Here is a 57,671-nt window from a genome sequence, read left to right on the forward strand (position 1 = left end):
TAACGAGAATGTTATTCTCGGTCGGTCCGACGAACCCCGGGAGGCCTTGGTGTTATTGGAGTTCGACGCCGACCAGCGGCTCTGGCAGGAAACCGTGCGCGACGCGGTGACCAAACAGTGCCCGGCGTCTCTGATCCGGGGGGTGGTCGAGAACGGGGTCGACCCGGCCCCGCTGTGGAAAAGCTATGTCGACGCCGGCTGGACCGAACTCAGCGACGCCGAGAACGCCGTCGAGCTGGCGATCGTGCTCGAAGAACTGGGTCGGGCCACCGACCCCACCCCGTTCTTGGCGACGCTGTCCCAGTTCGCCCCGCTGGCCGGTGACCGGTTCGACCCACAACAGTCGGGCACCGCGGTGTACAGCGGGGTGGCCGCTCACCGCGACGCCGACGGCTGGGTGCTCAACGGAACCGCGCACCACGTGCTCGACGGCGACCGTGCCGAGCGCCTCGCCGTGGTCACCGACGCCGGCGTGTTCCTGATCGACGCCAACCAGGTGAGCACCCGGCGCACCGCGGTGTTCGACCCGGTGCTGCACATCGCCGAGGTCTCCTTCGCCGACGTCCGGGTGCCCGACACCGCGCGGCTGCACGTCGACGCGGAGAAGGCCCGCCACGTGGCGCTGACCGGGTTGGCGATCACCATGGTCGGGGCCTGCCAGCGCATCCTCGACTTGGCGCTGGAGCACGTCAAACAACGCCAGCAGTTCGGCGTCGCCATCGGCTCGTTCCAGGCCGTGCAGCACAAGGCCGTCGACATGCACGTCGCCACCGAACGCGCGCGGGCGCTGTCGTACTTCGCGGCGCTGACCATCGCCGAAGACGACCCGCGCAGGCGACTGGCCGCGGCGATGGCCAAGGCGTCGGCGGGCGAAGCCCAGTCGGTGGTGTTCCGGCACGGCCTGCAGCTGTTCGGCGCCATGGGCTTCACCTGGGAGAACGACCTGCAGTTCGCGCTGAAGCGAGCCAAGGCCGGCGAGCACCTGCTGGGCGGGGCCGCCGAACATCGCGCGATCATCGCCGAGGAGTTTCATGCAGCTGACTTTTGATTCCGACGTCGAGGAGTTCCGCGCCGAGTTCGCGGCGTTCCTCGACGAGCATCTGCCCTCGGAGGCGCAGACCCTGGAGCGCCCGCGCTCGGTGTCGCACATGCCGCAGTGGGCCCGAGACTGGCAGCGGCTGCTGTTCGACAACGGCTGGCTGCTTCCCGCGCAGCCGCCGGAGTTCGGCGGGCGCAACGCCACGGTGCTGCAGCAGTTCGTCCACCTCGACGAGTTGTGCCGACGCCGCATCTATCACAGCTTCAACCCGCAGGGCGTGAACATCGTTGCGGCATCCCTACTTTCGTTCGGCTCCGACGAGCAGAAGCACCGCTGGGCAGTGCCGGTGCTCAAGGCCGAGATCACCGCCTCGCTGGGAATGAGCGAGCCCAGCGCCGGCTCCGATCTGGCGTCGCTGCGCACCCGCGCGGTCTTGGACGGGGACCACTTCGTCGTCAACGGTCAGAAGGTGTGGACGTCGGGCGCGCACGACGCCGACTTCCTGTTGACGTTCGTGCGCACCGACCCGGATGCCCCCAAGCACAAGGGAATCAGCGTGCTGATCATCCCGACCGACACCCCCGGGGTGGTGTGCCGCCCGTTCGCCGACCTGTGCGGCGAGGAGAACAAGGACTTCAACGAGGTGTTCTTCACCGACGCGCGGGTTCCGGCCGAGAACCTCGTCGGCCCGCTCAACGGCGGCTGGGGCGTCGCCAACGGTTCCCTCGGCCACGAACGCACCATGATGTGGCTCGGTTTCGCCGATCGCATCGACAACATGATCGCCGACTTTCGGCCGCGGGATGCGCTGCAGCGCGACCAGTACGCCACCACGATCATGGACTACCAGGCGCTGCGGGCGATGGGATCGGCGGCGCTGGCCCGTGCGGCCCGCGGTGAGATGGACACCGCCTCGGTGTCGGTGCTCAAGCTGTTCGGATCGGAGGCCGAGATGCGGGCGATGGACACCGCGTTCACCGCGTCGGGCGCGGACGGGTTGATCCATCCGTCGACGACGGGAAAGTACGAGCACATGAACCTCGACCACTACTTCGCCAGTTGGTTCGAGCGTTATGCGCGCAGCTTCTCCGGAACGATCGCGGGCGGCACCTCCGAGATCCAGCGCAACATCATCGCCACCCAGGTGCTCGGCCTGCCGCGGCGCTGACATGGACGCCTGGATCGTCGACGCGGTTCGCACGCCCAGGGGTCGTGGCCGCCCGGACGGTGCGCTACACGGGATCCATCCGCAGGAGTTGTTCGCGCAATGCTTACAGGCTCTTTGCGCCAGAACGGGTCTTGATCCGGCCGACGTCGACGACGTGATCGCGGGCAACGGAATCCTCGCCGGCGAGCACGGCGACGACATCGCCCGGCTTTCGGTGCTGCTCGCCGGCTGGCCCGACACCGTGCCCGGGATGACGCTCAACCGGTTCTGCGGGTCGGGTCAGCAGGCGATCACTGTCGCGGCGACCGGGGTGGCAAGCGGCGTGCAGGATCTGGTGGTGGCGGGCGGTGTCGAGTCCATGTCGCGGTGGGACGTGAGCGTCGGGGTGCCGACGATCGACGGCGACAACCCGGCGTTTCGCGAACGCCATCCCACGGTGCCGCAGGGCATCTCGGCCGACCTGATCGCCTCGCTGGAGAAGTTCAGCCGCGAGGACGTCGACGCGTACGCCGTCGAAAGCCAACGGCGTGCAGCCGACGCGATCGCGAACGGTCGCTTCGATCGCTCGATCGTCGCGGTGACCGACGCCGCCGGCCAGGTCGCGCTGGACCGCGACGAACATCCTCGCCCGGGCACCACGCTGGACAAACTGGCCAAGCTGCCAGCGGCGTTCGCCCGAATGGGCGCTGCGCGGGTGGAGGGCGAATCCGCCAGCTTCGACGAGATCTGCCTCGGCCGGTATCCGGAGTTGACCGCCATCGACCACGTCCACCATGCGGGCAACTCCTCTGGTGTGGTGGACGGCGCGGCGGTGGCCGCGGTCGCGTCCCGACGGTGGCTGGACGCCAACGGCGTTGCCGCACGCGCCAGGATTCGCTGCACCGCGGCGATCGGCAGCGAGCCGGTCATCATGCTCACCGCGCCGGGTCCCGCGGCGCAGCGGTGTCTGGACAAAGCCGGTATGCGGGCCACCGACATCGACCTGTGGGAGATCAACGAGGCGTTTGCCGCGGTGCCGCTGAAGACCATTCGCGATCTCGGACTGGATCCCGACCGGGTCAACGTCAACGGTGGGGCGATCGCCCTCGGCCATCCGATCGGGGCGACGGGAGCCATGCTCATCGGAACCGTGCTCGACGAGCTCGAGCGCCGCAACCTGAGCACCGGACTGGTCACGATGTGCACCGGCGGCGGTATGGGCACGGCCACGATCATCGAGCGGGTCTGACATGACCGAGACGTTGGTCGTCGACCGTGACCATCCGGGCATTGTTGTCCTGCAACTGAACCGGCCCAAGCAGCTCAACGCGATCAACGAGGTCATGCGCGACGAACTGTCGCTCACCCTCGCCGAGCTCGCCGCCGACACGTCGGTCAACGTGGTCGTGCTGACCGGTGCCGGGCGCGGGTTCTGTTCCGGGATCGATGTGCGCAACTTCGGACCAGGAATGCTGGACGCCTCGGCCCCGGCGATCGAGCGGATGCGTTTTCAGGAAGCGATGGCCGCGCTGCCGCAGGCGATCCGTACCCTGCCGCAACCGGTCATCGCCGCGGTGAACGGACCGTGCGTCGGCGCTGGGCTGTCGCTGTGTTTGGCCGCCGACATCCGGATCTGCTCCACGGCAGCGACGTTCGGTAACGCGGCGATCCTGCTGGGACTGTCGGGTGCGGAGATGGGCATGAGCTACCACCTGCCCCGGATCGTCGGAACCAGCGTGGCGGCGGATTGGATGCTGACCGGGCGAACAGTGAGCGCCGAGGAGGCCGACCGCCGTGGTCTGGTGAGCGAGATCGTCTCGCCGGACCGGCTGACGCAGCGCGCATTCGAGATCGCGTCGACGATCGCCGGTCTGTCACCGCTCGGTGTCCAGCTGACCAAGCGCGCGCTGCAGACCAACACCGACGCGACCGGGCCCGCTGCCGCGATGGAGTTGGAGAACCGCAACCAGGTGCTCAGCCACGCCACCGACGAAGCCGCGCAACGACGCCAGAAGTGGTCCGGCGCCTGAGCGCGGACGGAAAGGACGGCCGATGGCCTGGGATTTCTCGACCGACCCCAAGTGGGCCGAGCGGCTGGCGTGGGTGGAGGAGTTCGTCCGCAGCGAATGCGAACCTATCGACCTGATTGTCAAGGAGTCACACGATCTCAACGATCCGGTGCGCCAGGCGCTGATTCCCCCGCTGCAGCAGATCGTCAAGGAACGAGGGTTGTGGGCCACCCATCTGGGAGCGCACCTGGGTGGTCCTGGCTACGGTCAGGTCAAGCTTGCCCTGCTCAACGAGATCCTCGGCCGATCCGAGTGTGCGCCGATCGTGTTCGGTTCGCAGGCACCGGATTCCGGCAACAGCGAGATCCTCGCCCACTACGGGACCCCCGAACTCAAGCGGCGGTACCTCGAACCGTTGTTGGACAACCGGATAGTGTCGTGCTTCTCGATGACCGAACCGCACGGCGGCGCCGACCCGAAGGTGTTCACCACCACCGCTACCCACGACGGCGATCACTGGGTGATCAACGGTGAGAAGTGGTATTCGTCGTTCGCATCGATGGCCTCGTTCATCATCGTGATGGCGATGACGGACCCCGATGCCCCGCCGTACCAGCGGTATTCGATGTTCGTGGTGCCCGGCGACACCCCGGGTATCAACGTGTTGCGCGATGTCGGGCTGGGCTATCAACCGCTGGGTGGCGGCGGGCGGGAAGGATATGTCCGCTACGAGAACGTCCGCGTCCCAGACGATCACATGCTGGGGCCGCGTGGCGGGGCGTTCGTGGTGGCACAGACCCGACTCGGCGGCGGGCGCATTCATCACGCCATGCGCACCGTGGGGCTGGTGCGTCGGATCTTCGACATGCTCACCGAGCGGGCGGTGTCGCGCTACACCCAGGGCTCGATGCTGGCCGACAAGCAGATGGTGCAGGAGATGATCGCCGACTCCTGGATGCAGATCGAGGCGTTCCGGCTGCTGACCCTGCAGACCGCGTGGAAGATCGACAAGTACAACGACTACAAAGCCGTGCGTGCCGATATCTCTGCGGTCAAGGCGATGATGCAAAAGGTGCTGCATGACGTGTCGGCGCGTGCCCTGCAGCTGCATGGCTCGCTGGGCACGTCTCACGAAATGCCGTTCGTGCAGTACCTGACGGAGTCGTTCGTGCTGGGTCTGGCCGACGGCCCGACCGAGGTGCACAAGGTGACGTTGGCGCGGCTACTTCTCAAAGACGTCAAGCCTGCGCCTGACGCGTTTCCGTCCGAGCACCTGCTGCGGCTGCGGGAAGCCGCCGAAGCCAAGTTCGCCGACAAGCTCGCGGGGATTCCGCGAAGCTGAAGGGGAGGTCCCACATTGTCCTGTCACGGGAAGGTCGCGCTGGTGACCGGAAGCAGCCGCGGGTTGGGCAAGGCGATCGCCCAGCGGCTGGCGAGCGAAGGCGCGACGGTTGCGCTTACCGCGCGAACGATGGACCCCGATCCCAAATACCAAGGCTCCCTCCGCCAGACACTCGAGGAGATCGAGCAGGCCGGGGGAGCGGCGGTCGCGGTCCCCGCCGATCTGTCCGACGTCGAGCAACGCGTCCAGATGTTCGCCGAGGTGGTGCGTCAGGTCGGTGCGCCCGACATCGTGGTCAACAACGCCGCGGTCACGTTCCTGCGTCCGCTCGACGAGTTTCCCGAGCGGCGGGTGCGGCTGATGATGGAAATGCACGTGATGGCGCCGCTGCATCTGACCCAACTGGCCATCCCCGCGATGCGGGAGCGCGGCCGCGGCTGGGTGCTGAACGTGACCTCGGTCGGCGGTGACCTGCCCGACGGACCACCGTTCTCCGAATTCGACCGCAGCGCCGGGTTCGGGGTGTACGGGACGGTGAAGGCCGCGCTGAACCGCCTGACGAAAAGCCTTGCCGCCGAACTGTACGACGACGGCATCGCCGTCAACGCCGCGGCGCCGTCGAACCCGGTGGCAACCCCGGGCGCGGGCACGCTGGACCTGGCCAAGACCGACACCGAGGACATCGCGCTGATCACCGAGACGGCGTTCCGGTTGTGCACCGGCGATCCGAAGACCTTGACCGGTCGCATCGCCCACACTCAGTCGTTTCTCGCCGAGACGGGCCGACCATGACGCGCGAGTGTGGGATTGTGTCACGCCTCCTGTCGGCTTCGCGTGACGGTAACCCACGTTCGGCACGCGAAGGGGCGTTCGAGTGAAGGTCCAGCCGGCCGCGTACCTGCGCACAACGTTGCCGCTCGATCTGTCGCAGCTGCCCGAACTGGACAGCGGCCGCTACCACTCGATCTGGCTGCCCGACCACATGGTCAGCTTCTGGCCCGACTCGATCTGGACGCCGGAGTTCACCGATCTGGCAACGGTTTCAAAGACGCCGCACCGACACCTCGATGCGATGGCGGTCGCGGCCGCCGCCGCGGTGCTGACCAGCAACGTCCCGCTGGTGACCAGCGTCGTCGACACCGTGCGACGGCACCCGTCGTTGCTCGCCCAGAGCGCGCTGACCATCGACCATCTGGCCAAGGGCCGCTTCGTCCTCGGCCTCGGCAGCGGGGAGACCGAGAACACGGTGCCCTACGGCTTCGACTTCACCAAGCCGGTCAGCCGTTTGGAGGAGGCGCTGCACGTCATCCGGCTGCTGTGGGACAGCGACGGTCCCGTCGACTTCGACGGGCAGTTCTATCGACTGCGGCACGCCCGGCTGGACACCGAACCGTATGAGGGGCGCGTTCCGCCGATCTGGATCGGCGCGAGCGGGCGGCGCGCGCTGGACATCGTCGGGCGCTACGCCGACGGCTGGTGGCCCACCGGTGCGTGGACGCCCGAGGACTATGCCGAAAAGCTCGCGGCGGTAAGGGCTTCCGCTGATCGGGCCGGACGCGACCCGATGGCGATCACGCCGTGCTACATCCAGGTGTGCCTGATCGCGCGCGACGACGCCACGCTGGAGGAGATCCTGGCGGCACCGCTGGTGAAGGCGTTCCTGCTGCAGGTGTCCGCGCCGATGCTGCGCAGCTTCGGCCACGAGCACCCGATGGGGGAGGACTGGCGCGGGTATCAGGACATCGACCCCGCGACGCTCACCCGCGAACGCATCCTTGACTTCCTCGGAGGCGTACAACCGGAGATGATCCTGTCGGTGATTCCGCACGGCACCCCGAAGCAGGTGGCGCGCGTCGTCAAGGACTACGTCGACGCGGGCCTGCGCGTGCCGAAGATCCTCGACTACGGCGGGATGGCGGGACTGCAGCACGCGGCCGCGTCGGCGCAGAACGTGCGGGAGGCCGAGGACGAACTTCTGCGTCTATGTGGAGATGTGCGGTGAGCGCACGGTTGGACGCGACCACCATGCTGGAGCGAGCGCAGGTCGAAACGGGGCTGGCCGACTACGGCGACCCCAGCCTGCCGCAGCGGTTCGCCCTGGTTGTCGAGCACCTCAACGGCATCGGCATGGACGCCGACGGGGTGCGCCGGGCCGGCGAGGTGTGTCACTGGCTGCTGACGTCGCGGCTGCAGTTCTTCGAGGACCGCCGCCGCCATCCGGTGGCCGACGAGGTGGTCGAGCGGCCCATGTTCGTCACCGGTGAACCGCGCTCGGGCACCACGTTGATGCACGCGCTGATGTCGGTGGACCCCGACGCACGCGCGCTTCGCTTCTGGGAGGTGATGTATCCGTCGCCGCCGCCGGGGCTGGGCGCAGACGACGACCCCCGGCGTGCCCGCGCGGACGACGACTGGCGAGAGATCAACGCCAAACTGCCGAAGTGGCTGCACAGCCACCCGTACAACGACATGCTCGGCGACGGTCTGCCCGAGGACGAACGCACGTGGGCCTTCGACTTCCGGGTGCTGACGCCCACGGCGTGGTGGCGGGTGCCGATGCCGACCGTCGTCGGCGGCCTGCCAACCGATCCCGCAGCGCAGTACCGCATCCACAAGGCCATGTTGCAGCAGTGCCAATATCGACGTCCCCGGAAACAGTGGGTGCTCAAAGGCTTTCACGGGTTCCGTCTCAAGGAGCTCTTCGCGGCCTATCCCGACGCGAGGATGATGTGGCTGCACCGCGACCCTGTGCAGGTGGCGGCGTCACGCACGATGATGATGGCCGACATCACCGAGGGGATCGTCGGGCCGGTGGACCTCAAGGCAGCGGCGAAGATGCATCTGGGCCTGACCCGCGAGAGCATCGCGAACACGATGACCAACCCGCTGGTGGGCGATCCGCGAATCCTGCATGTGCGCTACACCGATTTCATCGCCGATCAGGTGGCGACCGTGCGCCGATTCTACGAGTTCTGCGACCGGCCGCTGAGCGCGGACGCAGAGGCGGCGATGCGCGCCTATCTGGCGAACAATCCCGGCGACCGGCACGGCAAGTTCCGCTATTCGACGTCGGTGCTGACCGACATCGGTGAGGACCTCGACGCGCTGCACGAGGAGTTCCGTCCATTTCGGAAACGCTTCGGCGTCGAGATCGAGAAGCGGAACTGACTGTGCACCAACGGATCTCAGTGCACAGCGTGACCTTTCTCGGCGCGCCGTTGGGCGAACTGCAGAGTCACTGGCAGTCGCTGGGCTTGCGACGGCTGAGCCTCATCGACGGCCAGCTCGCCGAACCGCAGCTAGCGCAGCTCGTCGCACAGCACGGATATTCGGTGGACTCGGTCTACCACCTGTTCAGCTCGACCGCGGAGCTCGCCCGGGTCATCGACGACGCCGCCGCGGTCAACGCCCGCGTCGTCTACATGCTGACCGGAGGCCGCGGCGACCTCAGCTGGGAACAGGCCGCCGACCGGTTCTGCGCGGCGGTCGCACCGTGTATCGGCCAGGCCGAACGCGCGGGGGTGGGGTTGGCGATCGAAAACGCCTCGGCGATGTATGCGGACATGCACATCGCACACACCCTTCGCGACACCGTCGCGCTGGCCGAGATGGCGGGGCTGGGGATCTGCATCGACCTGTTCCACTGCTGGGCCGAGGCGGGTCTTGCCGAGCTGGTGCAGCGGGCGGCGCCGATCATCCGGCAGATCCAGCTGAGCGACTACGTGCTCGGTGACCGCGCGCTGCCCGCGCGCGCCGTGCCCGGTGACGGAGCCATCCCGATCGAGCGGTTCGTCGCGCTTGCCCTCGCGGCCGGCTACCAGCACGGCTTCGACCTGGAACTGCTCGGCCCCCGCATCGAGGCCGAGGGCCGCTTCGCGGCTGCGCGTCGCGCCTGTGAGACCGTATCGGACATGCTGGAAAGACTTGGCGCATAGGGGAGCCGATGGCGTTCGAAGACGGCCCGGATGATGCGGCGCTGAAAACGGCGTGGGCGCAGTTCTGCGACCGGCTCAAGTCGGCGGGCGAACGGGTCTTCAAGGACCACAACCCCGCCTCGGATCTGCACCGCGCCGACGGTTTCCGATTCCTCACCCAGAACCTCGGCCAGGCGTTCGACCTGGCGCTGGAAACCAAGGACAGCCGCTACCCGGCCATCCACACCTTCTGCAACCCCACCCGCAAGCTCGGCGGCGACTGCGCGGACTTCGTGTACCAGCAGGCCTGGATCGACGGCGAGTCGGCATACCGCATCGTCGGCGAGCGTGGCACGGCACGGTTTTTCAACATCACGGTGCAGGGCCCCAGGCCGGACGGCGAAGGAGTGCTGCACGAACCCTTCGGGGACGTACCGGAAGCCAACCTGTCCGGCGATCAGCTGCGCACCGACCCGGACGGCACGTTCGAGATCCACATCGGTGGACCACAACGCGGCCGGAACTGGTTGCCCACCACCTCGGGGTCGCGAAAGCTGTTCATCCGCCAGGGCTTTGACTCCTGGCAGGAACGTCCGGCGCGGATGCGGATCGAGCGGGTCGACATGGAATCGCCCAAACCGCCGCCCACCGCGGCCGCCATGATCGACGCGTTGGCTTGGGCAGGCGATTTCATGACGGGGCTGATGGACGACTGGCCGGAGTACCCGTTTCGCTTCGGCGGGGTGGACGCCGAACATCCCAACCGCTTCCCCGGCGTGCACCACACGGGCGCCGACGCCAAGCGCGGTCGTGCGGCGACGAACATGCACTGGGTGCTTCGGCGCGACGAGGCGCTCGTCATCGAGTTCGACGACCATGAGGGCTTGTGGATGCTGACGAACATGGGCGTGTTCTTCACCAGCATGGACTACCTGTACCGGCCGGTGAGCTACACGCCGAGCCGGACCGCGATCGACGGCGACGGCAAGGTCCGCATGGTGCTGGCCCATGAGGATCCCGGCTATCACAACTGGATCGACACGCAGGGCTTCGAGCGGGGAAACCTCACCTACCGGCACATGCTCGAGGGCACACCGGCCGAACTGCGCACGCGCCTGGTCACGCTCACGGACCTGCCCGACGCGCTGCCACCGGACAGCAGAACCGTCAGCAAGGCCGAGCGCGTCGCGCAGATGTGGGAGCGGTTCAACGGAATTCGCCGGCGTTACGGGTGGGGGCCATGACGGATATTGCTCTGTGGCCCGGCCGTCGTCTCGCCGAGGCCATCCGTCGGCGCGAGCTGTCCAGCCGCGAGCTGCTCGAGCACTACCTGGCCCGCATCGAGCGGTTCAACGCGTCGCTCAACGCGGTCGTGACGCTGGATCCCGACGGTGCCCGCGGCGCGGCCGATGCCGCCGACGCCGAGCTGGCAGGCGGCGCGCCGGTCGGCCCGCTGCACGGTGTGCCGATGACGATCAAGGACACCTTCCAGACGGCAGGCATGCGCACCACCAGCGGGCATCCCGAGTGGGATCACGTGCCCGAACGCGACGCTGAGGCGGTCCGGCGGCTGCGCGCGGCGGGTGCGGTGCTCTTCGGTAAGACCAACACGCCGACCCGCGCGGCCGACTGGCAGACGTTCAACCCGATCTTCGGCACCACCAACAACCCCCGGGACGTCAGCCGCACCCCGGGCGGCTCCTCGGGCGGTGCGGCCGCCGCACTGGCCACGGGCATGACCGCGCTTGAGCTCGGCAGCGACATCGCCGGATCCATTCGGGTGCCTGCCAATTGGTGCGGGGTGTGCGGTCACAAACCCAGTTGGGGCCTCGTGCCGCAACGGGGTCATCTGCCCCCGCCGCCGGGCGCACTGGCCGAAAGCGATCTGGGCGTGATGGGCCCGATGGCACGCGATGTCGCCGATCTCGAGTTCATGCTCGACATCCTCGCCGGGCCGACGGAGCTGTCGGCGGTCGGCTGGCGACTGGAACTGCCGCCCGCGCGGGCGTCGTCGCTGGGGGAGCTGCGGTTGGCGACGTGGCTCGACGACGCGGACTACCCGGTGGAGGCCGACGTCGGCGCGGCCCTCGACGCCGCCGTCGCGGCGTTGTCCGACGCGGGCGCGCGGCTGGTCGACGCGAAACCTCCGGTGACGCTGGCCGAGCTGGTCGGGCTGCATCAGGTGTTGTTGTATCCGCTGATCGACTCGACGTCGACGCTGTCGCACCGCCAGTGGATGTCGGCCCACGAGCGACGCGAGCTGCTGCGGGCCAAGATGGCCGATTACTTCCGTGACGTGGACGCGCTGCTGATGCCGATCACCGTCGTGCCCGCCGTCACGCACGATCACCACGAGCCGTTCATCGAGCGGCTCATCCCGTTCGGGAACGAAAGCCGGTCCTATTTCGATCTTTTCGGCTGGGTCGGCCTCGCCACCGTCGCCTATCTGCCCGCGACGGCCGTTCCCGTTGGCCGCACCGCCGAGGGCCTGCCCGTCGGCATGCAGGTCGTCGGGCCCTTCCTCGAGGACCGCACCACGCTGGCGGTCGCGCGACACCTCGAGCGTCTGCTCGGCGGCTTCACCCCACCGCCCGGCTACACAACGTGATTTGTGTGCGTGTAGGCGCGCTCAGCGCAACAAAGCGCACACAAATCACTACAGGCGGCGCAGGGCGAAGGTCCAGAACTGGGTCCCCGGGGGACCGCCGAAGCAGCCGACGTCGTACACCGATTCGATGGTGCCCGCCAGCGAGACCTCATCCCAGATGTAGGTCTCGTGGGTGGGCATGACGTGGCCGGGGCACTGCAGCCCGTCGGGCACGTCGACGGTCATCGTGTACCGCCCGTCCTTCAGATGCGCGATGCCGTCGTACTCGTAGTAGAACTTCAACCGCGATATCGCGCTGACATCGGCACAGTCCGGTTCCTTGTGCGGATTACACGGCGTGATGAACCACACCCACGACGCGCGGTTGTACCTGTTGGTCAGAAGGTCGTAGTTGCCCCACACCATCATGGCCGAGGCCGGCGGAGCGACCAGCGTCGCAGCCGCGGCGAGCATGACGGCTGCGGTCAGCGCCTTCAAGGATTTCACCGACGGGCCTCCGTTTCATCCGTGATCGCTGGCTGCATATCAAACCACCTGACGATGCTCTCAGGCAGTCGTTTCAGTTGATGACGGCGGCTTCCTTGCGTTCGGTGATCGGCCGGGCGAGCTCCTGTTCGTCGCAGATGCGTTGCAGCTTCTCGAGCGTCTCGTCGAGCCCGGGCCCGAGCGGCTTGCTGGGCGTGAACGTGGCGGGCAGATTGCGCATGCCCTGGATGACGCCGATGGTGTCGTAGTGCACGGTGCCTTCCGGATCACACACGTAGTCGGGCATCCGGTCGAGCACCGCCGTCAGCATCGACTTGAACACGGTGCGCGCGACGTTGGACCCGGCACAGCGGTGCACACCGATGCCGAAGCTGAAGTGCCGGTTGCCTTTTCGGTCCAGCACGATCTCGTTGGGCTTGTCGAACACCGCCGGGTCGCGGTTGGCCATCGCCCATGACAGCCACAGCCGCTCGTACTTCTTGAACTGCTGACCCTCGACCTCGACATCCTCGGCGAAGGTGCGGCCGTCACCGGGTGCGGGGGTGAAGAAACGCAGGAACTCCTCGGTCGCGGGGTGCAACAGCGTGTCGCGCTCCCGGCTGAGACGCTCGCGCTCGTCGGGATGCTCACCGAGCCACTCCAGGGCATGCGCGGTCAGCGCGGTGGTGGTGTCGAAGCCACCGCCGATGATCAGCCCGAGATTGCCCAGGATCTCCATGTCGGGGGCGGGCTCGCCGTCGATGCGCAGTTGCAGCAGCGCGTTGACCAGGCCGGGCCGCGGGTTCTCCCGGATCTCCATCATGTTGTTGATGATGTCGATACCCATTTCGCGGTGCTGCTCGTTGACCTTCTCGCGCTCCGGGGCGTGTTCGGGCGTGTACACCGAGGCGTGGGTGGGCTCGCTGTAGACGTTCCACTTCTTGAGGTCGATGCCCATCATCGCGAGCGTTAACACCGCGGGCACCACGTTGGCCAGATGCTCGACGAAGTCGATCCGGCCGCTCTCGATGTGCTCGTCGAGCGCGGCGCGGGTGATCTCATCGACGAAGGGCTCCCAGCGCTTGATCGCCGCCGGCGACAGGTAGGGGTTCAGCGCCCCGCGGTACATGCTGTGCTCGGGCTCGTCCATCTCCAGGATGCCGCCACGAACGACGGTGGCACGGCTGGCTTTCGGGATCGTGATGCCCTGGAAGGGCGTCTCGCCGCTGATGTCGTGGTGGTTGGACACCACCGGACAGCGGGCCAGTTCGAACACGTATCGACTGCCCGCGGCGACCCAGTGCCCACCGTAGGTGTCGGTCCACGCGATCGGGCACCGGGACTGCATCTCCTCGGTGATCTTTTCGAACTGCAGCCGATACTCCGGCGTGTGGCGGTCGAAGTGGTACCGATTCTTCTTGCGGTCGCTGTCGGCGGCGCTCAAGTCGTCGACGGTCACGTCTGGTCTCCTGTGTTCTGCTCGGTCACTCTTCGATCGTGATGGCCTGTTCAGGACAGGACTGCGCGGCTTCGCGCACCGCGTCCTCTTGATCCGGCGGAACCACTTCGTTCACCGGTGATGATGTGCCGTCGATGTCGCTGAGCTGGAAGGAATCTGGGGCGATCATCGCGCACAGCGTGTGGCCCTGGCACCGTTGTTGGTCGACGAAAACCTTCACTTGCGTTGACCTCCCGCCTAGTTGTGGTAGTCGTACCACTTGAGGTAGCCGCCGGCGTCCACCCGTATCTGCATGCCGGTGACGTAACGGGCCTCGTCGGAGGCCAGCCACAACACCGCGTTGCTGATGTCGACCGGCTCGATCCACGGCACCTTCATGGCCTGCTGCACATAGAACACCGGCTCGGCGTCCTCGAGCGTCGGCTTCTCCAGGTCCGGCCGAAACGACCGGTACATCGGTTCGCTGCGCAGCATGTCGGTGTTGCAGTTGGTCGGATGCACGACGTTGGCGCGGATACCGCGCGGCGCCAACTCGGTCGCCAGATCGTGCACGTACGCGGACAGCGCGCGCTTGGAGTGCACGTAGGCCATGCCGCCGGGGTCGCCGCCGGGATCGTTCTTCTGATGGGTGTCCATCAGCGCGGCGGTGGATCCGGTCGCCACGATCGCCGCGCCCTCGGTCAGGTGCGGCAGCGCGACGTTGATCGCGTTGATGGTGCCGACCAGGTTGGTGTTGATGACATCGACCCAAGCCTGAAGCGGCGGTTGGCCTTTCATGCCCGCCACGCCGGCCTGTGCGACGACGATGTCGACCTTGCCGAATTCGGCGATGCCGCGTTCGAGCGCCTCACGCAGCTGGGCGGCTTCGCGCACGTCGGCCTGGGCGGTCACCACTCCGCGGCCCGTCTTCTCGACCAGCTTGCCGGTCTCCTCGAGGTCCTCCGGGGTCGCCATCGGGTAGCCGATGGTCGGGATGTCCTGGCACAGGTCGACGGCGATGACGTCGGCGCCCTCTTCGGCGAGCCGCACCGCGTGGCTGCGGCCCTGCCCGCGCGCCGCGCCGGTGACGAATGCGACCTTTCCTTGTACGCGTCCCACTACTTTGTGTCCTTTCGTTTTCGGCAGTTAGGTGTTTCGGCCGCCGTTGACGCCCAAGATCTGCCCGGTGATGTAGCCCGCCTCCTCGGAGACGAGGAATGCGCAAGCGGCCGCGATGTCCTCGGGCCTGCCGATGCGGCGCACCGGCGTGGTCTCGATGCTCTCCTGGACCTTGAGATAGCCGCGCTCTTCGGACTTGCGCAGCATCGGGGTGTCGATGAATCCGGGCGGCACCGCGTTGACGGTGATGCCGGCGGGCCCGTACTCCAGCGCCAGGGACTTGGTCAGCCCGTTGACCGCCGACTTGGCCGCCACATACGGCGACATGAAGGGCTGCCCCGAGTGGGTGCTGGAGGAGGAGATGTTGACGATGCGGCCCCATCCCGCCTCGATCATGTCGGGCAGCACGGCCTGCACACAGTGGAAGACGCCGTTGAGGTTGACGTCGATCACCCGCTGCCAGTCTTCGAACGAGATGTCGGTGAAGCGTTTGAAGCGCTCGAGCCCGGCCGCGTTGACCAACACCGTGACCGGTCCCAGTTGGGCCCGCACCGCCGCCAGCGCGTCGTCGATCTGCGCGCGACTGGTCACGTCGGCGGTGAACGCGAACTCGGCGTCGGATGGGGTGATGTCGATCGTGGCGACGTGTAAGCCGTCGGCGCGCAACCGTTGCGCGACAGCCAGCCCGATGCCCGAGCCACCACCGGTCACGACGGCGTTCTTCATGCCACCGCCCGAGGATCAACCATCAAGAATCGTCCTTCCGATTATGAGAACCGTACTCTCGGGATCTGCGATCCCGCAAGACAGCACCCCTATTTCATTCGCACTGGTGAGACGTTTGGGAGCCGATTGTCGCACCGTTTATCGCAGGCAGCGGGGATTCCGGTCATTTCCTTGAGTTCTCTTGTCGCGAATGTATGATTCGCCGGGGATGAGAATGAAGTTTCCATCACATTGCGCCAGATGGGACGTGTGTTGAGGAGGACGATGCAGGAAGCGACCACGGTCCCAGGAGCCGACCCGGCGGCCGACCCCGCCGCCGCGAAAGTCGACCGACGCATGTTGATAGACGGGCGGCTGCTCGAGACCTCGCGGACGTTTCCCTCTCTCAATCCCGCCACCGGCGCGGTGCTCGGTCACGCGCCCGACGCCACCGTCGCCGACGCCCAAGCGGCAGTCGCGGCGGCCCGTCGGGCGTTCGACGAAACCACCTGGGCCACCGACACCGAATTACGCATTCGCTGCCTCGAACAGTTCCATCAAGCGCTCGTCGACCATCGCGACGAACTCGCCGCCCTCACCATCGCCGAGGTCGGTGCGACGCCCGCCCTGTGCACCGGAGCGCAACTCGACCAGCCGATCGCGATCGTGCGGTACTACGCCGATCTGCTGAAGAGCTACCCGATGACCGAAGACCTCGGCAACATCGAGAGCCGCGGCATGCAACATCACCGCTGGGTGGAAAAGGAAGCCGCCGGGGTGGTGGCGGCGATCATCGCCTACAACTATCCCAACCAGCTGGCGCTGGCCAAGCTGGGACCCGCGCTGGCCGCCGGGTGCACGGTGATCCTCAAGGCGGCACCCGACACCCCGCTGATCACCCTGGCGCTCGGTGAGCTGATCGCCAACCACACCGACATCCCCGCCGGCGTCGTCAACGTGCTCAGCGGGGCCGATCCCGAGGTGGGTGCCGCACTGACCACCAGCGCCGACGTCGACATGGTCACCTTCACGGGTTCCACGCCGACCGGCAGGCGGATCATGGCGGCCGCCAGCGACACCCTCAAGCGCGTCTTCCTGGAACTGGGCGGCAAGTCCGCCGCGATCGTGCTCGACGACGGCGACTTCAACACCGCGGCGTTGTTCACCGCGTTCAGCATGGTCACCCACGCCGGGCAGGGCTGTGCGCTGACGTCGCGGCTGCTGGTACCTCGCAAGCACCACGACGAGATCGTGGAACTCGTCAAGAACAACTTCGCGCTGGTGCGCTACGGAGATCCGGCCGACCCCGCCACCTACATGGGTCCGCTGATCAGCGAGAAGCAGCGAGACAAGGTCGACGGCATGGTCAAACGCGCCGTCGAGGCCGGCGCCACGCTGGTCACCGGCGGGGAGAAGGTCGACCCCGGCTTCTTCTACACCCCGACGCTGTTGACCGACGTCGACCCGGACAGCGAGATCGCCCAGGACGAGGTGTTCGGCCCGGTGCTGGCCGTCATCGCCTACGAGGACGACGACGACGCGGTGCGCATCGCCAACAACTCCATCTACGGGTTGTCCGGTGCGGTGTTCGGCAGCCAAGACCGGGCGCTGGCCGTGGCCCGTCGCATCCGCACCGGCACGTTCTCCATCAACGGCGGCAACTACTTCAGCCCCGACAGCCCGTTCGGCGGCTACAAGCAATCGGGGATCGGACGCGAGATGGGCACCGCGGGGTTGGAGGAGTTCTTGGAGTCCAAGACGTTCGCGACGGTGGTGGACGAATGAGTAAGCCACTGGACGGAATCCGCGTCCTCGAGGTCGCGATGTACGGCTTCGTGCCGTCGGCGGGCGCCGTGCTGCGCGAGTGGGGCGCCGACGTCATCAAGGTCGAACACGCCGTGACCGGAGATCCCCAGCGCGGGCTGCGCCAGACCGGGTTGCTGCGGGTCGAAGGCGACCCCAACCCCAACATCGAACACGCCAACCGGGGCAAGCGCAGCATCGGGCTGGACATGTCGGTGCCGGAGGGCAAGGAGATCCTCCTCGACCTCGCACGGCGCGCGGACGTGTTCCTCACCAGCTTCCTGCCCGCCCACCGGCAGAAGTTCGGCATCGACGTGGACGACATCCGCGCGGTGAATCCGAAGATCATCTACGCGCGAGGCAGCGCGCTGGGCCCACGCGGAGAGGAGTCGGTCAAGGGCGGCTACGACATGACTGCGTTCTGGTGCCGGGCGGGCACCGCCGCCACGATCACCCCGCCGGGCACACCCGGCATGGTCGGCCCGCCCGGACCGGCCTACGGCGACACCATCTCCGGTACCAACCTCGCCGGTGGGATCGCCGCGGCGCTGCTCAAGCGGGAACGCACCGGCGAGGCATCGGTGGTCGACGTGTCCCTGCTGGGCAGCGGCCTGTGGTCGCTGGGGCATACCGTCGCGCTGACCAAGCACCTCGGCGAACGCATGGAGGCGTTTCCGCCCGGCGTGCACGGTTCGCCGATCAACCCGCTCGTCGGGCTGTACCCGACCGCGGATGACCGCTACATCTCCTTTGTGATGATGCAGCCCACCAAGTTCTGGGCCGATGTGTGCCGGCACATGGACCTCGAGGAGCTCATCGACGACCCGCGGTTCGCCACCGCCGAGTCGATCGCCGAGAACACCGAGGTCGCCGCGGAGATCCTCAAGGAGACGATGGCCAAGCGTCCGCTCGCCGAGTGGAGCGAGCGGTTCGCGACGCTGCTCGGACCGTGGGCCCCGGTGCAGGACACCCTGCAGGCCGCCGAGGATGCCCAGATCCGCGCGAACGAATACCTGGTGCAGGCCGGTGAGCTCGAACTGGTCGCGAACCCAGTGCAATTTGATGTCAAGGCTCCAGAAACCGGACCCGCGCCGGGTTTTGCAGAGCAAACTGACGAAATCTTGCTGGAACTCGGTTTGGATTGGGACCGCATCATCGAACTCAAGACAGCCGGCGCTGTCACCTAGGTAGCTGAGAGGTTCTGGATCCGCCCATGCCCCACGTCGCGTCGATCGGCACCTATCTGCCGTGCTGGGGAACACCCACACGACGGGTGCCCGGCGACGACGAGGATGCCATCACGTTGGCGGTGGAGGCAGGCCGAGCGGCGTTGCTGGCGAGCGGGGCAGTAGAACGGGTGGTGCTGGTCAGCCGCAACATGCCGATGCTGGAGAGCAGTAGCGCCGCGGTGCTGCTCGCCGGGCTGGGCCTGGATCCGGAGTTGGAGGTCGACGAACGGCTCGGTGGGGCGCCCGCGACCGTCGATGCGCTCAGCTCGGCGCGCCCGCGCACCCTGATCATCGGCAGCGACCTGGAGCCGGCCGGCGCGGCCGCGGTCCTGACCTCCGAGCGTGGTCTGAAGGTTCGCACCGCGGCCCGCATCGCGCGCAGCCTTCCGGTGCGCACGCGCAAGGGGACCGGCGATGTGCACGACTATGGCGACCCCCGGTTACTGCACGAGCGCGGACTCATGGCTTCGTTGGATGCGGCCTGGTTGGACACCCCCGCCGCTGTGGCCGGCGTGGATCATGACCGCGCGGTGGAGCTGAGCGTCGGTGATCCCCCGCCGCTGCCGACCACCGGCGCGAGCTCGAGCCTGTTCGCGCTCGCCGGGATGGCCGAACGAGGCGTGACGGGCCCGTTGGTGGCGGTCGAACAAGCCACGCTGTCGGGTATCAGTGTCTCCGACGGGATGGCCGAACTGCACCGCCGCGAGCCAACGGCGCGGCCGATGCCTGACGGCCAGTACGTCACCGACGCGGACCTGCCGATCTCCCTGGCCGCCTACGAGCGGGCCTTTGAGGCCAAAACCCGTTGGGAAGCCGGGAAGTTCGCGGACAGCGACACGCTGGACTTTCCGCCGCGGTACCGGCTGGCAGACGACGGCGCCCTGTCCACCGGCTACGAGCTGGTGCCCCTGCCCAGGACGGGCACGGTGTACACCGAGACCACGGTGCAGATGCCGGTGCCCGGGCTTCGCACGCCCTACTCGCTGGTGATCGTCGAGCTCGACGGCGTCGGGGTCCGTGCGCTGGTCAAGGTGACCGGGGCAGTGCCGGGCACGGTGGACATCGGCACGCGTGGCCGGTTGGCGTTGCGTCGCGTGGCGGTGCGCTCCGGGGTGCCCGACTACGGCTACATGTTCGAGCCGGAGCAGGCGGCGGCATGAGGGACCGAAGGCGAGCGCGAGCGAGGATCGCAGCGAAGCGAGGACCGGAACGAGCGGGAGCCGAGGCATGAGGACCCGAAGGCGAGCGCGAGCGAGGATCGCAGCGAAGCGAGGACCGGAACGAGCGGGAGCCGAGGCATGAGGACCCGAAGGCGAGCGCGAGCGAGGATCGCAGCGAAGCGAGGACCGGAACGAGCGGGAGCCGAGGCATGAGGACCCGAAGGCGAGCGCGAGCGAGGATCGCAGCGAAGCGAGGACCGGAACGAGCGGGAGCCGAGGCATGAGGAACGTCGCGATCGTCGGCGCCGGAATGACGGCCTTCGGCGAGCATTTCGCGCTCGGTATCAAGGACCTGCTGCCGATGGCGTTCGCCGAGTGCGCGGCCAGCGTGGACAAGGGCGTGGCGAAGCAGGACCTGCAGGCGGCGTGGTTCGGTGCGATGGGCACCGCCGACGGGTTTCCCGCCGGTATCCTCGCCGACACTCTGGGATTGCCCGATCTGCCGGTGACCCGGGTGGAAAACTCGTGCGCCACAGGCAATGACGCCGTGCGCAACGCGCTGTTCGCCGTCGCCTCGGGCGCATACGACGTCGCCCTGGTCATGGGGGCCGACAAGCTGCGCGACACCACCTCGGCGGAGATGGTGTGGGAATGGGAGTCGATGACGCGCGACATGGCATGGGACTACGCCCTCGGGCTGGTCTCGCCGGCCGGGTTCGCGCTGCATGTTCGCCGCTACCTGCACGAGTCGCCCGCGACACGCGAACACCTCGCCATGGTGGCGGTGAAGAACCACCGCCACGGCGTCAACAACCCCAAGGCGCGACTGCGGTTCGAGATCACCATCGAGCAGGCCCTTGAGGCGCCGGTGATCGTCACCCCCTTCGGGTTATACGACTGTGCCCCGCAGAGTGACGGCGCCGCAGCGCTGATCCTGGCGGCCGAAGACGTGGTCGACCGCTTCACCGACCGGCCGGTGTGGGTCAGAGGAGTGGGCCTGGGCCTGGATTCGGTGATGCACCAGCACAAGCCGGATATGACGACGTTTCCCGCGACGGTCCGGGCGGCCAAGCAGGCATTCGCGATGGCAGGCATGACGCCCGCCGACATCGACGTGGCCGAAGTTCACGATTTCTTTACAGGCATCGAGTTGATCAGCTATGAAGATCTGGGCTTCGCGGAGCGATTCGGCGGCTACAAGCTCATCGAGACCGAAGTCACCAGTGTTGGCGGCGCATTGCCGGTCAACCCCAGCGGCGGACTGAAGGCCAAGGGCCACCCGCCCGGGGCCACCGGCGTCGCGCAATGCGTGGAGCTTTTCCAACAGCTCCGTGGGGAGGCGGTCAACCAGGTGGACGGAGCGCGAATCGCCTTGGCGCACAATATCGGGGGCCCGACGGCCGTGTCCGCCGTCACGATCCTGGAGGGAGCCGGTGATGGCTGTTAGGGGTCCGGAGCGGTGGGCGGTGGGGTTGCCGCGGGTGCGGGATTTGTCGGGGCCGATGGCGGCTGTGGGTGGGTTGTTTGCGATGTCGGCTGATGCGGTGCGGTTTGTGTTTCGGCGGCCGTTTCAGTGGCGGGAGTTTTTGGAGCAGTGTTGGTTTATTGCTCGGGTGGCGTTGGCGCCGACGTTGTTGGTGGCGATTCCGTTTACGGTGTTGATCAGTTTCACGCTCAATATTTTGTTGCGGGAGTTGGGTGCGGCGGATTTATCGGGTGCGGGGGCGGCGTTTGGTGCGGTGACGCAGGTGGGGCCGATCGTGACGGTGTTGATCGTGGCTGGGGCGGGGTCGACGGCGATTTGTGCGGATTTGGGGTCGCGCACGATTCGTGAGGAGATCGACGCGATGGAGGTGCTGGGTATTGATCCGGTGCAGCGGTTGGTGACGCCGCGGATGTTGGCCTCGGGGTTGGTGGCGTTGTTGCTCAACAGTTTTGTGGTGGTCATCGGGATTTTGGGTGGCTACATGTTTTCGGTGTTTATTCAGGATGTGAATCCAGGGGCGTTCGCGGCGGGGATCACGTTGTTGACCGGGGTGCCTGAGGTGGTCATCAGTTGTGTGAAGGCGGCGTTGTTTGGGTTGATCGCGGGGTTGGTGGCCTGTTATCGGGGGTTGACGATTACCGGGGGTGGGGCCAAGGCGGTGGGTAATGCGGTCAACGAGACGGTGGTGTATGCGTTTATGGCGTTGTTCGTGATCAATGTGGTGGTCACGGCCATCGGTATTCGGATGACGGCGGGGTAGGGCGCGCTGATGGGCACGATGACGATTTTGCGCTCCACGTATCCGCGGTTGACGCGGTCGGTGCGTCGGCCGGTGGATGTGTTGGGCCGTATCGGCGATCACATGTTGTTTTATCTGCGGGCGTTGGGTGGGATTCCGCACGCTTCGGTGCATTTCCGTAAGGAGATCGTGCGGTTGATCGCGGAGATCTCGATGGGTGCGGGCACGTTGGCGATGATCGGCGGCACGGTGGCGATCGTGGGGTTTTTGACGTTGGCCGCGGGTGGCACGTTGGCGGTGCAGGGCTATTCGTCGTTGGGTGATATCGGGATTGAGGCGTTGACCGGGTTTTTGGCGGCGTTTATCAATGTGCGGATTGCTGCGCCGGTGGTGGCGGGCATCGGGTTGGCGGCCACGTTCGGGGCTGGGGTGACTGCGCAGTTGGGGGCGATGCGCATCAACGAGGAGATCGATGCGTTGGAGTCGATGGCGATTCGGCCGGTGGAGTATTTGGTGTCCACGCGCATCATCGCCGGGATGTTGGCGATCACCCCGTTGTATTCGATCGCGGTGATTTTGTCGTTTGTGGCCAGTCAGTTCACCACGGTGGTGTTGTTCGGTCAGTCCGGTGGGCTGTATGACCATTATTTCGATACGTTTTTGAATCCGATTGACTTGTTGTGGTCGTTTCTGCAGGCGGTGTTGATGGCGATCACGATCTTGTTGATCCACACCTATTTCGGCTATTTCGCCTCCGGCGGACCGTCGGGGGTGGGGGTCGCGGTCGGTAACGCGGTACGCACCTCACTGGTCGTGGTGGTCTCGGTGACCCTGCTGGTCTCGCTGTCGGTATACGGCTCCAACGGCAACTTCAACCTGTCGGGATAGGGCCGCCGCTGATGAATCAAGGTGCTCTGCGTCCCCTGACCGGGTTGGCGATGGTCGTCGCGATCGTGGCGGTCATCGGCCTGGCCGTCGCATTGTTCCGCGGTGACTTCACCAAAACCGTTCCCGTCACCGTCATCTCGGACCGCGCCGGGCTGGTGATGAACCCCGAAGCCAAGGTGAAGATGCGGGGTGTGCAGGTCGGTAGCGTCAAGTCGATCACCGAGCGTGCAGACGGCACGGCCGAGCTGACCCTCGACATGGATCCGTCGCAACTGCACCTCATCCCCGAGAACGTCGACGTCGAAATCGCGTCATCGACCCTGTTCGGCGCGAAGTTCGTGCAACTCGACGCCCCGCAGCAGCCGTCGCAGAAGACGCTGCGCGCCGGCCAGGTGCTCCAGGGCCAGCACGTCATGGTCGAAGTCAACACCGTCTTCCAGCAACTGGTCACGGTGCTGGACAAGATCGAGCCCGCCAAACTCAATGAGACACTCGGTGCGATCGCCACGGCGTTCAACGGGCGCGGTCAGAAGATCGGCCAGACCCTGGTCGACTTCAACGCGCTGCTGGCCAAGATCGAACCGAGCCTGCCGAACCTGTCCCACGACATCGAAGCGGCCGTGCCGACCCTGGACGCCTACGGCGATGCCGCACCCGATCTGCTCGCCACGATTCGCAGCACCACCGAAGTGGGCAACTCGATCGTCGAGGAACAACAGAACCTCGACGAGTTCCTGCTCAGCACAATCGGTCTGGCCGACGTCGGCAACGACGTGATCGGTACCAACTCCGAGGGCATCGCCGATGTGACACATGTGCTCGTGCCCACTACCACGCTGCTCAACGAGTATCGAAAGTCGGTGTGGTGCGGTATCGGCGGCCTTGTCCCGTTCGCGAAATCCCCGCCGCAGTATTCGGGAGTCCTTGTGAGCGCCGGTCTCACGCTCGGTGTCGAACGCTATCGCTATCCCGGGGATCTGCCGAAGGTCGCCGCAAGCAGCGGCGGTGCCGACTTCTGTGAGGCCCTCGGGCTGCCCGAACTGCCGCCGAACTTCGTGCCGCCGTTGCTGGTCGGCGACGTCGGCTCCAACCCCGCCCAGTACGGAAACTCGGGCATCCTGCTGAACTCCGAGGGGCTCAAGAACTGGCTGTTCGGCCCGCTTGACGGACCGCCACGAAACACCGCTCAGATCGGAATGCCGGGATGACGCGATCGACCAGCACACTGATCAAGTTCGGAGTATTCGCCGTCGTGATGGCGGTGCTGACCGCGTTCCTGTTCGTCGTGTTCAGCGAGTCCAGAACCGGTTCGACCGACAAGTATTCGGCCGTCTTCACCGACGCCTCGCGACTCGAGGCGGGGGATACCGTGCGCATCGCCGGCGTTCGCGTCGGCACCGTCCGCGGGGTGTCGTTGCAGCCCGACAAGAAGGTTCTGGTGTCGTTCGACACCGACCGCAACACCAAGCTGACCACGAACACCAAGGCGGCGATCCGCTATCTGAACCTGGTCGGAGACCGCTACCTCGAGCTGGTCGACACCCCAGGCGCGGCGCAGATCCTGCCGGCAGGCGGCCAGATCCCTGCGACCCGCACGGCTCCGGCGCTCGACCTCGATCTGCTCCTCGGTGGCCTCAAACCCGTTATCCAGGGCCTGAATCCGCAAGACGTCAACGCGCTGACCGGTGCGCTGGTGCAGATCCTGCAGGGCCAAGGCGGCACGCTGGAGTCGCTGTTCTCCAAGACGTCCTCATTCACCAACTCGCTGGCCGACAACAACCAGGTCATCGAGCAATTGATCGACGAGTTGCGCACCGTGCTGGATACCCTGGCCGACGACGGTGAGGAGTTCTCCGGGGCGATCGACCGGCTCGAGCAACTGGTCAGCGGACTGTCCTCGGATCGCGACCCGATCGCCACCGCCATCGACTCGTTGGACAGCGGCACGGCGTCGTTGGCCGACTTGTTGGGCCGCGCGCGGGAACCGCTTGCGGGCACAGTTGATTCGCTGGACCGGCTGGCTCCGCTGGTCAACAACGACCTGCCGCGCTTGGACGCCACCATCCAACGTCTGCCGGAGATCTACCGCAAGCTCGCGCGGGTGGGCTCCTACGGTGCGTTCTTCCCGTACTACATCTGCGGGGTCAGCTTCCGGGCGAGTTCTCTCGAAGGTGAGACCGTGGTCTTCCCCTGGATCAGACAAGAGCAGGGAAGGTGCGTGGACGAGTAGATGCAGAAGTACCGCGGATCCCGACTGATCAGGGCAGGCTTCATCGGCGTCGTCTTGATCGTGCTCATCATTGCCGTTGGGCTGCAGCCCGAACGGCTGTATCAATGGGCCACCTCGCTGCGTTATCAAGCACTGTTCACCGAAGCCGGTGGACTCGCCGTCGGCAACGATGTGACGGTGTCCGGCATCAAGGTCGGCTCGGTCTCGTCGATCGAACTCGAGAACGGCGACGCGCTGGTGAGTTTCACCATCGACGGCCGCTACGCGCTGGGCTCGGACAGCACCGCGCACATCCGTACCGGCACGCTTCTCGGTGAGCGCGTCTTGGCGTTGGAGTCGAAGGGCACAGGCACCCTCGACCGTCGCGAGGTGATTCCGATCACGCGCACATCCTCGCCGTATTCGTTGACCGACGCCGTCAGCGACTTGGCAGCCAACACCGCCGCGACGGACACCCAGGCACTCAACCAGTCCCTCGACACGTTGGCGGAGACGCTCGATCAGATCGCCCCGCAGCTCGGGCCGACGTTCGACGGATTGTCGCGGCTGTCGCAGTCACTCAACAACCGCAACGAGAGCCTTGCCGAGTTGTTGCGGACGGCAGGCGACGTGACGGGAATCTTCGCCGAACGCAGCCAGCAGGTCAACGCGTTGATCCTCAACGCCAACGACCTGCTCGGAGTCGTCAACGAGCGCCGTCATGCGATCAGCCGGTTGCTCGCCAACACCGCGACGGTGTCGCGAGAACTCACCGCCGTGGTCGGCGACAACGAGGAGCAGTTGTCCCCGATTCTGCAGCACCTCAACGAGGTCACCGCGATGTTGGAGAAGAACAGCGACAACCTCGCCAAGATGCTGCCCGGTGCGGCGAAATACTATCTGACACAAGGCGAAATCGTTTCCAACGGTGCCTACTACAATGCCTTGGTCCCGAACATGATCCCGCTGCCGCCGGACATTCTCCAGCCGTTCCTGGACTACGCCTTCGGCTTCCGTCGCGGTGTCGACGCCGGCCAGCCCCCGGACAACGCCGGCCCGCGCGCTGAGATCCCGTTCCCCGTCAACAGCATTCCGCAGCCAGGAGACCTTCCTCATGATGGCAACCCGTAAGCGGTTGGTGGCCGGTACGGCGATCCTGCTGGCCATCGGACTGGTCGCCGGTGCGGTCTACCTCGTCCGCCAGGTGTTCTTCGGCCCGTACACCATCACGGCCTACTTCCCGACGGCGACCGCCATCTACCCGGGTGACGAGGTGCGCGTGTCGGGTGTGGTAGTCGGCACCATCGAGTCGATCAGGCCCGAGGGCACCCAGACCAAGATGGTTCTCAAGGTCGACCGCGACGTCCCGGTCCCCGCCGATGCCAAGGCCGTGATCGTCGCGCAGAACCTGGTGGCCGCCCGGTACGTTCAGCTCACCCCCGCTTACCGAAAAGGCGACGGTCCGACCATGCAAGACGGTGCGGTGATCGGCATCGACCGCACCGCGGTTCCGGTCGAGTGGGATGAGATCAAGACCCAGTTGATGCGGCTGGCAACGGAACTGGGGCCGGAGACGGGTGTGTCGGACACGTCGGTGTCGCGGTTCATCGACAGCGCGGCGAACGCACTGGGTGACGGCAACGGCGAAAAGCTTCGTGAGACGCTGGCTCAGCTGTCCGGTGCCGCACGGATTTTCGCCGAGGGCAGCGGCAACATCGTCGACGTCATCAAGAACCTGCAGACTTTCGTCAGCGCCCTGCGGGACAGCAAGCAGCAGATCGTGCTGTTCGAGAACCGACTCGCCACCCTGAGCAGCGTGCTCGACCAGAGCAGGTCCGATCTGGACGCCGCGGTCTCCGAGCTGTCGGTCGCGATGGGGGAAGTGCAGCGGTTCGTCGCGGGCACCCGCGCTCAGACCGTCGAGCAGGTCGAACATCTGGCCAACCTGACGCAGATTCTCGTCGACCACGAGATGGACCTCAAGAACGTTCTTCACATCACGCCGAACGCGATCGCCAACTTCCAGAACATCTACTACCCGAACGGCGGCGCGGTGACCGGGGCGTTCTCGATCACCAACTTCTCCAGCCCGGTGCTGTTCTTCTGCAGCATGATCGGCGCCGTCGCGAACACCACCGCGCCCGAGACGGCAAAACTCTGCGCGAACTACCTCGGCCCGGCGCTGCGCCTGCTCAACTTCAACCAGATCCCGTTGCCGATCAACGCCTACCTGCGGCCCGCGGTCAGCCCCGACCGGATCATCTACACCGACCCGAAGCTCGCGCCCGGCGGTGCCGGTCCCGGTGATCTTCCCGAACCGCCACCGACGGTGTCTGCCTACACCGGCATGGGCGATGTGCCGCCGCCGCCAGGATGGGGCGCTCCACCCGGACCACGCGGGCTATATGTGCCGGACAACGACGGACCCGCCATTCCGTCGCCGGCGTTGTTCCCCGGCGCACCGATTCCGGGTCCGCCCCACATCATCTCGAACATCCCGGCGCAGCCGCCGACCGTCGAGGGGATGCTGATGCCGCCGAGTTCGGCGCCCGGCGCGCCGCCCGCGCCCGTGCCGCCGGATGCCCCCCTGTTGCCGGCCGAAGGGACGCCGCCGTCATGATCAGCGGGATCAAGCGATTGACCGTCGTCGGGTCGTGCGTTGCCATGGCCTTGACCGGGTGTTCGTTCCAGGGCATCAACTCGCTGCCGTTGCCCGGAGTGGTCGGCCGCGGTCCGGACGCGGCGACCTACAACGTCGAGGTCGCCAATGTCGCGACGCTGGAGTCGAATTCGCCGGTCATGATCGACGACGTCGTGGTCGGCAGCGTCGGCAAGATGACCGTCGACGACTGGCACGCCAACGTGGAGATCTCGGTGAAACCCGACGTGGTGATCCCCGCCAACGCGGTCGCGACGGTAGGGCAGACCAGCCTGTTGGGCTCCATGCACCTGGCGCTCAACCCGCCGCTCGGCGAAGAGCCGCGGGGCCGACTGGAACCTGGCGCCACCATTCCGCTCAACGCGTCATCGACCTATCCCTCCACCGAACGCACGCTGTCGTCGCTGTCGATGGTCGTCAACGGGGGCGGGCTGGGCCAGATCGGCGACATCATCCACAACTTCAGCGCCGCGGTGTCCGGACGCGAAACCGAGATCCGCGAGTTGCTCGGCCGGCTCGACAACTTCATCGGTGTCCTCGACACCCAACGCGACGACATCATCGCCACCATCGAGCAGTTGAATAGGGTCGCAGGCACTTTCGCCGGGCAGCGCGACGTAATCGACCGCGCGCTCAAGGAACTCCCGCCGGCCATCGACGTGCTGATCAAGGAGCGGCCGAACCTGACCACCGCACTGCAGAAACTCGGCCAGTTCGGTGACACGGCCACGACGCTGGTCAACAACGCTGGCGACGATCTAGTGAAGGATCTGGAGAACCTGGGCCCGGCGCTCGACGCGATCGCTGACATCGGTCCTGATTTGAACCTGGCGCTGTTGTGGGCCACCGCATTTCCCTACGGCCCGACCTTCGCCGACCGGATCACCAGGGGTGACTACATCAACCTGTACGCCACGTTCGACCTGACCTATCCGCGGCTGAAGAAGACGCTGCTGCTGGGCACCCGATGGGGGGACGAGAACGCGAAGCTCATCCCCGCCCCCGGCGACCCGTACTGGGCGAACTACTCCTACAGCCCGATGACGCTCGGTGTCGCGCCGCCGCCCGCCGGGCTTCCACGCGTGCCCGAAGCACCGCCGGCTGAACCGGCACCGCAGGTGAACGGACCGTTGCTGCCCGTGCTGCCCCCGCCGCCCGCCGCTCCGTGGCTACCGTCGGCACCGGTGACCACGTCGGCCCAAATCTTCGCCGGGCCCTACGGCGCCGAGGCGCCGGCTGAAGCTGAATTGCCGGCCCCGCCGGCGGGAGGCGGTGGCTGACGATGCTGACCCGTTTCGTCCGAAATCAGCTGATCATCTTCACGATCGCGTCGATCATCGGCGTCACCGTGATGGCGTTCGTCTACATGCAGGTGCCGACCCTTCTCGGTGTCGGCCGGTTGACTGTGAAGCTGGAACTGCCGGCCGCGGGCGGCCTCTATCGCTTCGGCAACGTGACCTACCGGGGCGTGCAGATCGGCAAGGTCACGTCGGTGGCACTGACCGAGACGGGCGCGGAAGCGACGCTGTCGCTGGACACCTCGCCGAAGATCCCCGCGGACCTGCAGGCCGAGGTGCGCAGCGTCTCGGCGGTCGGTGAGCAGTATGTGGACCTGCGCCCCCGCACCGACTCCGGGCCATACCTGCAGAACGGGTCGGTGATCCCCGTGGAGGACACGACGATCCCGCAGGAAGTGGCGCCGATGCTCGACCAGGTGAGCAAGCTGGTCGACAGCATCCCCGGCGACCGGATCTCCGACCTGCTCGACGAGTCGTTCAAGGCGTTCAACGGCGCGGGCCCCGATCTTCAGTCGCTGCTCGATTCCGCCGCCACCATCACCGGCGACGCCAACGCCGTCTCCGACCAGACGCGCGCACTCATCGATGACAGTGGCCCCCTGCTGGATTCCCAGGTTGAGAGCGCCGACGCGATCCGGACGTGGGCGCGCAGCCTGGCCGGCGTCACCGACCAACTCCAGCAGAACGATCCGGAGATACGCGCCGTGCTGCAGCGTGGACCCGGCTTCGCCCAAGAGGTTTCGCGGCTTCTCACCGAGGTGAAGCCGACGCTGCCGATCCTCTTGGCGAACCTCACCACCGTGGGCCAGGTGCTGGCCACCTACAATCCGGCACTCGAACAGCTGCTCGTCATCTTCCCCGGCATCATCGCGGCCCAGCAGTCGTTCGGGCTTCCGACGAACAACCCCACCGGGCTGCCGTCCGGTGACTTCGCGTTGACCATCGGCGACCCGCCGGCGTGCACGGTGGGCTTCCTCCCGCCGTCGCAGTGGCGTAGTCCCGAGGACATGACGACGGTGGACACCCCGGAGGGGTTGTACTGCAAGCTGCCTCAGGACTCGCCGATCAGCGTGCGCGGTGCACGCAACTACCCGTGCATCGAGCATCCCGGAAAGCGTGCACCCACAGTCCAACTCTGCGACGACCCCAAGGGCTATCAGCCGTTGGCCATGCGTCAGCACTACACAGGTCCGTACCCGATCGACCCGAACCTCATCTCGCAGGGCTATCCGGTCGATGACCGGGTGGACTTCCAGGAGCGCATCCACGCGCCGATCGAGGGCACGCCGCTGCCGCCGGGCGCGGTTCCGAAAGGAAAGCCACCGGTTTCACCGCCTGGTACGCAGGGGACCCCGGTGGTGCCCGTGCCGCCCGCTCCGCCGCCGCCACCTCCCGCCCCGGACGGTGCTGTGCCCGCGGTGCCAAGCGCGCACAGCGCCAACGGTTCAGCAGGGCCGTCGGTCACCGTCGCCACCTATGACCCGCAGACGGGTCACTACATGACGCCAGACGGCCGGCTGGAGCAGGCGGCGAACGTCGCAGCGGGACAGCCCAAGTCGTGGCAGGACATGCTGCCGAGTTGATTAGGAGATCTTCTCCATGCGCACGGGCAGCTCGATGACGACGGGCTTGTTGACCCCGCACGCACCGCTGGGCGCCTTCGTCTGATTGCGGCCGCCGAAGATTGTCATGTTCTTCGTCTGTCGTTCGTTGTTGGCGGGATTGATGCCCCACAGGATGAACTTCTGATGGCCCGGGGCGAAGCTGCCGTCGGGGCACGGTACCCAGTTGGGAATCTCGTGGTCGACGTACCAGAAGTCGTCGAGGCGCGCCGTGCCGGTCCAGCCCCGGTCGCTGACCACGGTGCCGGTGCATTCGATCGGGCTCACGCAATCGGTGGAGACGGTCCAGGTTTCGATCACCGTCTCCTGGTCGATCAGCACCTCGTTGGTGCGGGCCCACTCGCCGTCTGACATCACCCGGTAGGTGCCGTTGAGTTCGACGCCGAAGTCCGACGCCTGCGCCGGCGTTGCCGCGCTTACACTCCCGAGCACGACACCGCTCGCCACCACGGCCGCTGACGCCAGATTCACCGCACGGAGTTCACGCATACCTCAGCCTAACGCGGTCGTGGTAGTTGTCTTCTTCGAAGGCGAGAATTTCGTTCCCAGGCATGTGAAAATAGCGTCGTGCGATCCATCGGTGCAGTGCTGGCAGCCTTGGCAACGGTCGGTATGGGCGTCGCTGCGCCGCCGGCGTCGGCTCAGCCGCCACCACCGCCGGTGGCCGAATGCAATGAGCCGTCCTGCACGCCCGGTATCGCGCCCGGCATCGTGCTCGGGTCGTACTGCAGCAACACCACCCACTACGTGTTCGGCGTGACGTCGTGGGGCAGGTTGGTGTTCTGCGGTTCGCCGCGCCGATACGAACCTCGTTGGTTCCGCTCACCGGAGATGCACGGCGTCAAGAACGAGGGCGAGCTGTGTCCGGGACTGGACGGCGACGTCGCCCAAGCGCCAGACGGCCTTTTCCTCAGCTGTCTGTCGCGGGACGGCCGAGCCGCATGGGAGTACGGCGGCAACGCCTAGGTTTTCTCCCCGCCGAACAGACGCGAAAACCCCCGGTCGTGGTGACTTCCGGGGGTTTTGGCGTCTGCTCGCGCGATGGGAGCTCAGCCCGCGGGCGTGAACTCGATGTTCAGCTCGGTGAGCCCACGCAGGATGAACGTCGGCTCGTACTCATATCGCCGCGCCTCGATCGGGCCGTGCTTCTCCTCGCTGATGGTGATGTCGGCCATCCGGTCCAGGATCCGTTCGATCGAGACCCGGCCCTCGACCCGTGCCAGCGGTGCGCCGGGGCAGGAGTGAATACCGCGGCTGAATGCGATGTGCTCGCGGACATTGCGTCGATCCAGCCTGAATTCATGCGGATCGTCGAAGCGTTCGGGGTCGCGGTTGGCGGCGCCCGGGCTGACCATCACCGTCGTACCGGCCGGCACAGGGGTGTCGCCGAGACTAGTTGTCTTGCGGGCCAACCGGAACACGCTCTTCACCGGGCTGTCCATCCGCAGGCATTCCTCGATGAAGACCGGGATGAGGCTGCGGTCCTGACGAAGCTGGTCCTGGATGTCGGGCCGGTCGCCGAGGATGCGCAGCGCGGCGCCGAGCAGTTTCGCGGTGGTCTCCTGGCCGGCGGCGAACAGGAACGTCGCGGTGCGGACGACGTCGACCACTTCCGGGGTCGAGCCGTCCGGGTACTTCGCGGTCGCGATGGAGGTGAGCACGTCGTCGCGCGGAGATTCCCGACGCTCCTCGATGTAGCGGACGAATTTCTCGTCCGCCCACGCCAGTGGGTTCTCGGCGATCACCTCGTGGTCGAGGGAGCCGACGTTGGTACCGGGCCGCTCGGCTCCGAACGCCTCGCGGAACTCCTCGTGGTCGGACTCCGGAACACCGAGCAGGTCGGCTACCACCAACAGGCTGAACGGCTTGGCGTATGCGGCCAGAAATTCACACTTGCCGTCGGCGATGAACTCGTCGATGTGGCGATCGGCCAGCCGCCACATGAAGTCTTCGTTCTCCTTGAGCCGCTTGGGGGTCAGCAGCCGCGAAAGGATGGAGCGCGCGTCGGTATGCTGCGGTGCGTCCATCGTCACCATGTGCTCGAACATCGGGATCTCGGTGCGGTGCTTTTCGATCAGCCCGCTGATGTCGTCACCCTCGGGCGTGAACGGCAGCGGCGTGAACGGGCCCATCACCGCGACGCACGACGAGTAGTTCTCGCTGTCCTTGTAGACGGAGTTGGCGGCCTCCCAACCGGTGACCGCCAGCACGCCGTTGGTGATCGGACAGCACACCGGATCCTTCGCGCGCACGTGGTCGTAGTACGGGTGCGGATCGGGGACCAGCGAGGGATCGGTGAAGTAGTCGACGGAGTCGAAGTCGGTGGTCATGTGAAGCGCTTCCTTCCGGAACCCGTGGTCTCTGCGGTGGTTTTTCGGCGCATGCGCGCGGGAACGACATATGCTGAGCATCTGCTTAGCATGGCGGTAGAGTCGTGGTCAAGGGTGACAACGCCGGGGCGCGTCTAACATCTGCGTTTCGGGGTTCGACTGACACAGTGGGGAGTTGCGATGGCATCGGGGCGCAGGATCGGGGCGCCGGACGCGAAGAATCGCGGCGTCCTGATCGACGCCGCCGAGCAGCTGCTGCTCGAGGAGGGCTACGCCTCGGTCACCTCGCGCCGGGTCGCCGAGAAGGCGGGGCTGAAGCCGCAACTCGTGCACTACTACTTCCGCACCATGGAAGACCTCTTCCTGGCGGTGTTCCGGCGCATGGCCGAGGCGGGGCTGGAGGTGCTGTCGAACGCGCTGGCTTCGCCGCAGCCGCTGTGGGCGCTGTGGCGATTCAGTACCCGGCCGGAGGCCACCCGGCTGACCATGGAGTTCATGGGGCTGGCCAACCACCGAAAGGCGCTGCGCGACGAGATCGTCTACTTCGCCGAACGCTTCCGAGACGAACAGAACAAGGCGATCGAGGCCGCCCTTGCGCGCTACGGCGTCGAATCCAACGACGTGCCGCCGGTGGTCTGGACGATGTTCGCCACGAGCGTGTCGCAGGCCCTCGTGGTCGAACGTGCGCTGGGCATGACGACCGGGCACGCCGAAATTTTGAAGTTCTGCGAGGAATGGCTCCGGCGCCTCGAGGGCGAACCGCTTGACGTCGAGGGGTCCGGCGATCACCAGTTGCGGATCGAGCAGAGCGCGCCCCGTGGTCCGGCGTCGGTGGCCACGACGACGCCGTCGACCGCGAGTACGCAGTGAATGTTCGGCGTTTGAGTCGACCGTCCGCTGGTCGCGGTGACCATGGCCCACTCGTTGGGGTTGGCCAGCATGACATCGAGCACCCACTGCTGGTCCGGGCCGACGTGGGCCTCGGCCTTGGGGCTGTAGACGTACGGATTGTGGCTGTAGTCCGCCCAATTGGGCGGATCGGTGTCGCGATAGTAGATCGAGACGTTGAACGGTTGCTCGGCGAACACGGTGTACTTGACGTTGTGCAGCACCGGCGGCGGCGGTGGTGGCTGGGCATGGGCGACGCCACCGGCGACCGTGACGCCCGCGCCCGCGACGGCCATCGCCGCCAACACGCGCAGGGGACGTCGTGCAGCGCTGAACAGACGTACCGACCGGAACATCATTTGCCGGATCTTAGAGCGATATTTCCGCCACCGAGGCGGAATCGCGTTGTGCATCAAGTTGTCAGGATCGTCGCGGACGCGGTGCCCGGCGCGCCGTAGACCTGTGCAAGCCCCACCCGCGGGGTACCCGGCACCTGGCGCTCGCCGGCCTCGCCACGCAACTGGCGCACCAGTTCGTGTACCTGCCGAAGCCCCGAGGCTCCGATCGGTTCACCGTTGGCGATCAGGCCACCGTCGGTGTTGATCGGCATCGAACCGCCGATTTCGGTGGCGCCGTCGGCCAGCAGCTTCTCCTGTTCACCGTCGGCGCACAGCCCGGTCTCCGCCATGTGGATCACCTCGGCGCCCGCGTCGGTGTCCTGCAACTGTGCGATGTCGACGTCCTCGGGCCCGATACCCGCCGCCTCGTACGCGGCCCTGGCGGCATACACCGTCGGCGACGAATCCTCGTCCAGTGGAGCCGATGTCGCGTGCACCTCGTAGGCGCCGTAGGTGCGCGTCCGAATCTCGCTGGCGCGCACGTAAACCGGCTTGTCGGTGAACTTGTGCGCTATTTCGCCACGGCACATGATCACCGCGGCAGCGCCTTCGTCGGGCGCACAGAACATGTACTGGGTCAGCGGGTAGTTCAGCACCGCGGAGTTGAGAATCTCCTCCTCGGAGATCGGCTTGCGGCGGAACGCATTCGGGTTGCGTTCACCGTTGCGGAAGTTCTTGGCGGCCACCTTGGCCAGCGTCGCCTGGCTGATGTTGTGGTCGTGGATGTACTTGTTGGCCTTCATGCCGAAGAACTTGGTGGTGACGAACTGTCCGTTCTCGGCGTACCACTGTGGCAGCGCCAGCTTGGCCGGGTCATCGGTGAACGCGCCGCGCGGATGCTTGTCCAGGCCGACCGCGATGCCGATGTCGTACTTGCCGAGCCGGATGGTGTCGGCGGTCTGCTGGATCGCGCTGGCGGCCGTCGCGCACGCGTTGAACACGTTGGTGAACGTGATGCCGGTCAGCCCGACCAGGCGGGTGACGGCATCGGGATTGGATACCTCGTAGCTGCCGCCGAAGCCGAACTGGATGTCCTTCCACTCCACCCCGGCGTCGGCGAGCGCGGCCTGGATCGCCTCCGCGCCCATTTCCATCGCCGTCTTGTCGAACCGGCCGAACGGGTGTAGGCCCACGCCGATGATCGCGACGTCGTTTGTTGCGGTGCTCATGGCCTCGGCTCCTCCTAGACCGGCTTGAAGGCGAAGGTGACGACCTCGTTGCCGTCGTCGTCAGTGGTGAACGGCACCATCGTCAGCTCGACATCCATGCCGAACTGCAACTTGGCCGGGTCGTTCTCGGTGAGCCGGCCTTCCACGCGGATGATGTCGTCGAGTTGGACGAGGCCGACCCCGAACGGAACGAAATCCTTACCGGTGGGGCCTTTGTACGGCGGCCCGGGCGGAAAGCCCTGCGTCGTCCACGCCACCAGCGTGCCGCGACGGGGCAGCTTGACTTCTGACATCTGGGCGGCGCTGCACTTGGGGCAGCGCGGCTGCACCGGGAACGTGGTGGCCCCGCACGCCCCGCAGGTGCTTCCGATCAGTTGCGGGTTCTCGTCTGGCCACGTGGAGATTTCCGGCGCGAGCGCGATCTGCTGGGTAGACACGGATTGACCATAATTGGAAATGACGTTCTCGTCTAGAGAGAACAAGTGCTAGCCTGCCGGCGTGGACGCCGACAAAGCGGAGATCGCCGAGGTGCTGATCCGCTACGCCACCGGGATCGACTTCAAGGACTGGGCGCTGTTCCGAACCTGCTGGACCGACCAGGTCGACATCGACTACGGCGACCTCGGCACGTTCACCGACGCCGACGCGTTCACCGACTTGATGAAGCAGATCCACGACCCGATGGGCCAGACCTATCACCGGATCTCCAACATCGTCGTCGACCTCGACGGGGATCGGGCCACGGCGCGGTCCTATGTACGCGCGGTGCTCCAGGCGGTGCCCGGCGATTCGAACAGCTGGATCGATGCGCTCGGCCACTACGACGACGAGCTCACCCGTACCGCCGACGGATGGCGAATCATCAAGCGCACCACCAACATTGCGCGGGTGATGAGCGGCGCCGGCACCGCACCGTGAGCATGCGTGCAGTCGTGCTGAGAGACGGGAAGCTGGCCGTGCGGGAGACCGCGGATCCGCAGCCCGGCCCCGGCGAGCTGCTGATCCGGCCACTGTCCGCCGCGATCTGCGCGTCGGATGTGCACTACATGGATCACCCGCACTCGGCTCCGCGTTTCGTCTGGGACTCGAACCGCGACACCGTGATGGGTCACGAGTTCGTCGGCGAAGTCGTCGGCCACGGACCGGACTGCTCGGATGCCTTTCCGATCGGCAGCCGGGTGACGAGCATGCCGATCCTCATTCGCGCCGGGCAGGAGCCTTTGATCATCGGACATCACCCGGACGCGCCGGGTGCGTTCGGCGAATTGATGGTCGTGTCCGAGGTGATGTCGCGGCGGGTACCCGACGGTGCGTCCACCGACGCCGTCGCCCTGGTCGACGCGTTCGCGGTGGGCGAGTTCTACGTGCGCTGTTCCGGCATCGGTCCCGGGGAGCTGCCGCTGGTGCTCGGGGCAGGCGCGATCGGGTTGTCGACGGTGGCCGCGCTCAAGGCGCGCGGCGTCGGGCCGATCGTGGTGTCTGATTACAGCGACGACCGGCTCGGCTACGCCAAGAGATTCGGGGCCGACGTCCTCGTCAACCCCGCCCACCGCGATCCCTACGAGGTGTGGCGGGAAGTGTTCCGCGCGAACAATTTCCAAACACCCCAGGTCATCTTCGAGTGTGTCGGGGCCCACGGCCTGCTGCAGACCATCGTCGATTCGTGTGAGTTTCTGGCCCGGGTCTACGTCGCGGGCGGTTGGTATGACGCGGGCACCATCGACTGCACCGCCGCCTCGCACAAGGGCGTGACGATCCAGTTCGGCGGCGGGCCGCATCCGCAGGACTGGTACGGCACCCTCGATGCCGTCGTCGACGGTCGGCTCGATCCCGCGCCGAGCATCGGCCGCACCATCGGCCTCGACGAGGTGCCCGAGGCCATCGACCAGGTCCGCAGGGGGCAGGGCCCGCCCCGTGTCGTCGTCCATCCCAGCGCGCGATGACGATCCTGCCGGGGCCGATCCGCCAAATCGGCTACGTCGTCGACGATCTCGACCGCGCGCTCGCCGGCTGGCTCGAACTCGGTGTCGGCCCGTGGTTCGTCATGCGTGGGCTGACGCTGACCGCGCTCTACCGGGGCAGTCCGTGTCAGATCACGCAGTCGTTGGCGTTGGCCAACAGCGGCGACCTGCAGATCGAACTGATCCAGCAAGAGGATCAGACGCCGAGCGTCTTCACCGAGTTCCTGGCCGCCAACGGCGAAGGATTCCATCAAATCGCTTACTGGGCAGAGGATTTCGATTCCACCATGGGAGCGGTGCAGGCGGCCGGCTGGCCCGTGGTGTGGTCGGGCGGCGAGGACGTCGGCACCCGGTTCGCCTACGTCGAGCCGCCGAGCCGACCGGCCAGGGTCATCGAGATCATGGAGCTGACCGAGATCACCGCGGGCATGGCGACGTTCGTCCGCGACGCCGCCGCGGGTTGGGATGGCAGCGACCCGATCCGGCCCCTCGGCTGACGTCGTCGGGTTGTCGGCGAGATAGCAGCCAGGGTCGCGAAACTGGTCGGACAACCACCCGAAATGCTATTTCGCCGCGGCTGAGCCGGGTTACTTGCCGCGGTTCATCGCCTTGTCGGCGGCGGCCCAGTGCTCGTCGGCCACCCACAGCCGCGCGAACGCGGTGACGGCCTCGGTGGTCGACACACCACGCATCACCCGCTTGATCTCCCCGGCGGGACGGGTGGCGAGTTGCCGGGCGATGGCGCGCCACGCCTCGTCGAACGACTCGCGCGCAAGCACGCGATCGATCAAGCCGATGCGCTCGGCCTCGGCGGCCTCGAGGATGGTGCCGGTACCCGCCAGCAGCAGCGCCTTGCTGTAGCCGACCAGCGCGGTCAGCCGCTCGGCGCCGCCCCACGCGGGCATGATCGCCAGCGAAACCTGGTTGAAGCCGATCTTGATGTCGGCGGCCGCCAACCGGATGTCGGCGGATACCGCGAACTCCGCGCCGCCGCCGAGCGCATGGCCGTTGAGCACGGCGATCGTCGGGGTGGGGAAGTGGGCGATGCGGTCGCAGACCGAGCGCATCCGCCACGCCATGGCGGCGGCGTCTTCCTCGGTCCGGATGGCCGCGAGCTGTTTGAGGTCACCGCCGGACACGAACGCGCGATCGCCGGCGCCCTTGAGGACCAGGGCGCCCGCCCCTTCGGCGCCGTCGAGGGCCTTGTCCAACTGCTCCATGGTCTCCGGCGCTATGGCGTTGCGAGCCTCCGGACGGTCGATGGTGATGACCGCCAATGCGCCGTCCCATTCGAGCTCGACCATCAAGCATTCTCCATGTGCGGTATTGGCATTCTCAGAATCGGAGAATAGCATCGCCTCCGAGTCGCAGGCCGCCACACGGGCCTGCGACGACCTGATGGCGCGACGAATACGCGAAGAGCAGAGGTCGATGCGAAACATCCCTGCCGAGCTGGTCGAACGCTACGAGCGCGAGGGGTGGTGGACCCCCGACACGCTCGGCGATCTGCTGGCACGCAACCTGGCCGCCCACTCCGACACCGGCTTCTGGGTGCACTCCGAAATCCGGCCGTTCGCAGGCACTTTCGCCGACGTGGAGCTCAGCGCCCGGCGGCTGGCGGGCGGACTGCGCGCCAGGGGCGTCGGGTCCGGCGACGTGGTCGCCATGCAGCTGCCGAACTGGATGGAAGCCGCCGTCACGTTCTGGGCGTCGACGCTGCTGGGCGCGGTGGTGGTGCCGATCGTGCACTTCTACGGCCGCAAGGAGCTCGGCCACATCCTTTCCACCTCACGGCCCAAGGTTTTCATCACCGCCGAGGAGTTCGGCCGGATGAGGTTTGCGCCCGACCTGTGCGCCGACATCCCGGTCATCGGCCTGGTGGGCGACAACTTCGACGATTTGCTGGCCGACGAGCCCATGGCAGCCACCGTTGCGACCGACCCCGCGGGCCCGGCGTTGATCGCGTTCACCTCGGGCACGACCAGCAAACCCAAAGGCGTCATCCACAGCCACCAGACGCTGGGCTTCGAGACGCGTCAGCTGCTGGAGAACTATCCCGAAAACCGCGGCAGGCAGCTGACCGCGACGCCCGTCGGCCATTTCATCGGCATGCTGGGCGCGTTTCTCATCCCCGTCCTCGAGGGCGCGCCGATCGATCTGTGCGACGTGTGGGACCCCGGCAAGGTTCTCAAACTCATGGAGACCGAAGGGATGTCGATCGGCGGTGGCCCGCCGTATTTCGTCACCAGCCTGCTTGACCATCCGGACTGCACCGACGCGCACCGCGCGCGGTTCACCACCGTCGGGCTCGGCGGCTCGACCGTGCCCGCCGCGGTGACGCGCCGGCTCGCTGACATGGGCATGTTCGTGTTCCGGTCCTACGGCAGCACCGAGCATCCCTCGATCACCGGGTCGCGGCCGTCGGCGCCGGAGGACAAGCGCCTCTACACCGACGGGGACCCGCGGCCGGGGGTGGAGATCCGGCTCACCGAGGAGGGCGAAATCCTCTCCCGCGGACCGGATCTGTGCCTCGGCTACACCGACGACGAACTCAACCGGCGCGCGTTCGACGACGACGGCTGGTATCACACCGGCGACATCGGGGTGCTCGACGAGGACGGCTATCTGACCATCACCGACCGCAAAGCCGACGTCATCATCCGGGGCGGGGAGAACATCTCGGCGCTGGAGGTCGAGGAGGTGCTGCTGGGGATGGCGAGTGTGGCCGAAGCCGTGGTGGTGGCCGCGCCCGACGACCGGTTGGGCGAGCGCACGGCCGCGGTCCTGCGCATCCGCGACGGCCACCAGATGCCGACGCTCGACGAGGTGCGTGCGCACTTCCGGCAGGCGGGCGTCGCGATTCAGAAGTGGCCCGAGGAGCTTCACCGTGTGCCCGACGGCGAGGACTTTCCGCGTACGGCGAGCGGCAAGGTGCAGAAGTTCGTGGTCCGCGAGCGCGTGCAGCAGGCGGGCCCCGCCGCCCTCGCGAGACGTACGCCAGGGTCGTAGTTCGGAGTCGATCCGCGGCCCTGGTGTATCTCGCGAACGGAACGGGGGGATCGCCGCACCCGCGCGCGAGGTCGTTGCAAATCGCACGTTGATGAGAATAGGATTCTCCCAAGAAGAAAAGGAGTGTTCCATGGGACAACTTTCCCACCGGGTCGACATCCCGTTTCCGCTGTTCGACGCGGACAACCACCTCTACGAGCCGCCGGAGGCGATGACCAAGTACCTGCCGAAGGACTACCAGGACGTCGTCCAGTACGTCGAGGTCAACGGCCGCACCAAGATCGCGATCCGCGGCCAGATCAGCAACTACATCCCCAACCCCACCTTCTCGGTGGTCGCCAAGCCGGGCGCGTGGGAGGAATACTTCAAGTTCGGCAACCCCGACGGCAAGAGCAAGCGCGAGCTCTTCGGCGAGCCGATGCGCTCGATTCCGGCGTTCTTCGAGCCCGGTCCGCGGCTGGAGTTGATGGATGAACTCGGCGTGGACCGCACGCTGATGTTCCCGACCCTGGCCAGCCTGATCGAGGAGCGGCTGCGCGACGATCCGGTCGCCATCCACGTGCTCATCCACTCGCTGAACCAGTGGCTCGACGAGGTGTGGGGCTTCAACTACAAGAACCGCATCTTCACCACGCCGGTGATCACCCTGCCGATCGTCGAGAAGGCGATCGAGGAGCTGGAGTGGTGCGTCAAGCGCGGTGCCCGCGCGATCCTGGTCCGGCCCGCGCCGGTGCCCGGCTTCCGCGGACCGCGCTCGTTCGCGCTGCCGGAGTTCGATCCGTTCTGGGAGAAGTGCGTCGAGTACGACGTGTTCGTCGGCATGCACTCCTCGGACAGCGGCTACTCGCGCTACACCTCGGAGTGGGACGGTGTGGCCCAGGAGATGCTGCCGTTCCAGACCAACGCCATGTCGATCCTCAACGAGTGGCGCCCGATTCAGGATGCGGTGGCTTCCTGGGTGATTCACGGCGCGCTGTTCCGGCACCCGAAGCTGAAGGTCGGCATCGTCGAGGCCGGGTCGAAATGGATGTTCCCGCTGCTGGATTCGATGGCCGAGGTCTACAAGAAGGCACCCGAGGCGTTCTTGGGCAACCCGATCGAAGAGATCAAGAACCGCATCTACGTCAGCCCGTTCTACGAGGAAGGCATCGATGATCTGATCAACCTGATCGGCGTCGAGCAGGTGCTTTACGGCTCCGACTGGCCGCACCCAGAGGGCCTGGCCGAACCCACCCACTACGTGACCGCCCTCGAGCACCTGTCGGTGGAGGATCAGGCCAAGATCATGGGCGGCAACCTCGGCCGCCTCGTCACCGTGTGACGCAAGGGCACTGGGAGACCATCCCCGAGATGGTCTTGAGCGCGGCGGACCGCTTCGGCGACGCGGAAGCGGTTGTCGACGGTCCGCTGCGCTTGTCCTATGTCGATCTGGTGCAACGGATCCGCTGCGCCGCAGGAGCGTTCGTCGAAGCCGGGGTCGGCAAGGGGGAGACGGCGGCGATCTGGGCGCCCAACTCCGCGGAGTGGATCGTCGCGGCGTTCGGGCTGATGACCGCGGGCGGTGTGCTGGTCCCGGTCAACACGCGGTTCAAGTCCGAGGAAGCGGCCGACATCATCCGCCGTAGCCGCGCCAAAGTCGTTCTGGTGCAGAAGGACTTCCTCGGCCTGGACTACTCCGCTCCCGCGGGCGTTCCGGTGATCGATCTGAAATCCGATTTCCTGTCCGGCGGTTCGCCTTTCGTCCACGACGGCGTCGACGGCACCGACGTCTCCGACATCATCTTCACCTCCGGCACGACCGGGCGGCCCAAGGGCGCGAAGATGAACCACCGCCAGACGCTGCGGATGTACGAGGAATGGGCGACGCTCGCCGACCTGCGCGCGGGCGACCGCTACCTGATGATCAACCCGTACTTCCACACGTTCGGCCTGAAGGCCGGGTTGGTCGCGTCGTTCCTGCGGGGCGCGACGATGGTGCCGGTCGCGGCGTTCGACGTCGACCGGGTGGTCGACCTGGTCCAGCGCGAACGGATCACCATGCTGCCCGGCCCGCCGACGCTGTATCACTCGTTGCTCGCCGTCGAGGACAAGGACAGGCTCGCGACGTTGCGCGCCGCCGTGACGGGCGCGGCCGACATTCCGGTCGAGCTGGTCCGTCGGATCCACGACGAGCTGCCGTTCCAGACGCTGATGACGGGATACGGCTTGACCGAGGCCGGCAACGTCACGCTGTCCCGCCCGGGTGACTCGTTCGAGGACGTCGCCACCACCGCCGGGCTACCGTGCCAGGACATCGAGGTGCGCGTCGCTGACGACGGCGAGGTGCTCGTGCGTGGCTACGGCGTAATGCAGGGCTATCTCGACGACCCGGCCGCCACCGCGGAGGCCATCGACGCCGACGGCTTCCTGCACACCGGAGACCTGGGCGAGTTCACCGGGTCGGGGCGGTTGCGGATCGTGGGCCGCAAGAAGGACATGTTCATCGTCGGCGGCTTCAACGCCTATCCGGCCGAGATCGAAGGCTTTCTGCTCGAGCACCCCGCGGTCGCCCAGGCCGCGGTGATCGGGGTGCCCGACGAGCGGTTGGGGCAGGTGGGCAAGGCGTTCGTCGTGCGCAAGGATGGCACCGGCACGCTGAGCGCTGAGGAGCTGATCACGTGGAGCCGGGAAAGAATGGCCGGTTTCAAGGTGCCACGGTATGTAGAGTTCCTCGACGAGCTGCCGTTGAACGCCACCGGCAAGGTGATGAAGGACCGCCTTCAGCACCACACGGGCTGAGCGCAAGCACAGCCCGATAACAGCATTTCCGCAGGAAATCGGCCCTGGTCCGGACCTGCGGGGCCGGGTATCGTCGCGGCGATACCTCAAATGGATAATCGCATTCTCATCAGTGGTGCAGGGAAGAGACAAGGAGGTCGCCGTGCCGTCATTTAGGCGCCGAGCGTCGGCCGGCGACACCGAACGCGTCGACAAGACGCCGAAGACGCCTGCCGACGCAGCCGAGACGAGCAACGCGCTGGCCCTCGCCGAGGCCGAGGCGCAGGCCGCCGAAGCAGAAGCCGCCGCCGAGGCGGCGCGGGCCAGGGCACGGGCGCTCCGGTTGCGCCGAGAGGCCGAAGAGGCAGAGAAGGCCGAGAAGGCCGCAGCGCGCACCCGCGATGACGAGCCCGACGGCGACGTCGACGCGGGCGAGGACACCGCCGAGACGACCGAGGCGGCCGAGACGACGGCGGCGGTCTCCGAAGACGCCGGGGAAGAGCCGCCGGCCGGGCCCGGTCGCCGCTGGGGGCGCATCCTCAAAGCGGTCGCGATGTCGCTGGCGATTCTCTGCACCGGCGCGCTGCTGGCCGCCAGCGGCTACATGGTGTGGCAGGACCGCAAGGCCACCGACCAGGAGAAGCTGGAAGCCGAATTCGCCGCCGCCGGGCGCCAAAGCGTCGTCACGTTGATGTCGCTGGACTTCAACAACGCCGAAGCCGATGTCCAGCGCATCATCGACAACTCGACCGGCCAGTTCCGGACCGACTTCGAGGGCCAGGCACAGGATTTCGTCCAGGTGGCCAAGGACTCCAAGGTGGTCACCGACGTCACGGTGAACTCCACCGCCGTGGAGAAGATGACGTCGGATACCGCCGTGGTCCTGGTCGCCGCCACGTCGCGGGTCACCAACGCCGCAGGCGCTCAGCAGGAACCGCGCGCCTGGCGACTGTCAGTCGATCTGCAACGAGACGGCGACCAGATCAAGATGTCGAAAGTCGAGTTCGTGCCGTGACCGTTGACGAAGACGCCGTCGTGACCACCGAAGCCCCCGAGGCCAGCGAGACCAGCGAGGCGGTCGAGCCGACAGTGGGCGCCGAAGAGAGCACCGACGAAAAGAAGGCGCCACGGCGCGCGACGCGCGCGATCCGCCGCCACCTGGGCACCATCCTGGTCACCGTCGCGCTGATCGCTGCCGCGGGTGCGACGGCGTGGGTGTACTTCGGCCTGTACCGGCCCACCCAGCAGACCGACGAGGCCGCGCAGAACGTCGTGCTGGAGGCCGCCAAGAACGCCACGGTCGCGATGCTGTCGTACTCACCGGACACCCTCGATCAGGATTTCGCGGCGGCGAAGTCGAACCTGACCGGCGACTTCCTGTCGTACTACACGCAGTTCACCGAACAGATCGTCACCCCGGCCGCCAAGGAGAAGAACGTCAAGACATCCGCGGCGGTGGTGCGGGCCGCGGTCTCCGAAATGCATCCCGACTCCGCGGAAGTGCTGGTGTTCGTCAACCAGGTGACCACCAGCAAGGAGAACCGGGACGGCGCGTTCGCCGCCAGCAGCGTCAAGGTGGGCATGGAGAAGATCGACGGGCGCTGGCTGATCGCCCGGTTCGACCCCGTCTAGAGGCGCGGCCTCGGTGAAGCTCTCGGCGATTGTGCCGCTGCCGATTTCGGTCGCGCAGAACACGGCGTCGGCTTTCCTCCCGCTGGCCGGACAGTCCCCACTGGTGCGGATCGTGCGCGCGATGCTCGACGCGGTCACCGAGCCTGCCCGCGTCGTCGTCGCGGCCGCCGAACCGCTTGTCGCCGACGTGCGCGCGGCCCTTGCCGACAGCGCCACTGTGGCGGTCGCGGTAGCCGACACACCCGGTGCCCGGCTCCAGTGCCTGAGGGCAGGATTGGAACATCTTGAGCGCCAATCCGTATCGACGACGCATGTGCTGGTCGGCGACATCTGTCAACCGCTGGTTTCCGCGGAGCTGTGTGAGCGGGTGGTCGCCGGGTTGACCGACGGGGTCGTGGTGCCGACGCTTCCGGTCACCGACAGCGTCAAAGCCGTCGATGCGAGCGGATCGGTGATCGCCACCGTGGATCGGTCCACGCTGGCCGCCGCGCAGTATCCGCGGGGCTTCGCCGTCGGTCCCCTGGCGTCGTTGCTGTCGCGGCCCGCCTCAGAGGACTTCGACGAGATCGCCGAGGCCCTTCGCGCCGGGCTGCCGATCACCGTCGTCGCCGGGGACCCAGACGGCTATCGCGCCGCGTTACCCGGCGATGCGCCGTTTTTCGAGGCGGTCATCGCGAGCCGGCACCGGGATCGGAACTGACCCGGTCCGCGAGCAGGCGTTCGGCGACGGCGATGTCGCGGGCGTAGGTCACCTTGATGTTGAGCTGTTCGCCGGGGAAGGTGCGGACCTCCAGATCGGTGAACGCCTCGACACACGACGACGTGTCGGTGCCCTCGAAGCGCTCACGGTCGGCGTGCCGGAACGCCTGCAGCAGCGGAGCGGCCCGAAACGCCTGCGGCGTCTGGACCCGAACCAGCGTCGCGGTATGTCTCGGCGACTCGATTCGGTCGTCCGCATTCACCACATCGGGCAGGGGCAGCGCCGGGATCGCGCCACCGTACTGGCGGGCCACCGACACCGCGGTGACGAACATGTCGGCTCCGGCCACCGGGCGGGCGGCGTCGTGGATCAGCACCACGTCGATCGCCCCGGATTCGATGTCGGCGGCCAGGTACCGCAACACGTTGAACTCGGAGGCATGGCGGCTGTCCCCGCCCTCGACGAACTCGACTGTGGCCGTGGGCAGTTCACGGCTCACGGTGTCCTCGGCCAGCCGGCGCTCACCTTGCCGGTAGACCAGCACCACCCGCGCGACGTCTGTCAGCTGGGTCAACGTGTCCAACGACCAGGCTGCCATGGCGCGATCTGCCACGCGCAGATAGGCCTTGTTGCCGTCGGCGCCGACCCGTGACCCCAGGCCCGCCGCCAACACCACCCCCACGGCGTACGGCGTTGAGGACACAGGCATCCTCGTATCTTGACACTGTGCGGCGTGCGCGGCCGGCTCGCGTGTCGGCAGCGGCCGTCAATCTTCGGCGTGTCGGTCGTGATCCCATCGCTCCAAGCGGGTCTGCAGGTGGTACGACGCGATTGCGACCAACGGGATCCCCAGCACCACGCTCAGCACCAGTACGGCGTTCACGACATTCTCGAATCGCGAGAGTCGATGTGTTGTCGGGCGTCAGCGCTGCCGGTGGGTACTGAGTGGAGCGCGCGCGAGGATGGTGCGCGACCGGCTTGTCGGCGCCGTGACCGAGCACGTCGACGAGCCGCCGACAACCCGGTGGCAGGAAGATTTCCCGGTCGTCGACGTGTACGGCGAACGCACCCCGGCAGGTGCGGCGCGTGTCGGCTCGCGCTTTGATGCTCGAACCGACGGGGCAGACCCACACGCGTAGTCCACTACCCGTCCTCGGCGTGAGCCCGCGGCCCCGGCATCGTTAGCACGTTTAGTCGTCGGACGGCAGGGAACCCGATGTGCGGCCGTTCGACGAAAAGGAGGAGGTCGACACCATGCCGAAGACGACGAAGAGCGGAAGCGCTCGCAAGAGCGAGTTGCCGAGCACGCTGCAGAAGTCGGACGCCAAGGCGCAACGGACGTTCGCCAAGGCGCACGACGCCGCGGTCAAGCAGTACGGCGAAGGCCAACGCGCCCACCGCGTCGCCTACGACGCCCTCAAACACAGCTACGAAAAAGTCGGCGACCATTGGGAGCCGAAATCCAAGAAGGGGCCCTCGGACCAGCGGGCGCGCAGCGGCGGGCCGAACCCGAAAGGAAAGTCCGCCGAAGGTGTGGACGCGAACGCCTCGAAGAGGCATCTCGTGGAAGTTGCACGGCGCCTTGATATTTCGGGTCGCTCCACCATGAACAAGGATGAATTGGTTTCCGCGATCAAGAAGGCCAACCGTCGCGCCACCGCGCGTAACCGTTAGTCGCGGGCGGGCGGTTGCACATCCGGGGTCTCGAGAAGCAGTCGCTCCCTCATCAGCTCGGGTGGTGCGCCCTGGAGTCCCATCAGCCTGCGCGCTTTGCGGCGCGTGATGAGAATGCCGACGACGGCCAGTGCCCAGACCGCGTACTGCACGGCCCACGCCAGCCGGAACGACTCGAACGAGAAGCCGCCTGCGGCCTCGAGGATCACGCCCATCGTCTGCATCACCAGCAGGGAAGCGGCGAACCCGCCCATGTTGACCATGCCCTGGGCGGTGCCCAGGGTGGCGCTCGGGTTGAACGTTCGCGCGAAGTCGAACCCGACCATCGAGCCTGGACCGCCGACCGAGATCACCACCACCAGTGTGACCAGCAACCACAGCGGTGCACGGCCCGGCAGGGCCAACACGACCGACCAGACCAATGCGTTGCTGCCGATGATCGCCAGCACGAGCCGAGAGCGCCGGTGGGGGTGTCTGCCGGTGAAGATGCCGATCGCGATGCCCGCCCAGATCGCGGAGGCGACCGAGAGGGTCAACAACGCGCCGGCCGTGCCGGCCGAGACGCCCTGACCCACCGTCAGATAGGGAACCCCCCACATCAGCGCGAAAACCGTGACGGAGAACTGCGTACCCATGTGGGTGAAGAAACCCAGTCGCGTGCCCGGCCGCAGCCACACGGTCTTCACCTTCGCCAGCGTTTCGGCGATCGACGTCGTCTGAATGTCGACGACGGTGCCGTGAGGGGCGTTCTTCACCAACAGCAGCGTCAAGACGATCGACACCACGCCCAACGCCGCGACCGACGCATAGGCCGTGGTCCAACCCTGAGCGTTGAGCAGCGCGAAAAACGGTACCGCGGAAAGCACTTGGCCGAGTTGGCCGCAGATGCCGGTCAGCTGGGTTACCAGCGGCACCTGCCGCGGTCTGAACCAGTGCGGTACCAGGCGCAGCACGGAGATGAACGTGACGGCGTCACCGAGACCCAGTACCGCCCGTGCGGCGATGGCGGTGGGCAGCGACTCGGTGAGGGCGAGCGCGAACTGACCCGACGCCATCAACGCGGCGCCCGAGACGATGAGGGTCTTCGAGCCGAACCGGTCCAGCAGCACCCCGGCGGGAACCTGCGCTGCGGCGTAGACGACGACCTGCAGGACGACGAACGTGGACAGCACGCTCGGGCTGGCCTGGAAGCGGTTCGCGGCGTCCAGCCCGGAGACACCCAGCGTGGTGCGGTCGAGCACGGCGACGATGTATGCGAACAGTCCGGTGGCCCAGACGATCCAGGGACGCACAACGAACCTCGCTGACCCAGTGGTGTGGTGGCTGCCTGAAACATCGTCGCGTAACGCCGACCGTCCGCGCCAATCGCGCCGTCGTGAGCTCACTCACCCACCTCGGCGAGTTGGCTGTAAGTTGAGCAGGTGCACAGCGCGCAACGGCCGGGCGGTGGTCGATAACGGCTGTCAACAGCTTTGCGGAACATCTCTAGCAAATACCCGTCGATGTGCAATTGATTCGCTCGCCCGCGCCGGATCGCGGTTACAGTGGTCGCATGATTCGTGGCGGTGCCGGGTCGATGTGCACCCCGCACCCGGCGGGGAGGGCCCGGGTTGGCTGAGTACCGACTTGAGGAACTCGCGCGGATCTCCGGTGTCAGTGCCCGCAACATCCGTGCCTATCGCGAAAGAGGTTTGCTCGACCCCCCGCGTCGGGTGGGGCGGTCGGCGTTCTACGACGACTACCACCTGTCGCAGCTGCGCACCATCAACCAGCTGCATCGGCGGGGCTTCAACTCCGCACACATCGCCGAGTTCTTCTCGAGCATGCGCCAAGGCGCCGATCTGGCCGACATCCTGGGAATCCAACGCGCCGTACTCGGCCCGCCCGCCGATCAGGCCGTCGAGTCGGGACCGCGATCCTCGGCGGAGTCGCCCGGCATCGACATCGATCCCGACGGCGAGGAGGCGCGGCGGTTGGTCGAGTACGGCCTGGCCGAGGTGACCGAGGGTGTCGTCGTGCTCGCCGACCCGGCGATCAGTGACGTCATCGCCCGCACGTCAGACCACCTGCTTTACATTCGCGCGCTGCTGCGCATTTACGAGGCGACGCGGTCGGCGATCAGGAGCATGGCCGACGGGTTCGTCGAGGTGCTCGAGGAATGCGTGGCCGACAGGTTTGGAAGGCGAGCACCAGCGCCCGACGAGATGAGCCGGGTGACCCAGGATTTCCGGGAACTGTGGCGCCGGGTGGTGGCCGGTGAGCTGGACAAATCCCTGCGCCAACAGCAGAACCCCCCGGCCTGATCCTCGGTGTCGCTCGGTGGCGCGGTTCGCTGGGCAACCCCGCCGCCGTGATGCTCAAGCACGGAAATCTTGATGCACCTGTGACCAGTGGCGCAGACGTTAATTTTGTGGCGTTTGTCGTACCCTGTGGCGGATGTCGATTTCACGGCGCACGGTGCTGAAAGGGGCGGTCGCGGCGCCGGCGGTGCTGGCTGCCGGCGGTGGCCTACAGGCGCTGACAGCCGCGGCGTCTCCCGCGACGGCATCTGCGGCGCCGCTGGGCATCCTGCTGGATTACGCGGCGGGCGTCATCAAGGCCGCCGATATCCGCGCCTCCGGCGCGGTCGGAGCCATCCGGTATGTCTCCGACCGACGGCCCGGCGGCGACTGGATGCTCGGCAAGCCGATCCAGCTGGCCGAGGCCCGTGACCTGTACCAGAACGGGTTGAAGATCGTGTCGTGCTATCAGTACGGCAAACGGGACACCGCGGACTGGCTCGGTGGCCAGAAGGCCGGCGTCGCCCATGCCAAGCGGGGTTGGGAATTGCACGTCGCCGCGGGCGGCTCCTACGGGGCCCCGATCTACGCCTCGATCGACGACAACCCCACCTATGAGCAGTACAAGCAGCAGGTGGCACCGTATCTGCGCGGTTGGGAGGCGGTGTTGGGGCGGCAGCGCGTCGGTGTGTACGCCAACTCCAAGACCATCGAGTGGGCCCTGCAGGACGGCCTGGGAAGCTACTACTGGCAGCACAACTGGGGATCGCCCGGAAAGGTCGCCCACCCCGCCGCGCATCTGCACCAAGTCGAGATCGACAAGCGGTCGGTCGGGGGCGTCGGCGTGGACATCAACCACATACTCAAGCCCAGCTACGGTCAGTGGGACTAAAACCTTACCGATTAGTAATAACGCCAGCAAACAACTTCTGGTGGCTGGGCTGGGGCGGGAGACAATTCTCGGCGAGCTGTCGCATTTTTTGCCCGTGCTCCGGACGGCAGACCGCAACGAGAAATCAGAGATAACGATTCGATAACAATACTGCCTTGATCAGGGAAATTAGCCCTACTCCACCGTAACCACCTGCATGCAGGACGTTTGTCCCAGAAGCCTTCTGCGCCCGTCGAACTCCGCGTTACCCAACTATCGGTTACTAAAGCGTAGAACTCGCTAGTAACCATTTTGGGCTGTCAGAATGGCCTGGTTCTTATGAGACTCTTAGTACGGCCGGAGAGTCCGCGCGACAGTCGTGAGACCGCTCTGGCCGCACAGACCTGAAACGGTCGGGATTCGACGTCGAATCGCAGAGCCTCGCGTGCGCGCGAGCCACCCAAAGCATCAGGGCCGACAGCCACAGACGACGAGCAGTACAAGCGGGACCGAGGGAGACAACACGACGTGACGATCAACGAGCAGCACCGGGCGCCCACCGACCGCAAGACGCAGGACTCGGCCGCCCTTGCCGGCACGCACGCCCTCGTTGATCGACTGAACGCAGGCGAACCGTATGCGGTCGCGTTCGGCGGCCAAGGCGGCTCCTGGCTGGAGAATCTCGAGGAGCTCGTCAGCTCGGCCGGCATCGAATCTGAGCTCAGCGAGGTCGTCGGCGAGGCCGAGCTGCTCCTCGAGCCGGTGGCCCGTGAGCTCGTCGTGGTCCGGCCCATCGGGTTCGAGCCGATGAAGTGGGTGCGGGCGTTGGCCGCCGAAGAACCGCTGCCCACCAGCAAGCAGCTGATCACCGCCGCCATCTCGGGCCCGGGCATCCTGCTGACCCAGATGGCGGCCATCCGCGCATTGACCCGCCAGGGCCTGGATCTGCAGGGCAGCCCGCCGGTGGCGATGGCCGGTCACTCCCAGGGCCTGATGGCCTGTGAGTCGCTGCGCGCCAACGGCGCAAGGGACGCCGAGCTGCTGGCTCTGCTGCAGCTGATCGGCGCGGCAGGTTCACTGGTCTCGCGGCGCCGCGGCATGGTGGGCCGCGGGGACAAGTCACCGATGGTGTCGGTCACCAACGTCGATCCGGACCGCATCGCCGAACTCCTCGACGAGTTCTCCCAGGACGTCCGGACGGTGCTGCCGCCGGTGCTCTCGATCCGCAACGGTCGACGGTCGGTGGTCATCACCGGCACGCCAGAACAACTCGGCCGTTTCGAGCTGTACTGCGCGAAGATCACCGAGAAGGAAGAAGCCGAGCGCAAGAACAAGCTGCGCGGCGGCGCGGTGTTCTCGCCGCAGTTCCACGGGGTGCAGGTCGAGGTGGGCTTCCACACGCCGCGGCTGGCCGACGGCGTCGAACTCGTCGACCGCTGGGCCGCGCAGTGCGGAATCGACGCCGAGCTGGCGCATGAGATGACCGAATCGATCTTCGTGCGGCCCATCGACTGGGTGGCCGAGGTCGAGCGGCTGCACGAGGCCGGCGCGAAGTGGATCGTCGACCTGGGGCCGAGCGACACCGCGACCCGGGTGACCGCGCCGATCGTCCGCGGGCTGGGCATCGGCCTGGTGCCCGCCGCCACCCGGGTGGGCCAGCGCAACCTGTTCACCGTCGGCGCCGAACCCGACGTGCCGCCCGCCTGGTCGAGTTTCGCGCCCACCACCGTGGCACTGCCCGACGGCTCGGTGAAGCTGTCGACCAAGTTCACCCGGCTGACCGGGCGCTCGCCCATCCTGCTCGCGGGCATGACCCCGACGACCGTCGACGCCAAGATCGTCGCCGCGGCCGCCAACGCCGGGCACTGGGCTGAGCTGGCCGGTGGCGGACAGGTCACCGAGGAGATCTTCGAGAACCGCATCGCGGAGCTGACCGACCTGCTCGAGCCCGGACGTGCCGTGCAGTTCAACGCCCTGTTCCTCGACCCGTATCTGTGGAAGCTTCAAGTCGGCGGAAAACGCTTGGTGCAGAGGGCACGTCAGTCCGGTGCGCCGATCGACGGTGTCGTCGTCAGCGCGGGCGTTCCGGAACTCGCCGAAGCCGTCGACCTCATCGACGAGCTCAACAGCGTGGGCATCAGCCACGTGGTGTTCAAGCCCGGCACCGTCGACCAGATCAAGTCGGTGATCAACATCGCCGCCGAAGTGCCCGGCAAGGACGTGATCGTGCACATCGAGGGCGGTCGCGCGGGCGGGCACCACTCGTGGGAGGACCTCGACGACCTCCTGCTGGAGACCTACGCCGAACTGCGCAAGCTGCCCAACATCACGGTCTGCGTCGGCGGTGGAATCGGCACCCCGGAGCGGGCCGCCGAGTACCTGTCCGGCAACTGGGCCAAGCCCTACAACTACCCGCCCATGCCCGTCGACGGCATTCTGGTCGGCACCGCGGCGATGGCCACGCTGGAGGCCACCACCTCACCGGCCGTCAAGCAGATGCTCGTCGAGACGGGCGGCACCGATCATTGGATCAGCGCAGGAAAAGCGCAGGGCGGCATGGCATCTTCGCGCAGCCAGCTCGGCGCCGACATCCACGAGATCGACAACGCCGCGTCGCGGTGCGGCCGGCTCCTGGACGAGGTCGCCGGTGACGCCGAGGCCGTCGCGGCGCGCCGCGATGAACTGATCGCGGCGATGGCCAAGACCTGCAAGCCCTACTTCGGCGACGTCGGCGACATGACCTACCTGCAGTGGCTGCAGCGGTACGTGGAGCTGACCGTCGGCGACGGCGACAGCACCGCCGACACCGTGGCGCCGGGCAGCCCGTGGCTGGCCGACACCTGGCGCGACCGGTTCGCGGCCATGCTTCAGCGGGCCGAGGCCCGGCTGCACCCTCAGGACTCCGGAACCATCGAGACGCTGTTCTACGCCGAATCCGAAGGTGCGGATGGCGCCGAAGGCCGTGCGCTACTGGAGGATCCGCAGCGGGCCATCGCCACGCTGTTGGCGCGCTACCCCGAGGCCGAGACGCTCAAGTTGCATCCGGCGGACGTGCCGTTCTTCATCACGCTGTGCAAGACCCCCGGCAAGCCGGTGAACTTCGTGCCGGTCATCGACAAGGACGTGCGGCGCTGGTGGCGCAGCGACTCGCTGTGGCAGGCCCACGACGCGCGGTATTCGGCCGACCAGGTGTGCATCATCCCGGGCATCCAGGCGGTGGCCGGCATCACCCGCGCCGACGAGCCGGTCGGTGAGCTGCTCGACCGCTTCGAGAAGGCCGCGATCGATCAGGTGCTCGCCACCAACGGCCAGCCCGTGCCGGTGGTGTCGCGACGCTTCGCGCGCGCCGACATCACCGGGCCCCTGGCGGTCGTGCTGGACTCGCCGGACGTGCTGTGGGCGGGGCGCACCGCGATCAATCCCGTACACCGCATCGGTCCCCCCGATGAGTGGCAGGTCAACGACGTGCCCGGAAAGCCCAGCGCCACACACGCTTCCACCGGTGCGCGGCTCGAGCTCGGATCCGACGGCGTCACGCTCAGCGTTCCGCTCTCCGACATCTGGATCAACATCCCGTTCACGCTGCCGCCGTGCACGGTCAACGGCGGCATGCCGGTCGTCACCGTCGAGGACGCCTCGGCGGCGATGCGCTCGGTTCTGGCGATCGCCGCGGGTGTCCAGACACCCGACGCGTTGCCGCCGGTGGACGGCAACACCGCGACGGTGACCGTCGACTGGGATCCCGAGCAGGTCGCCGACCACACCGGGGTCACCGCGACGTTCGGCGCGCCGTTGGCGCCGGGTCTCACGCTGGTGCCCGATGCGCTGGTGGGGCACTGCTGGCCAGCGGTGTTCTCGGTGATCGGTTCGGCGACCACCGAGGACGGCTTCCCCGTGGTCGAAGGCCTGCTGAGCCTGGTGCACCTGGACCACGCCGCGCACCTGCTCGCGCCGATGCCTAAGATCAAGGCCGAATTGACCGTCACCGCAACGGTTTCCACCGCCACCGACACCGAGTACGGCCGGGTCATCCCGTTGCGGGTCAGCATCGCCGACAGCGACGGCACCGTGTTGGCCCGACTGGAGGAGCGGTTCGCGATCCGCGGCCGCACCGGCGCGGGCGAACTCACCGACCCGCCGCGGGCCGGCGGCGCGATGACCGACAACGCGACCGACACGCCCCGGCGGCGCCGCCGTGACGTCACCGTCACCGCGCCCACCGACATGAGCGCGTTCGCCGTCGTCTCCGGTGACCACAACCCGATCCACACCGACCGGGCAGCCGCCCTGCTGGCCGGGCTGAAATCACCGATCGTGCACGGCATGTGGCTGTCGGCGGCAGCCCAACACGTGGTCACCGCGACCGACGGCCGGGCTACCCCGCCCGCCCGCCTGGTGGGCTGGACGTCGCGCTTCCTGGGCATGGTGCTGCCCGGCGACGAAATCGAGTTCCGCGTGGACCGCGTCGGCATCGACCGCGGCGCCGAGGTGATCGAGGTGGCCGCCCGGGTCGACAACGAGTTGGTGATGTCGGCGACGGCGCAGCTGGCCGCCCCGAAGACCGTCTACGCCTTCCCCGGCCAGGGCATCCAGTCCAAGGGCATGGGCATGGAGGTGCGGGCACGTTCCAAGGCCGCGCGCAAGGTCTGGGACACCGCCGACAAGTTCACCCGCGATGTGCTGGGCTTCTCGGTGCTGCACGTGGTGCGCGACAACCCGACCAGCCTGATCGCCTCCGGTGTGCACTACCACCATCCCGAGGGTGTGCTGTACCTGACGCAGTTCACCCAGGTGGCGATGGCGACGGTGGCCGCGGCCCAGGTCGCCGAGATGCGTGAGCAGGGCGCGTTCGTCGAGGGCGCGATCGCCTGCGGCCACTCGGTCGGCGAGTACACCGCCCTGGCCTGCGTCATCGGGGTGTACAAGCTCGAGGGCCTGCTGGAGGCGGTGTTCCACCGCGGCTCCAAGATGCACGACATCGTTCCGCGCGACGCCCAGGGCCGGTCGGACTACCGGATGGCCGCGATCCGCCCGTCGCAGATCGATCTCGACGACGCCGACGTTCCGGCGTTCGTCGAGGAGATCTCGCAGCGCACCGGCGAGTTCCTGCAGATCGTGAACTACAACCTGCGCGGTTCGCAGTATGCGATCGCCGGCACGGTCGCCGGGCTCGAGGCGCTGGAGGAAGAAGTCGAGAAACGCCGCCAGATCACCGGTGGCAAACGCTCTTTCATCCTCGTGCCCGGTATCGACGTGCCGTTCCACTCCTCGGTGCTGCGCATCGGGGTCGCCGACTTCCGGCGCGCGCTGGAACGCGTGATGCCGGAGGAAGCAGATCCGGAACTGGTTGTCGGACGCTACATTCCGAACCTGGTGCCGCGCCCGTTCACCCTCGACCGGGACTTCATCGAAGAGATCCGCGAACTCGTGCCCGCCGAACCGCTCGACGAGGTCTTGGCCGACTACGACACCTGGCGCAACGAGCGGCCGAAAGAGCTGTGCCGCAAGATCGTCATCGAACTGCTGGCCTGGCAGTTCGCCAGCCCGGTGCGCTGGATCGAGACCCAGGACCTGCTGTTCATCGAAGAGGCCGCGGGCGGTCTCGGCGTCGAGCGCTTCGTCGAGATCGGTGTGAAGTCCGCGCCGACCGTCGCAGGCCTGGCCCAGAACACGCTGAAACTCCCGGAGTACAGCCACAACACCACCGAGGTGCTCAACGCCGAGCGTGACGCCGCGGTGCTGTTCGCCACCGACACCGATCCGGAACCGGAGCCCGAGCTCGATGACGCGCCGGGTCCCGAGGCGGTCGAGGCGGCCCCTTCGGTCGCGGCGCCCGAAATTCCCGCGGCCCCTGCCGCGCCGTCGGGCGGACCCCGTCCCGACGACCTCGGTTACGACGCCGCCGACGCCACCATGGCGCTGATCGCGCTGTCGGCCAAGATGCGCATCGACCAGATCGAGCCGCTGGACTCCATCGAGTCCATCACCGACGGCGCGTCGTCGCGACGCAACCAACTGCTCGTGGATTTGGGCTCGGAGCTGAACCTCGGCGCCATCGACGGCGCCGCCGAGGCCGACCTGGCCGGGCTGAAGGGGCAGGTGACCAAGCTGGCCCGGACCTACAAGCCGTTCGGCCCGGTGCTTTCCGACGCGATCAACGACCAGTTGCGCACGGTGCTCGGCCCGTCCGGCAAGCGTCCGGCCTACATCGCCGAGCGGGTCAAGAAGGTCTGGGAACTCGGTGACGGCTGGGCCAAGCACGTCACGGTCGAAGTCGCGCTGGGCACCCGGGAGGGTTCCAGCGTGCGCGGCGGCGACCTGGGCGGCCTGCACGACGGCGCGCTCGCCGACGCGGCGACCGTCGACAAGGTCATCGACGCCGCCGTCGCGGCGGTAGGGGCGCGGCACGGCGTCGCCGTGTCACTGCCCGCGGCCGCCGCGGGCAGCGGCGGGGGCATGGTCGATTCGGCCGCGCTGGGCGAGTTCGCCGCGCAGGTGACCGGGCCCAACGGGGTGCTCGCATCGGCGGCCCGCCTGGTGTTGAGCCAACTCGGCCTCGATGCCCCTGCGAGCGTTCCGGATGCCACCGACGCCGAGCTGATCGAACTGGTGACCGCCGAACTGGGTTCGGACTGGCCGCGTTTGGTGGCGCCGGTGTTCGACGCCCGCAAGGCGGTGCTGTTCGACGACCGCTGGGCCAGTGCGCGCGAGGACCTGGCCAAGATCTGGCTGATGGACGAGGACGAGATCGACGCCGACTGGCCGCGGCTGTCGGAGCGGTTCGAGGGCACCGGCCACGTCGTCGGCAAGCAGGCCACCTGGTGGCAGGGCAAGGCGCTGGCCGCGGGCCGCAACATTCACGCCTCGCTGTACGGCCGGGCCGCCGCGGGCGCGGAGAATCCCGGCAAGGGCCGCTACAGCGACGAGGTCGCGGTCGTGACCGGTGCGTCGAAGGGATCCATCGCCGCGTCGGTGGTGGCCAACCTCCTCGACGGCGGCGCGACGGTGATCGCGACGACGTCGAAACTCGACGACGACCGGTTGGCGTTCTACCGCACGCTCTACCGCGACCACGCCCGGTTCGACGCCAAGCTGTGGGTGGTTCCGGCCAACATGGCGTCCTA

General features: G+C 67.0%; 51 protein-coding genes (1 of these 51 only partly in view). 38 read left to right on the plus strand and 13 right to left on the minus strand.

The window, feature by feature from the left end:
- The first annotated feature begins 49 nt into the window (after positions 1–49).
- From G6N28_RS19565 to G6N28_RS19615, 11 genes are all read left to right on the plus strand, one after another.
- Positions 50–1,048, plus strand: a complete 999-nt coding sequence (locus G6N28_RS19565) for an acyl-CoA dehydrogenase family protein (RefSeq protein ID WP_163903141.1) — start codon at positions 50–52, stop codon at positions 1,046–1,048.
- Entirely contained in the window at positions 1,032–2,207 is a 1,176-nt protein-coding gene (locus G6N28_RS19570) for an acyl-CoA dehydrogenase family protein (protein ID WP_163903143.1), read from the plus strand. Before G6N28_RS19565 ends, G6N28_RS19570 begins: the two co-directional genes overlap by 17 nt.
- A 1-nt stretch (position 2,208) precedes the next feature.
- Positions 2,209–3,435, plus strand: coding sequence for an acetyl-CoA C-acetyltransferase (locus G6N28_RS19575; RefSeq protein ID WP_163903145.1), 1,227 nt, complete (start codon positions 2,209–2,211; stop codon positions 3,433–3,435).
- 1 nt (position 3,436) lies between these two features.
- Positions 3,437–4,216 carry an enoyl-CoA hydratase/isomerase family protein gene (locus G6N28_RS19580; RefSeq protein ID WP_163903147.1) on the plus strand — a complete coding sequence of 260 codons (780 nt, stop codon included), beginning with the start codon at positions 3,437–3,439 and terminating at the stop codon, positions 4,214–4,216.
- A gap of 22 nt (positions 4,217–4,238) precedes the next feature.
- Complete coding sequence (locus G6N28_RS19585; protein ID WP_163903149.1) at positions 4,239–5,537, plus strand: acyl-CoA dehydrogenase family protein; 1,299 nt, start codon at positions 4,239–4,241, stop codon at positions 5,535–5,537.
- 15 nt (positions 5,538–5,552) lie between these two features.
- Positions 5,553–6,329 (plus strand): SDR family NAD(P)-dependent oxidoreductase, encoded by a 777-nt coding sequence (locus G6N28_RS19590; RefSeq protein WP_163903151.1) that lies wholly within the window; start codon positions 5,553–5,555, stop codon positions 6,327–6,329.
- Positions 6,330–6,411: 82 nt separating this feature from the next.
- Entirely contained in the window at positions 6,412–7,539 is a 1,128-nt protein-coding gene (locus G6N28_RS19595; RefSeq protein ID WP_163903153.1) for an LLM class flavin-dependent oxidoreductase, read from the plus strand.
- Positions 7,536–8,705 carry a sulfotransferase family protein gene (locus G6N28_RS19600; protein ID WP_163903155.1) on the plus strand — a complete coding sequence of 390 codons (1,170 nt, stop codon included), beginning with the start codon at positions 7,536–7,538 and terminating at the stop codon, positions 8,703–8,705. The genes G6N28_RS19595 and G6N28_RS19600 overlap by 4 nt, the downstream gene beginning before the upstream one ends.
- Positions 8,706–8,707: 2 nt before the next feature.
- The gene (locus G6N28_RS19605; protein ID WP_163903157.1) at positions 8,708–9,472 is read left to right on the plus strand and encodes a sugar phosphate isomerase/epimerase family protein; all 765 of its coding nucleotides are present in this window, start codon (positions 8,708–8,710) and stop codon (positions 9,470–9,472) included.
- 8 nt (positions 9,473–9,480) lie between these two features.
- Entirely contained in the window at positions 9,481–10,695 is a 1,215-nt protein-coding gene (locus tag G6N28_RS19610) for a DUF1214 domain-containing protein (RefSeq protein WP_163903159.1), read from the plus strand.
- Complete coding sequence (locus tag G6N28_RS19615) at positions 10,692–12,059, plus strand: amidase family protein (RefSeq protein ID WP_163903161.1); 1,368 nt, start codon at positions 10,692–10,694, stop codon at positions 12,057–12,059. Before G6N28_RS19610 ends, G6N28_RS19615 begins: the two co-directional genes overlap by 4 nt.
- A 48-nt stretch (positions 12,060–12,107) precedes the next feature.
- Here the strand turns inward: G6N28_RS19615 and G6N28_RS19620 are convergent, their stop codons facing one another.
- The 5 genes from G6N28_RS19620 to G6N28_RS19640 all read right to left on the minus strand — a co-directional run bounded on the left by G6N28_RS19620 (position 12,108) and on the right by G6N28_RS19640 (position 15,807).
- A complete protein-coding gene (locus G6N28_RS19620) occupies positions 12,108–12,545 on the minus strand; it encodes a hypothetical protein (protein ID WP_163903163.1) in 438 nt (145 codons plus the stop codon).
- Positions 12,546–12,618: 73 nt separating this feature from the next.
- Positions 12,619–13,983 carry a cytochrome P450 gene (locus G6N28_RS19625; protein ID WP_163903165.1) on the minus strand — a complete coding sequence of 455 codons (1,365 nt, stop codon included), beginning with the start codon at positions 13,981–13,983 and terminating at the stop codon, positions 12,619–12,621.
- A gap of 25 nt (positions 13,984–14,008) precedes the next feature.
- Positions 14,009–14,203, minus strand: coding sequence for a ferredoxin (locus tag G6N28_RS19630; RefSeq protein ID WP_163903168.1), 195 nt, complete (start codon positions 14,201–14,203; stop codon positions 14,009–14,011).
- 17 nt (positions 14,204–14,220) lie between these two features.
- Positions 14,221–15,081: a mycofactocin-coupled SDR family oxidoreductase gene (locus tag G6N28_RS19635; protein ID WP_163903170.1), complete on the minus strand. Its 861-nt coding sequence runs from the start codon at positions 15,079–15,081 to the stop codon at positions 14,221–14,223.
- A 27-nt stretch (positions 15,082–15,108) separates the two neighbouring features.
- The gene (locus tag G6N28_RS19640; RefSeq protein ID WP_163903172.1) at positions 15,109–15,807 is read right to left on the minus strand and encodes an SDR family NAD(P)-dependent oxidoreductase; all 699 of its coding nucleotides are present in this window, start codon (positions 15,805–15,807) and stop codon (positions 15,109–15,111) included.
- Between the two features lie 264 nt (positions 15,808–16,071).
- On the opposite strand from G6N28_RS19640, the gene G6N28_RS19645 reads away from it, so the two are divergent.
- The 12 genes from G6N28_RS19645 to G6N28_RS19700 all read left to right on the plus strand — a co-directional run bounded on the left by G6N28_RS19645 (position 16,072) and on the right by G6N28_RS19700 (position 30,840).
- Positions 16,072–17,571, plus strand: a complete 1,500-nt coding sequence (locus G6N28_RS19645; protein ID WP_163903174.1) for an aldehyde dehydrogenase family protein — start codon at positions 16,072–16,074, stop codon at positions 17,569–17,571.
- Positions 17,568–18,776 carry a CaiB/BaiF CoA transferase family protein gene (locus G6N28_RS19650; protein ID WP_163903176.1) on the plus strand — a complete coding sequence of 403 codons (1,209 nt, stop codon included), beginning with the start codon at positions 17,568–17,570 and terminating at the stop codon, positions 18,774–18,776. The genes G6N28_RS19645 and G6N28_RS19650 overlap by 4 nt, the downstream gene beginning before the upstream one ends.
- A gap of 26 nt (positions 18,777–18,802) precedes the next feature.
- Positions 18,803–19,978, plus strand: coding sequence for an OB-fold domain-containing protein (locus G6N28_RS19655; RefSeq protein WP_163903178.1), 1,176 nt, complete (start codon positions 18,803–18,805; stop codon positions 19,976–19,978).
- Between the two features lie 280 nt (positions 19,979–20,258).
- On the plus strand, positions 20,259–21,425 hold the full coding sequence (locus G6N28_RS19660; RefSeq protein WP_163903180.1) for a thiolase C-terminal domain-containing protein: 1,167 nt from the start codon (positions 20,259–20,261) through the stop codon (positions 21,423–21,425).
- Positions 21,415–22,224, plus strand: coding sequence for an MlaE family ABC transporter permease (locus G6N28_RS19665; RefSeq protein WP_163903182.1), 810 nt, complete (start codon positions 21,415–21,417; stop codon positions 22,222–22,224). Before G6N28_RS19660 ends, G6N28_RS19665 begins: the two co-directional genes overlap by 11 nt.
- Positions 22,225–22,233: 9 nt before the next feature.
- Positions 22,234–23,091, plus strand: coding sequence for an MlaE family ABC transporter permease (locus G6N28_RS19670; protein WP_163903184.1), 858 nt, complete (start codon positions 22,234–22,236; stop codon positions 23,089–23,091).
- An 11-nt stretch (positions 23,092–23,102) separates the two neighbouring features.
- Complete coding sequence (locus G6N28_RS19675; protein ID WP_163903187.1) at positions 23,103–24,299, plus strand: MCE family protein; 1,197 nt, start codon at positions 23,103–23,105, stop codon at positions 24,297–24,299.
- The gene (locus G6N28_RS19680) at positions 24,296–25,321 is read left to right on the plus strand and encodes an MCE family protein (protein ID WP_163903188.1); all 1,026 of its coding nucleotides are present in this window, start codon (positions 24,296–24,298) and stop codon (positions 25,319–25,321) included. Before G6N28_RS19675 ends, G6N28_RS19680 begins: the two co-directional genes overlap by 4 nt.
- A complete protein-coding gene (locus tag G6N28_RS19685; RefSeq protein ID WP_163903190.1) occupies positions 25,322–26,431 on the plus strand; it encodes an MCE family protein in 1,110 nt (369 codons plus the stop codon). It abuts the gene before it with no gap.
- Entirely contained in the window at positions 26,415–27,920 is a 1,506-nt protein-coding gene (locus G6N28_RS19690) for an MCE family protein (protein WP_163903192.1), read from the plus strand. Before G6N28_RS19685 ends, G6N28_RS19690 begins: the two co-directional genes overlap by 17 nt.
- The gene (locus tag G6N28_RS19695; RefSeq protein WP_163903194.1) at positions 27,917–29,239 is read left to right on the plus strand and encodes an MCE family protein; all 1,323 of its coding nucleotides are present in this window, start codon (positions 27,917–27,919) and stop codon (positions 29,237–29,239) included. Before G6N28_RS19690 ends, G6N28_RS19695 begins: the two co-directional genes overlap by 4 nt.
- Before the next feature lie 2 nt (positions 29,240–29,241).
- Positions 29,242–30,840 carry an MCE family protein gene (locus tag G6N28_RS19700; RefSeq protein WP_163903196.1) on the plus strand — a complete coding sequence of 533 codons (1,599 nt, stop codon included), beginning with the start codon at positions 29,242–29,244 and terminating at the stop codon, positions 30,838–30,840.
- Here G6N28_RS19700 and G6N28_RS19705 read toward each other — a convergent pair whose 3' ends face one another.
- Complete coding sequence (locus G6N28_RS19705) at positions 30,841–31,368, minus strand: Rv2253/PknI dimerization domain-containing protein (protein WP_179962121.1); 528 nt, start codon at positions 31,366–31,368, stop codon at positions 30,841–30,843.
- 78 nt (positions 31,369–31,446) lie between these two features.
- Here G6N28_RS19705 and G6N28_RS19710 point away from each other — a divergent pair, with 78 nt between their 5' ends.
- Entirely contained in the window at positions 31,447–31,845 is a 399-nt protein-coding gene (locus G6N28_RS19710; protein ID WP_163903198.1) for a hypothetical protein, read from the plus strand.
- Between the two features lie 83 nt (positions 31,846–31,928).
- On the opposite strand, the gene G6N28_RS19715 is transcribed toward G6N28_RS19710, so the two are convergent.
- Positions 31,929–33,209: a cytochrome P450 gene (locus G6N28_RS19715; RefSeq protein ID WP_163903200.1), complete on the minus strand. Its 1,281-nt coding sequence runs from the start codon at positions 33,207–33,209 to the stop codon at positions 31,929–31,931.
- Positions 33,210–33,389: 180 nt separating this feature from the next.
- Here G6N28_RS19715 and G6N28_RS19720 point away from each other — a divergent pair, with 180 nt between their 5' ends.
- The gene (locus G6N28_RS19720; RefSeq protein WP_163903202.1) at positions 33,390–34,079 is read left to right on the plus strand and encodes a TetR/AcrR family transcriptional regulator; all 690 of its coding nucleotides are present in this window, start codon (positions 33,390–33,392) and stop codon (positions 34,077–34,079) included.
- Here the strand turns inward: G6N28_RS19720 and G6N28_RS19725 are convergent.
- The 3 genes from G6N28_RS19725 to G6N28_RS19735 are packed head-to-tail and all read right to left on the minus strand — an operon-like array spanning position 33,995 to position 36,101.
- Complete coding sequence (locus G6N28_RS19725; protein ID WP_407665019.1) at positions 33,995–34,453, minus strand: Rv2576c family protein; 459 nt, start codon at positions 34,451–34,453, stop codon at positions 33,995–33,997. The two genes, G6N28_RS19720 and G6N28_RS19725, sit on opposite strands and share 85 nt — an antisense overlap.
- Before the next feature lie 56 nt (positions 34,454–34,509).
- Entirely contained in the window at positions 34,510–35,664 is a 1,155-nt protein-coding gene (locus tag G6N28_RS19730) for a thiolase family protein (protein ID WP_163903206.1), read from the minus strand.
- Between the two features lie 14 nt (positions 35,665–35,678).
- Complete coding sequence (locus G6N28_RS19735; protein WP_163903208.1) at positions 35,679–36,101, minus strand: Zn-ribbon domain-containing OB-fold protein; 423 nt, start codon at positions 36,099–36,101, stop codon at positions 35,679–35,681.
- Between the two features lie 61 nt (positions 36,102–36,162).
- Here G6N28_RS19735 and G6N28_RS19740 point away from each other — a divergent pair, with 61 nt between their 5' ends.
- From G6N28_RS19740 to G6N28_RS19750, 3 genes are read left to right on the plus strand one after another with little or no spacing between them, the layout of a single operon-like run.
- On the plus strand, positions 36,163–36,582 hold the full coding sequence (locus G6N28_RS19740) for a nuclear transport factor 2 family protein (protein WP_163903210.1): 420 nt from the start codon (positions 36,163–36,165) through the stop codon (positions 36,580–36,582).
- Positions 36,583–36,584: 2 nt separating this feature from the next.
- Positions 36,585–37,607: a zinc-binding dehydrogenase gene (locus G6N28_RS19745; protein ID WP_163906453.1), complete on the plus strand. Its 1,023-nt coding sequence runs from the start codon at positions 36,585–36,587 to the stop codon at positions 37,605–37,607.
- Positions 37,604–38,122 (plus strand): VOC family protein, encoded by a 519-nt coding sequence (locus tag G6N28_RS19750; protein ID WP_163903212.1) that lies wholly within the window; start codon positions 37,604–37,606, stop codon positions 38,120–38,122. Before G6N28_RS19745 ends, G6N28_RS19750 begins: the two co-directional genes overlap by 4 nt.
- 90 nt (positions 38,123–38,212) lie before the next feature.
- On the opposite strand, the gene G6N28_RS19755 is transcribed toward G6N28_RS19750, so the two are convergent.
- Complete coding sequence (locus G6N28_RS19755; RefSeq protein ID WP_163903214.1) at positions 38,213–38,929, minus strand: enoyl-CoA hydratase/isomerase family protein; 717 nt, start codon at positions 38,927–38,929, stop codon at positions 38,213–38,215.
- Between the two features lie 127 nt (positions 38,930–39,056).
- On the opposite strand from G6N28_RS19755, the gene G6N28_RS19760 reads away from it, so the two are divergent.
- From G6N28_RS19760 to G6N28_RS19785, 6 genes are all read left to right on the plus strand, one after another.
- On the plus strand, positions 39,057–40,634 hold the full coding sequence (locus G6N28_RS19760; protein WP_163903216.1) for an AMP-binding protein: 1,578 nt from the start codon (positions 39,057–39,059) through the stop codon (positions 40,632–40,634).
- A gap of 130 nt (positions 40,635–40,764) precedes the next feature.
- On the plus strand, positions 40,765–41,955 hold the full coding sequence (locus G6N28_RS19765) for an amidohydrolase family protein (protein ID WP_163903218.1): 1,191 nt from the start codon (positions 40,765–40,767) through the stop codon (positions 41,953–41,955).
- A complete protein-coding gene (locus G6N28_RS19770) occupies positions 41,952–43,412 on the plus strand; it encodes a FadD3 family acyl-CoA ligase (protein WP_264073040.1) in 1,461 nt (486 codons plus the stop codon). The genes G6N28_RS19765 and G6N28_RS19770 overlap by 4 nt, the downstream gene beginning before the upstream one ends.
- Positions 43,413–43,554: 142 nt before the next feature.
- On the plus strand, positions 43,555–44,406 hold the full coding sequence (locus tag G6N28_RS19775) for an Rv1363c family protein (protein WP_163903220.1): 852 nt from the start codon (positions 43,555–43,557) through the stop codon (positions 44,404–44,406).
- On the plus strand, positions 44,403–45,023 hold the full coding sequence (locus G6N28_RS19780; RefSeq protein WP_163903224.1) for a hypothetical protein: 621 nt from the start codon (positions 44,403–44,405) through the stop codon (positions 45,021–45,023). The genes G6N28_RS19775 and G6N28_RS19780 overlap by 4 nt, the downstream gene beginning before the upstream one ends.
- 13 nt (positions 45,024–45,036) lie before the next feature.
- Positions 45,037–45,723: an IspD/TarI family cytidylyltransferase gene (locus G6N28_RS19785; RefSeq protein ID WP_163903226.1), complete on the plus strand. Its 687-nt coding sequence runs from the start codon at positions 45,037–45,039 to the stop codon at positions 45,721–45,723.
- On the opposite strand, the gene G6N28_RS19790 is transcribed toward G6N28_RS19785, so the two are convergent.
- The gene (locus G6N28_RS19790; protein WP_179962122.1) at positions 45,692–46,432 is read right to left on the minus strand and encodes an IspD/TarI family cytidylyltransferase; all 741 of its coding nucleotides are present in this window, start codon (positions 46,430–46,432) and stop codon (positions 45,692–45,694) included. The two genes, G6N28_RS19785 and G6N28_RS19790, sit on opposite strands and share 32 nt — an antisense overlap.
- Positions 46,433–46,977: 545 nt before the next feature.
- Here G6N28_RS19790 and G6N28_RS19795 point away from each other — a divergent pair.
- Positions 46,978–47,397, plus strand: coding sequence for a ChaB family protein (locus G6N28_RS19795; RefSeq protein ID WP_163906458.1), 420 nt, complete (start codon positions 46,978–46,980; stop codon positions 47,395–47,397).
- Here G6N28_RS19795 and G6N28_RS19800 read toward each other — a convergent pair.
- Complete coding sequence (locus G6N28_RS19800; protein ID WP_163903228.1) at positions 47,394–48,689, minus strand: MFS transporter; 1,296 nt, start codon at positions 48,687–48,689, stop codon at positions 47,394–47,396. The genes G6N28_RS19795 and G6N28_RS19800 overlap by 4 nt on opposite strands.
- Before the next feature lie 318 nt (positions 48,690–49,007).
- On the opposite strand from G6N28_RS19800, the gene G6N28_RS19805 reads away from it, so the two are divergent.
- From G6N28_RS19805 to G6N28_RS19815, 3 genes are all read left to right on the plus strand, one after another.
- The gene (locus tag G6N28_RS19805; RefSeq protein ID WP_163903230.1) at positions 49,008–49,700 is read left to right on the plus strand and encodes a MerR family transcriptional regulator; all 693 of its coding nucleotides are present in this window, start codon (positions 49,008–49,010) and stop codon (positions 49,698–49,700) included.
- 133 nt (positions 49,701–49,833) lie between these two features.
- Positions 49,834–50,568 carry a DUF1906 domain-containing protein gene (locus G6N28_RS19810; protein WP_163903232.1) on the plus strand — a complete coding sequence of 245 codons (735 nt, stop codon included), beginning with the start codon at positions 49,834–49,836 and terminating at the stop codon, positions 50,566–50,568.
- Between the two features lie 507 nt (positions 50,569–51,075).
- On the plus strand, positions 51,076–57,671 hold the 5' portion of the coding sequence (locus tag G6N28_RS19815; RefSeq protein WP_163903234.1) for a type I polyketide synthase. It continues 2,674 nt past the right edge of the window; the window shows 6,596 of its 9,270 coding nt (coding positions 1–6,596); its start codon is at positions 51,076–51,078; its stop codon lies beyond the right edge, outside the window.

Origin of the sequence: Mycolicibacterium pulveris (genome assembly GCF_010725725.1) — a bacterium.
Lineage (GTDB): Bacteria > Actinomycetota > Actinomycetes > Mycobacteriales > Mycobacteriaceae > Mycobacterium > Mycobacterium pulveris.

Coding starts and splice junctions, on each gene's coding strand:
- G6N28_RS19720 (WP_163903202.1), top strand. CDS start 33,390: ATGGCATCGGGGCGCAGGATCGGGGCGCCGGACGCGAAGAATCGCGGC.
- G6N28_RS19570 (WP_163903143.1), top strand. CDS start 1,032: ATGCAGCTGACTTTTGATTCCGACGTCGAGGAGTTCCGCGCCGAGTTC.
- G6N28_RS19615 (WP_163903161.1), top strand. CDS start 10,692: ATGACGGATATTGCTCTGTGGCCCGGCCGTCGTCTCGCCGAGGCCATC.
- G6N28_RS19810 (WP_163903232.1), top strand. CDS start 49,834: ATGTCGATTTCACGGCGCACGGTGCTGAAAGGGGCGGTCGCGGCGCCG.
- G6N28_RS19585 (WP_163903149.1), top strand. CDS start 4,239: ATGGCCTGGGATTTCTCGACCGACCCCAAGTGGGCCGAGCGGCTGGCG.
- G6N28_RS19665 (WP_163903182.1), top strand. CDS start 21,415: ATGGCTGTTAGGGGTCCGGAGCGGTGGGCGGTGGGGTTGCCGCGGGTG.
- G6N28_RS19655 (WP_163903178.1), top strand. CDS start 18,803: ATGCCCCACGTCGCGTCGATCGGCACCTATCTGCCGTGCTGGGGAACA.
- G6N28_RS19745 (WP_163906453.1), top strand. CDS start 36,585: ATGCGTGCAGTCGTGCTGAGAGACGGGAAGCTGGCCGTGCGGGAGACC.
- G6N28_RS19675 (WP_163903187.1), top strand. CDS start 23,103: ATGAATCAAGGTGCTCTGCGTCCCCTGACCGGGTTGGCGATGGTCGTC.
- G6N28_RS19725 (WP_407665019.1), bottom strand. CDS start 34,453: ATGTTCCGGTCGGTACGTCTGTTCAGCGCTGCACGACGTCCCCTGCGC.
- G6N28_RS19645 (WP_163903174.1), top strand. CDS start 16,072: ATGCAGGAAGCGACCACGGTCCCAGGAGCCGACCCGGCGGCCGACCCC.
- G6N28_RS19680 (WP_163903188.1), top strand. CDS start 24,296: ATGACGCGATCGACCAGCACACTGATCAAGTTCGGAGTATTCGCCGTC.
- G6N28_RS19610 (WP_163903159.1), top strand. CDS start 9,481: ATGGCGTTCGAAGACGGCCCGGATGATGCGGCGCTGAAAACGGCGTGG.
- G6N28_RS19750 (WP_163903212.1), top strand. CDS start 37,604: ATGACGATCCTGCCGGGGCCGATCCGCCAAATCGGCTACGTCGTCGAC.
- G6N28_RS19795 (WP_163906458.1), top strand. CDS start 46,978: ATGCCGAAGACGACGAAGAGCGGAAGCGCTCGCAAGAGCGAGTTGCCG.
- G6N28_RS19765 (WP_163903218.1), top strand. CDS start 40,765: ATGGGACAACTTTCCCACCGGGTCGACATCCCGTTTCCGCTGTTCGAC.
- G6N28_RS19790 (WP_179962122.1), bottom strand. CDS start 46,432: ATGCCTGTGTCCTCAACGCCGTACGCCGTGGGGGTGGTGTTGGCGGCG.
- G6N28_RS19670 (WP_163903184.1), top strand. CDS start 22,234: ATGGGCACGATGACGATTTTGCGCTCCACGTATCCGCGGTTGACGCGG.
- G6N28_RS19755 (WP_163903214.1), bottom strand. CDS start 38,929: ATGGTCGAGCTCGAATGGGACGGCGCATTGGCGGTCATCACCATCGAC.
- G6N28_RS19705 (WP_179962121.1), bottom strand. CDS start 31,368: ATGCGTGAACTCCGTGCGGTGAATCTGGCGTCAGCGGCCGTGGTGGCG.
- G6N28_RS19685 (WP_163903190.1), top strand. CDS start 25,322: ATGCAGAAGTACCGCGGATCCCGACTGATCAGGGCAGGCTTCATCGGC.
- G6N28_RS19760 (WP_163903216.1), top strand. CDS start 39,057: ATGCGAAACATCCCTGCCGAGCTGGTCGAACGCTACGAGCGCGAGGGG.
- G6N28_RS19580 (WP_163903147.1), top strand. CDS start 3,437: ATGACCGAGACGTTGGTCGTCGACCGTGACCATCCGGGCATTGTTGTC.
- G6N28_RS19640 (WP_163903172.1), bottom strand. CDS start 15,807: ATGAAGAACGCCGTCGTGACCGGTGGTGGCTCGGGCATCGGGCTGGCT.
- G6N28_RS19700 (WP_163903196.1), top strand. CDS start 29,242: ATGCTGACCCGTTTCGTCCGAAATCAGCTGATCATCTTCACGATCGCG.
- G6N28_RS19575 (WP_163903145.1), top strand. CDS start 2,209: ATGGACGCCTGGATCGTCGACGCGGTTCGCACGCCCAGGGGTCGTGGC.
- G6N28_RS19650 (WP_163903176.1), top strand. CDS start 17,568: ATGAGTAAGCCACTGGACGGAATCCGCGTCCTCGAGGTCGCGATGTAC.
- G6N28_RS19730 (WP_163903206.1), bottom strand. CDS start 35,664: ATGAGCACCGCAACAAACGACGTCGCGATCATCGGCGTGGGCCTACAC.
- G6N28_RS19690 (WP_163903192.1), top strand. CDS start 26,415: ATGATGGCAACCCGTAAGCGGTTGGTGGCCGGTACGGCGATCCTGCTG.
- G6N28_RS19715 (WP_163903200.1), bottom strand. CDS start 33,209: ATGACCACCGACTTCGACTCCGTCGACTACTTCACCGATCCCTCGCTG.
- G6N28_RS19695 (WP_163903194.1), top strand. CDS start 27,917: ATGATCAGCGGGATCAAGCGATTGACCGTCGTCGGGTCGTGCGTTGCC.
- G6N28_RS19660 (WP_163903180.1), top strand. CDS start 20,259: ATGAGGAACGTCGCGATCGTCGGCGCCGGAATGACGGCCTTCGGCGAG.